A 54,903-nucleotide genomic window follows, 5' to 3' on the forward strand; every position below is an offset into this window, starting at 1 on the left:
CGGCACGCATGGCCTGGTAGCCGCCAGCTACCACCAGTATCAAGTCGACCTGCGGCCATTGCTGCATCAATTCGCCGCAGGCGGCCCGTACCTGCGCATGCTGGGTGATATCGAGCGGCAAGGCCAGCGCCAGCGGCTGCCCTTCGCACAATCGCTCCAGGCTGGCGCGATGGCGGGCGGACAAGGCCACGTACGCCCCCTGCTCCAACAGCAAGGTGGCGCAGGCGGCGCCGATGCCGCTGGAAGCGCCGATGACCCACACGCGCTTGCCAGCCCAGCTGGCGATCTTGCGATTCATGGGGCCGCCTGCAGGCGCGGACGTCGGCGACAGCATGTCACGGGGCGCATGGGCGATTCTCCATCGGTGCACTATATATATGTTGCAAGGGCGCGCGCCACAGCAGCAGCGCCGCCAGCAGTTTCAGGGCGCAGGGCAGCAAGGCGTAGGTGGCCGACAGGGCTGGCAAGCCTTTGCTACTGCCCGGCAGGTAGCCAAGCCAGGCCAGCACGGGCAAGGCAATGCCCGCCGCCAATGCCAGGCTCATCTGCACGCCCCAGTTCCACCAGCCAAAATATGCCGCTTCCTGGCGGTCGGCATGCCCCGCGGCGCCGATCAATCCCGCCAGCAACGCGGGCGGCAAGGCCAGGTCCGCGCCCAAGGCCAGTCCTGACAATAAACAAATCGCCGCAAAGCCTACGGCCGCGCCCGTATCGAGGCCATACGCCCAGACAAACACGGATGCGGCCAGCAGCATGGCGCCGCCCCATGCCCGCGCCTCGCCAAAACGGCGCGCCAGGGCCACCCACGCGGGCATCGAAGCGGCCGCGGCGCAGAAATAGACGATCAGGAATGGCCCCGCATAGTGTCCCAGGCGCAAATAGTCGGTGGCGAAGAACAGGAACAGGGTGGCGGGAATGGCCGCCGCCACGCCATTGACGAGCAGGACGGCAAACAGCCAGCGAAACGGGCGCTGGCGAAATGGCAGGCGCCAGGCGCCGGGCGGCAACGCGGCCGTGACATCTTGCACGGCGGGACGCGGGGCACGCGCCAGCAGCAGCGCGCCAGCCGCCAGCAGGCAGGCGGCAAACGCCAGCGACAAGCCGTCATAGCCGAAGACGGACGTCAATCCCGCCGCCACGATCACGCCCAGCAAACCGCACGCCTCGCGCACGGCCGTCACGCGCACGCGCTGCGCCGGCGCCTGGGTCAGCGCGGCGCCCCAGCTCTGGTGCGCGATGCTGGCCAGGCCATATGCCGCGTAGACGAGCAGCAAGGCGGCCAGGAACCAGGCCAGGGTGGCCGCTTCCGGCAGGGCCGGTGGATGAAACAGGGCGCCAAAACCCAGCAACAGCAAGGGGAGCGACACGGCGATGAGCACCGCATAGGCGCGTCCGCTACGCGCCATCCATGCGCCCAGGGCCGGGTCGATGAACGCCGCAGCGATCCTGGCCGCCAGCAGCACGGCACCGATTTGCGCCAGGTCCAGGCGGCTGCGCTGCGCGTAAAATGGCGCGACATATATATAGATGGGCAGCGCCAGCATGGCCAGGGGCAGGCCGAACAGGCCATAGCTGAACAAGGCGGGCAAGTTCAGCGCGCTGGCCTGCGCCTTCATGGCAGCGGCGCCGCATCCTGCAACAGCGCGCTGCGCAGCTTCGGCGCCGTCGACGCGGGCGACAGCCAGATGGCGAAGAAGGCGCGCGCGAAGTCGCCGTCCGGCACATCGGCCAGTACATGGCCATCGAGGTAAAAACGCACGCCGGGCGCGATGCCGGCGCGGTAGGCGCCCGCGATGCGCTGCCCTTCCTTTACGTCCGGAAAGATGCGCTGCATGCTGCCCAGCCAGGCCAGGCGCTGCTGCTCCGTGCCGACGGCCAGTTTTTGCATCTGCTCATAGCTGGCTTCGGCGATTTTCTTGCCGTCCAGCGAACGCGCATAGCGCAGTTCCAGCACGAACGGCGCTGTCTCGGAACTGGCGCCCTGGTAGCCGTGCGGCCCCACCCACAGTTGCGCCTGATAAATGCGCATGCCGAACCAGGTATAGTCGCCTTCGCCCGCCAGGCGCGCCTCTGGCACGTCGACAGCGATAAAGGCAGGCGCGGCCGCCCGGGCGGTGCCCAGCATGGCAAGGCAAAGCAAACACAGGGTCAGCAAACGGCGCATGGTCACTCCTTGATCAAGGTAAATTGCATCACATCCGTATTATGTGCCTGGAAGGCGGCTTCGCAATACGCCAGGTAAAACTCCCAGGTCAGCAGGAAGTGCCCGTCGAAGCCCTGTTTTTCCAGCGCCACGCGCTGCGCCAGGAAACTGGCGCGCCACTGGCGCAAGGTTTCCGCGTAATCGAGGCCAAAACTGAAGGCGTCCGCCACGCGCAAACCCTGGGCTTCGGCGGCGCGGCGAAATTCGGCCGGCGACGGCAGCATGCCACCCGGAAAAATGTACTGCTGAATAAAGTCCGTGCTCTTGCTGTAGCGCTCGAACAATTCGTCGGCGATGACGATGGTCTGGATGCACGCGCGGCCACCCCGCTTCAGGTTGCGCGCCACGCAGGCGAAATAGCCGGGCCAGTAGCTTTGCCCCACGGCTTCGAACATTTCGATCGAGGCGATGGCGTCGTACTGGCCGGCGCTGTCGCGGTAGTCGCACAGCTGCAGGTCGGCCTGTGCCGCCAGCCCCGCCGCCTGCAGGCGCTGGCGCGCATATGCCAGTTGTTCGGTGGACAGGGTCAAACCCGTCACGTGGGCGCCATGCTCGCGCGCCGCCGTTTCCGCAAAGCCGCCCCAGCCGCAGCCGATCTCCAGCACGCGGGCGCCTGGCGGCAGCTGCAACTGGCTGGCGATGCGCCGGTACTTGGCCGCTTGCGCCTGCTCCAGGGTCGCCCCCTCGCTGAACAGGGCGCTGGAATACGTCATCGACGGATCCAGCCACAGCTGGTAGAAGGCGTTGCCGATGTCGTAATGGGCGTGGATGTTTTTCTTGCTGCCCGCGCGCGAATTGCGGTGCAGCAGATGGCGCGCCTTGTAGATCAGGTTACCCCACCAGTTGCCGTAGATCAGTGATTCGATCTGCGCGCGGTTGCGTATCATCAATTCGATCAGGCCGGGCAAGTTGTCCGTGCGCCAGTCGCCGGCGATGAACGTTTCGGCAAAGCCGATGTCGCCCGAACGCAGCACGGCAGAACACAGGCGCCAGTTGTGCAAGTCCAGGGTGACGGGCTTGCCGCCATCGCCGTACAGCAAGACGCTGCCGTCGGGCGTGCGCAGGCGCAAGGCGCCCCATTGCAGCTTGTCGAGCAGGCGCAGGATCATGCGCGCGGAAGCGGGCACGTCCAGGTGCGTATGGTCGTGCGCGGGACGCGCGCCGGCGCGTGCATGCAGGCCGGTCGGCAGGGAATCGGAGCTCATCGGGACACCTTTTCTTGTGGGGGAAGGGGTTTGCTGAAAAACGGCACGCGGCGCAGCCACAGGCGCAAGGCTTGCCAGTGGATGCGGGCCATCACGCCAAAGGTCATCAGGGGATAGCGCAGCAAGGCGTGCGCGATGGCGCCATCGCGCACGGGCTGCGCCGTACCGGACAAGCTCGTTTGCAGCAGGGGACCGTCAAGGTCGTCGTAATCGACCCTGGCCAGGTGCCGCTCGCCACCCTGCTCGCAATTGCGCAGGAAACGGAAACGGTACTGCCCTTCCACCTTGCAAAATGGCGAGACATGAAACATCTTCTTGGCGCGCAGTTCACTGCCGTACGCGATGGCGTCGCCGTGGTCAAGCAGGTACAAATGGCGCTCGCCAAAGGTATTGCGCACATCGCACAGCACGGCGCGCAGCGCGCCATCGGGACGGTGGCAAAACCAGAAACTGACGGGATTGAAGACATAACCGAACAGGCGCGGCATGGTTTGCAGCCAGATTTCGCCGCCGGCATCGGCCACGCCATGCTGGCCCAGCAGCCCATCGATCCATTCCAGCAGCGGCGTTGTGCCATCGCCATGGTCGCTGTCGCGGAAAGACAGCACATTGGCGCGGTTGCGCGAGATCAAACGGGCGGGAAAATCCTGCGCGCCCAGGCTGCGCAGGGGCAGGCGCAGATAAAACATGCCGTAGCTGAAAGCATGTGCGCGCGGACGCAGCCGTGCATGGCGCACCAGTCCCAGGCACAGCTGGGGCTGCGCTTGGGGCAGCTGCGATGGGTCACGCGGCATGGCCCAGCTCCGCGGCCGCCATGCCGTTCAGCGCTTCGGCCACCGCCAGGCCCGACTTTAACCCGTCTTCATGAAAACCGTAGCCCGTCCAGGCGCCCGCGAACCACGTGTGCTGCGCGCCCTGGAAACCGGCCAGGCGTGCCTGGGCGGCAATCGCCGCGCCATCGAACACGGGGTGGGCATACGAAAATTCGTCGATGATGGCCGCTGGCGCGGGTTCATCGAGGGGGTTGAGCGAGACGATGACGGGCGTGCTGAACGGCAAGGGTTGCAACTGGTTCAGCAGATAATGCACGCACACTTGCGGCGCATCGCCTTGCATCCCCGCCCGCGCCTGGTAATTCCAGGCGGACCACGCCTTGCGCCGCTGCGGCAGGCACGATGCGTCCGTGTGCAGCACGGCGCGGTTCGGCTGGTAGCGCACGGCGGCGAGCACCTTGCGCTCCTCGTCGCGCAAGTCGCCCAGCAGGGCCAGCGACTGGTCGCTATGGCAGGCCAGCACGACATGGTCCACATGCTCGATGCCAGCCGCCGTATGCAGCTCGACCATGCGCGCACCGCCGTGGGGCTGGCGCCGCACGGCCAGCACGGGGCAGCCCAGGCGCTGCTGCGGAATGCCGGCGAGCAGTTTTTCCACATATACGCGCGAACCGCCGCGCACCGTGCGCCACTGTGGACGGTCATTGACTTGCAGCAAGCCGTGGTTGTGGCAAAAACGGATGAACGTCGCCAGAGGAAAGGCCAGCATCTGGCGCGCCGGGCAAGACCAGATACAGGCGGCCATCGGCAGCAGATACCAGTGGCGGAACTCATCGCCATAGGCATGCAGGTCGAGGAACTCGCCCAGCGACAGGGCCGGTGCCGGCATGGCGGCCGTGGCGATGGCGCTGGCTTGCCGGTTGAAACGCACGATGTCGCGCAGCATGCGCAAGAAGGCGGGGCGCAGCAGGTTGCTGCGCTGCGCGAACACGGTATCGAGGTTGGCGCCCGCCCATTCCAGCACGCGCGCGCCCGGCGCCGTGCCCAATGGCATCTTCACGGAAAACGACATGTCGCTGTCGGCCGCTGCGACACCCAGCTCATCGAACAGTTGCACGAGGTTCGGATAGGTAGCGTGGTTAAACACGAGAAACCCCGTGTCGACGCCATGCGTGACGCCATCGAGCGTGACATCCACCGTGTGGCTGTGACCGCCGAAATAGTCGCCCGCCTCATACAGGGTGACATCCTGGCCGGCCTGTGCCAGGCGATAAGCACACGACAACCCTGCAATTCCCGCACCAACGACGGCGATTTTCATGAGCGCACCTGTGTTATGTTTGTCCTGGACAGCCTCATCGATAGTCAGTTAAATATTGAGCTATGTCAATGAGGCCACGAATCCGTTCCAAAACTTATACGCAGGCAATTTCTAATCGGATTCAGCTATTTGGTCCGGGGCAAGGGAAGGCGTAAAATGCCAGACACGATCTTTCGGCACGCGAGCACGCCCCCTGGTATGGATACTGACCTGCAACTCTCTCCTGCCTTCAGCATCAGCGACGTCGAGCGCGACACCGGACTGGCCAAGGAAACCTTGCGTGTCTGGGAACGCCGCTACGCCTTCCCCCAGCCCCAGCGCGATGCCTTCGGCGAGCGCAGCTATCCCGCCGAGCAAGTGCAAAAATTGCGCATGGTCAAGCGCTTGCTGGACCTGGGCTTTCGCCCGGGAAAAATCATGCAGCACAGCACCATCCAGCTGCAGCAACTGGCCAGCGCCGGCAGCACTTCCCCGTTCACGCCAGCGCCACAGCTGGAACACTATTTGGCCCTGTGCCGCGGTCACCGGATGGCCGAGCTGGGCGACGCCCTGCGCCAGGCCCTGGCCGTGCTGGGTTTAAAGGCCTTCACCATCGACGTCATCGCGCCCTTGACGGGCATGGTGGGGGAAGCGTGGGCCTGCGGCGAACTGGCCGTGTACGAAGAGCATCTATTTAGCGAAACACTGCAGACGGTGATGCGCCACGCGATTTTTTCCTTGCCGCAAACAAGCAGCCCCAGCCTGCGCACGCCGCGCATCGTCCTGAGCACCCTGCCGCAGGAACGCCATGGCCTGGGCTTGCTGATGGCCGAGGCGCTGTGCGTGGCGGCCGGCGCGCACTGCATGTCGCTGGGCGTGGAAACACCGCTGACGGATATCGTCGCGGCCGCCCGCGCGCAGCGGGCCGATATCGTGGCCCTGTCGTTTTCCAGTGCCAGCAAGGAACGCCAGACGCGCGACAGCCTGCGGCAGTTGCAAGCGAGCCTGCCCGCCACGGTGGAACTGTGGGCCGGCGGGCGCAGCCCGGCCCTGTCGCGCCGCCCGCCGCCTTTTTTGCACGTGCTGGACTTGCGCCAGGTCGCGGAAAGCATCGCGGACTGGCGCCGCCGGCATCAGGTGGACGCCCTGCAAACCCATTAAACGCGATGGAACTGCGGCGATCTCCGTGGATACCCGCGCAATGTTGCCAATCGAACAGTAAAGCATGAAGCGCCGGGCGCGCTCTGGTAGAATAGCCGGATCAACAGTGTCCGGCGCCGCCGGGCCTAAGGTCAGCACCCGCCACCACACATCCATGTTTAGTTTCTTCAAGAAAAAACCCGTCGCCCCCGAGGCTGCGCCAGCCGAGCCCCTCGCCCCTCCCGCCGCCACGCCGCCTGCCGCGCCTGCATCCGCGCCGCCGGCCGCCCCATTGAGCGGGGCGCCAGCCGAACTGGTGCCCGTGATCGTGGCCGCCGAGCCCGAGAAAAAATCGTGGATGACGCGCCTGAAGGCCGGCCTGTCGAAAACCTCGAACACCTTGTCCGTGCTGTTCGTCGGCGCGAAGATCGACGACGCCCTGTACGAAGAGCTGGAAGCGGCGCTGCTGATGTCCGACGCGGGCATCGACGCCACCGAATTCCTGCTGACGGAACTGAAGAAAAAGGTCAAGGAAGACAAGCTGCTCGATGCCGCCGCCGTCAAGGCAGCCCTGAAAGTGCTGCTGATCGACCTCTTGCTGCCGCTGGAAAAGCGCTTCGAACTGGGCCGCCACAAGCCGCTGGTAATGATGATTTCCGGCGTGAATGGCGCCGGCAAGACCACCACCATCGGCAAGCTGGCCAAGCACATGCAGTCGAACAACCAGTCCGTGCTGCTGGCTGCGGGCGACACCTTCCGCGCCGCCGCGCGCGAGCAGCTGATGGTGTGGGGCGAGCGCAACAACGTTACCGTGATCTCGCAGGAATCGGGCGACCCGGCCGCCGTGGCCTACGACTCGGTGCAGTCGGCGAAGGCGCGCGGCATCGACGTGGTGATGGTCGACACGGCGGGCCGCCTGCCGACGCAGTTGCACCTGATGGAAGAATTGAAGAAAATCAAGCGCGTGATCGGCAAGGGCATGGATGGCGCGCCGCATGAAACCCTGCTCGTCATCGACGGCAACACGGGCCAGAATGCCCTGACGCAAGTCAAGGCCTTCGACGATGCCCTGCAGCTGAGCGGCCTGGTGATCACCAAGCTGGACGGCACCGCCAAGGGCGGCGTGCTGGCGGCCATTGCCCGCGTGCGCCCCGTGCCCGTGTATTTCATCGGCATCGGTGAAAAAATTGAAGACTTGCAGCCTTTCGTGGCTGCCGAATTTGTCGAAGCGCTGCTCGGATAAGCCTATACATGATTGAATTTCAGCACGTCTCCAAGCAATACTCCCCCGACGCAGTGGCGCTCAGCGACATTTCGCTGAATATTGCCAAAGGCGAACTGGTGTTTTTAGCGGGCCCATCGGGCGCCGGCAAATCCACCCTGCTGAAAATGATCGCCGCCATGGAACGCCCCACTTCCGGCAAGCTGATCGTCAACGGCCAGGACATGGCGAAGATCAAGCCGGCCGGCGTGCCCTTCCTGCGCCGCAACATGGGCCTGATCTTCCAGCAGCAAAAACTGCTCAACGACCGCTCCATCCTGGCCAACGTCATGCTGCCGCTGCTCGTCGTCGGCGCCCACAAGGCGGCCGCCGAGCAGCGCGCGCGCGCCGCACTGGACAAGGTCGGCCTGCTGGACCGCGCCATGGCGCGTCCGCTGTCGCTGTCGGGCGGCGAGCAGCAGCGCGTGTCGATCGCGCGCGCCATCGTCAACCGCCCGCAGATCATCCTGGCCGACGAACCGACGGCCAACCTGGACCGCGCCAGCGCCAACAAGGTGCTCGACGCCCTGAAAGCCTTCCACTCCGTGGGCGTGACTTGCCTCATTTCCAGCCATGACGAACAAATGCTCGACGCCGCCGCCCGCGTGATCCACCTGAAGAACGGCCAGCTGGTGGCCATCGACAAGGCCACGCAGGCGCCCGTCTTCGCCCCGCCCGATCCCGATTTCTCACCGGCGCCCACGCCTGGCCAGGATGATGCACAGGGAGAACGCGCATGAGAGGCTGGTTCCGTCAACACCGCTTCGCGCTGGGCTCGGCGCTGATCCATCTGCGCAAGTCGCCGGGCGGCTTCCTGTTGAACGTGGTGGTGGTCGCCATCGCCCTGTCGCTGCCGTTCGCCGGCTTGACCATGCTCGACAATGTGCGTCCCATGTCGGAACAGATGTCGGTCGAACCGGAAATCAGCATCTTCCTGAAGATCGACACGCCGCGCGAGCAAGCTGTGGCCCTGGCCGGCGAAATGCGCAAGATCGTGCACGACCAGAAAGCCAAGATCGTCTTCGTGCCGCGCGAACAGGCGCTGGACTCGCTGAAAAACAAGAGCGGCCTGGCCGACGTGCTGAGCACCCTGGGCGACAATCCCCTGCCCGACAGTTATGTGCTGAAGCTCGATGCCTTCAACAGCGCCAGCGAAGCGCAGGATGTCGATGCGGTGGCGGAACAGCTGCGCCACCTGCCCGGCGTGGAATCGGCGCAAGTCGATTCGGCCTGGGTCAAGCGCCTGGCGGCCCTGCTGGGCGTGCTGCGCCTGGTGCTGCTGCTGCTGGCCATTACCCTGGGCGTGGCCGTCATCGCCGTGGTCTTCAACACCATCCGCCTGCAAGTGATGCAGCAGCGCGATGAAATCAGCATTTCAAAACTGATCGGCGCGACGGATACCTTCATCCACCGCCCCTTCTATTACACGGGCGCCTTGCTGGGCCTGTGCGCCGGCGCACTGGCCTTGGGCGCCGTGGCGCTGGCCCTGCAGCCGCTGAATACGGCGATCGCCGAGTTTGCCCGCCTGTACGCATCCGAATTCCAGCTGGTGCCGCTGGCGCCGCTGCCGATGGCGGGCTTGCTGGCCGTCAGCGCCGGCCTGGGCCTGATCGGCGCCTTCCTTTGCGTGCAGCGCCACCTGGCGCGCCTGAACTGACCTTTCCTCCCCATGGCGGCGCCCCGCGCCGCCATGCGTCCCGCCACCCCTTGTTTTTTTGACATTCGCCCCATACTGCGATTATCTTGACATTTAGCAAGTATTCTTAAGGCTCGCTTCAGCTTGCGGCCGTAGACTATGCATGTTGTCGTGAAGACGGGCGTGGCCCTTTCGGGCCAGTCCGGAGCGCTGCACGCGGCAGTCACCATGCGCCCTGGCGGCGCATTTCAGATTAAGTATCAACTAGTAAATCGCCATAGTATTTAGGCTATCAGGACGATTAAATGTGCCGATTGGCACTCTCAAGCAGAGAGTGCTAATATAGGGACATACCAAGGCAGAACCGCCATGGACGCCAGATGAAGATGGTGCCGCGATCTGCGAAGCGCAAGACCGAATACGCAAAAACGAACGAAAAAACGGACCATGTCGCGTGACATGGCCAACTGGAACAAAGCAAGACTACGAGGGAGAAAACATGACTATGATGTCCGCAACGTCCGCATTGGTTCCGACCAAAAATAATGCGCTGGGCCTCGGGTTCACCGGCAATCTGGGCAATATCGACGCCTATATCTCGGCCGTGAACCGTCTGCCCATGTTGACCCATGATGAAGAAATTTCGCTGGCAAAACGCCTGCGTGAAAAAAATGACCTGGCCGCCGCGCAAGAGCTGGTGCTGTCGCACTTGCGCCTGGTGGTCTCGATTGCCCGCGGCTACCTGGGCTATGGCTTGCCGCACGCCGACCTGATTCAGGAAGGCAATATCGGCTTGATGAAAGCCGTGAAACGTTTCGATCCGGACCAGGGCGTGCGCCTGGTATCGTACGCCATGCACTGGGTGAAAGCCGAGATGCACGAGTACATCCTGAAAAACTGGCGCCTGGTCAAGGTGGCGACGACGAAGGCACAGCGCAAGCTGTTCTTCAACCTGCGCAGCCACAAGACGGGCCTGGACGCGATGACGCCGAAGCAAATCGATGCGCTGGCCAAGCTGCTTGACGTGAAGCGCGAAGAAGTGATCGAGATGGAAACGCGCTTGAGCGGCCGCGACATCGCCCTGGAATCGCCGACCGACGATGAAGACGACAAGTTTTCGCCGATCGCCTACCTGTCGTCGGAGCAAAGCGAGCCGACCAAGGTGCTGGAAGCGGAACAAGTGACGCGTTTGCAATCGGAAGGCCTGGAAACGGCCCTGGGTAAACTGGACGCCCGTTCGCGCCGCATCATCGAAGCGCGCTGGCTGGCCAACGACGACGGTTCCGGCGCCACCCTGCACGCCCTGGCGGAAGAGTTCGGCGTATCGGCCGAACGCATCCGCCAGATCGAAGTGGCGGCCTTGAAAAAAATGAAGGGCGCCCTGGCGGCCTACGTGTAAGACCCGCAAGAGCCGCAGTAAAAAAGGCGCCGCAAGGCGCCTTTTAGTTTTGAACTTTGATGTTTATCAACAGATAAACATTGTCGGCCGTTAAGCTGCAGCCAAGCCCTTGGTGATCAGTTCGGCGACGACTTCATTCAGATCCGCGCCGCGCTCCTTGGCGATGTTCTGCAATTGCAAGACCAGATCGCTGTTGAGCTTGACGGCGAATGGCACCAGGCCCAGGGCCTGGTCGCGCTTGCGCTGTTCGCGGCGGTCGATGACCACCGCTTCCTTACCGAATGCACCGGCGCCGGGAACGTTCATCTTTCCCATCAGTTTCTTGGCATCGCTTTTGGCCAGGTCGGTTTTTTTCATGGTTGTTTCCTGATTTTCAAAACAGCCATTCTACGCAGTAATCGGTGTGCCGCGTGGCCGGCGCATCAATTCATCCGCAGCGCGCCAGGAGTGCGCCGGAAAAATATCATTTTGTTATTATCATTTTTATCTCTTGCGTGCACGCACGCCGAGGACGCTCCATCTGAAAGGAAAAGCATGCATTATCTGAACCGCTCTTATCGTACCTTGTTGCTCCCCCTGCTCATCGCCTGCCTGGCCATGCTGACTGGCTGTGGCGCGGCCGGCAGCGCCGGCGACGCGGAAAACACGCCGCGCAGCCTCACCCACGTGCTCTCGCCCGGCCAGCAAGTGGCCATCACGGCCACGGACACCTTGAAACTCGACCGCGTCAACGACAGCCGCTGCCGCAAGGGCGCCGTGTGCGTGTGGAAAGGCTACGTCAGCTACAGCTTCAGCCTGATCAACAAGGCGGGCGCCACCGACATCGTCCTGTCCGATTCCATGCCCGGCGGTGCCAGTTCCGTCACCGTCAACCACCTGACGTTTACCCTGCTCGATGTCGACCCGGCCACGCCGCCCGCGCTGAACGCGGAACAGCCCGCCTATCGCGTGAAAGTCAAAATCACGCAGAACGCCCTGCCCCGCTAGCCGCCGACGACCCGGGTGCGTGATGCAGCCGGCTGTCGGCTGGCGCCTCATGCCGCTCCAGCATGCCGTAATCGCGCACCACGCCGGCAATGCGCAAGCGGTAATCGTCAAACACGCCTCGCCGGCCCGCCGCCTGCGCCGCGCGGTGCGCCTCCAGCTGCCGCCACTGCGCCAGCGCCGCCTCGTCGCGGAAGAACGACAGCGACAGCAATTTGCCCGGCTCGCTCAGGCTGCTGAAGCGCTCGATGGAAATGAAACCATCGATGTTGTCGAGCAAGGGGCGCAGGGACGCGGCCAGGTCCAGGTACTCCTGGCGCCCATCGGCGCTGGGCCACACTTCAAACATCACGGCAATCATGGCAGTGCTCCCCGGTTAAAGATGGGGATGCGGGCATTCGGCGACGCCTGGTACTTCCATGCCAGCGGCATGCCGTCCAGCGCGCCGGCCCACGCCTGCGCGCAGGCGCCGGCAATGGCCTGCGCCATGGCCGTACCCGGACAGGCATGGCGCCCGTGGCCAAAGCCATCGGGCGCCAGCGCGGGCCGCTGCAGCAGAAAACGCTCCGGCTCGGCATGCACCGTGGCATCGTGGCAGGCGCTGGCCAGCACGACGAGCATCATCTGGTCCTGCGGCACCGTCACGCCGTTGATTTCCACCGCGCAAGCCGTGTAGCGGCGCGTGTTGTGGATGGACGGATCGTGCCGGCTCACTTCGCGCAGCATGGCTGGCCACAGCTGCGGTGCCGCGTACAGTTGCGCGCGCAGTCCAGGCTGCGCGCGCAAGGCAATCACGGCATTGCCCAGCAAGCCCGCCGTGGCGTCGCAGGTCTGCGACAGCAAACCCACCAGATTGGCCAGTATGCCGCCCGCCGCCTGCCAGTTCGCTGCGCGTGCCTGCGCCACCACGGCGGCCAGCAAACTGCCGGGCCGCGCCGGCCCCTCATTGAGCAAGGCGGTAAAACGTTGCAACAGCGCTTCGGCCGCTTCCTGCGCGCCAGCCAGCTGGGCGCTATTACTCAACGGCGACAGACAGGCGACGAAATCGCGCGTCCACGCGGCCAGGGCCGGCCATTGCACTGACGCAAAGCCCAGCACATCGGCCATGGCAAACAGCGGCAACTCGAAGAGCGCGGCGTTCAGCGCCACGGCGCTGGCGGGCGGCCGCTCCCGGGCCATGCGCAGCGTGCGCGCATGCAGGCGCGGCAGGTCCACCTGGCCCAGCGCGGCAGCCAGCGCCCGCTTCGGCGCGGCATGGCGCTGGCCCTCGTTCATGCGCACCAGTTCGGCAAAAATCGCCCCGCATGGCGTGCCAGCCAGATTCGGCGGCACGGCCACGCCAGGCGGACGCACGCGGCAATCCGGATGCGCCAGCACGGCATGCACACCCGCCGTGCCCGCCGCCAGCCAGCAGTTCAGCTGCGCATCGAAGTACAGGGGCGGACCGGCCGCCAGGCGGCGATAGTAGACATAGGGCGCGGCGTGGGTGACGGCGGCGAGCGCGTCGACGGGATCGTTGGGGAACATGGCGCTTCCATTGCGGTGATCAAGGGAGGCGAGTATGCTGGCTCCTCCACCACAACACTTCGCCAGCGGACGAATCATGGATGACAGCCTTCCCCACCCCACCGCCGACATGAGCCTGGCGCAGCTGGCCGGCGCCATCGCCGAACCGGCCCGCGCGCGCATGCTGTGCAGCCTGCTCGACGGCCATGCGCGCACGGCCACGGAATTGGCGGCCCTGGCCGAAGTGGGGGCCTCGACGGCCAGCGCGCACCTGGCCCGCCTGCGCGAAGATGGATTGCTGAGCATGCTGGCGCAAGGCAAGCACCGCTATTACCGCCTGGCCAGCGCCGAGGTCGGGCAAGCGCTGGAAGCGCTGCTGGTGGTGGCCGGCGTGCCCAGGCAGCCATTCTCGCCCTCCACGCCGGACCGTTTGCGCCACGCGCGCACCTGCTACGACCACATGGCCGGCACGGTGGCCGTCACCCTGCACGACCACTTGCATGCGCTCGGCTGGCTGCAGGACGCGGGCGGCGACTACCGCGTGACCGAAGCGGGAGCGGCAGGCATGGCGGCGCTGGGCATCGACGTGCAGCAACTGCAGCGCCAGCGCCGCCGCTTCGCCTGCCCCTGCCTGGACTGGAGCGAGCGGCGCGCGCACCTGGGCGGCGCGCTGGGGGCCGCCATCCTGCAGCTGGCCCTGCGCCAGGGCTGGGCCGAGCGCGAACTCGACAGCCGCGCCCTGCGCGTCACAGAAGCGGGCGAACGGCGCCTGCTGGCCGCATTTGGCAGTCGCTGAAAGGCAAGCTATCATCTTGCAACTTACTCTATGCATATTGACATGACACGAGGACACACGATGATCGCATTCCAGGGCCTGGCCAAGCGCTACGGCAGCTTCGAGGCCGTCAAGCCGCTCACCTTGCAGGTGGGAAAAGGCGAAGTCTTCGGCTTCCTGGGACCGAATGGGGCCGGCAAGACCACCACCATCCGCATGCTGATGGGCATTCTCGTGCCCAGCGACGGCACGGTACTCATCGATGGCCTCGACTGCCACCGCGACGGCGCCGCCGTCAAGCGCAAGGTGGGCTATTTGCCGGACAATCCCATCTTTTACGATTATTTGCGGGGCCGCGAAATCCTCCAGTTCGTCGCCGAAATGCACGGCTATCCGCGCGCCGAGGCGGCCGCGCGCACGGCGCGCCTGCTGACGGAGTTCGGCCTGGACGAGGCGAGCGAGGATTTTGCCGTGAATTACTCGCTGGGCATGAAGAAAAAACTGGGCCTGGCCTGCGCGCTGATCCATGATCCTGCCGTGCTGATCCTCGATGAACCGATCAACGGCCTCGACCCGCGCGCCTCGCGCGACGTGCAGGAACGCCTGTTGCGCATCGCCGCGGCCGGCACCACGATTTTTGTCTCCACGCATTTGCTCGACATGGCGCAAAAGCTGTGCAGCAGGGTCGCCATCATCCACCGGGGCGCGCTCGTGGCCACGGGCAGCCTGGACGACATCCGCCAGCAATTGTCCAGCGACGGCAGCCTGGAAGACATTTTCCTGCAACTCACCGATGAAACGGCCGCCGCGTGACACCTGCCCCACCGAGCAACTGGCGCGCCGTCTGGCTGCTGACCCGCTTGCGCCTGCAGCGCCTCGTCAACGTCAGCGGCAGGGGCTTCTCGTTCAGAAAAGGCGGCAAGAGCCGCGCCGCCGCGCCGGGCAAGAAGCGGGGACGCTGGATGCTGGGCGTGCTGCTGGTGCTGCCCATGCTGTTTTCCTTCGGCAATATCGCGCGCCATAGCCTGCTGAACATGCATTGCCTGCTGGACCAGGTGGCCGCCTGCCAGGCGCGCGGCAGCATGCAGACCGGCAGCCACGTGCTCGATCCTGTCATCGCCCAGCTCATCGACACGCCCTTCAGCGCGGCGTTGATGGGCGGCCTGGCCTTGCAATTGACCTTGCTGTGGCTGGTCAGCGTACTGGTGCCGCTGGGCATGGGTGAACTGTCGAAGCCGGACTGGGACCTGGAATGGCTGGTCACCTTGCCCGTCGGCAAAAGCACCTTGCTGTGGGCCCGCGTGCTCGAACGCACGGTCGTCAATCCGGCCGGCTTGCTGGCCTTGTGGCCCAGCACCACCATGATCGCCTGGTACTCGGGCCATGGCTGGCTGTCGCCAGTCTCTGCGCTGCTGGCCAGCCTGCTCCTGCTGGCCGTTGCCGCCATGCTGCGCACTCTCGTCGACACGGGCTTGCGCCTGTCGCTCTCGCCCGCCCAGCTGGGCAACCTGCAGGCGCTGCTGTCGCTGGCCAGCATGTTGCCCATGTATATGAGCATGTCCTTTGGCATGGCCACGGGCGGCTTCGCGTATGCGTGGGCGGCAGCCGTGCCCGCCTGGAGCGCCTGGACCCCGCCTGGCCTGCTGGTGCGCCTGATGAATGCCGATGGCCTTGCCGCCAGCGTGCTGCCGGCCGCCCTGCTGCTGGCGCAAAGCGCGCTGCTCATGCTGCTGGGCATGGCCATCCTGCGCCGCCAGCTGCGCCACGGCGTGGTGGGCGCGGGCCAGCGCGAAGCGAGCCGCAAGCGTGCTCCCGCAGCGCCGCCGGCCCGCAGGCGCTTCGCCCGCCTCGGCACGGTGATCCAGCGCCGCGAACTGACCCTGCTGGTGCGCGACCGTAACTTCATGGTGCAGACCTTGCTGATGCCGCTGCTGATCCTCGGCGGACAGCTGTTATTCTCGGGCCAGGCGCGCGACGTGCATGCGCTGCTGGCCAGCCCCGCCCTGCTGGCGGCGACGGGATTTTTCCTCGGTACCTATACGCTGATGCTGTCGGCCTTCCAGACGCTCAACAAGGAAGGCGGCGCGCTGTGGCTGCTGTACACGTTTCCCGTCTCCGTCGAACAGGCGCTGCGGCAGAAGGCGCAACTGTGGGCCGTGCTGGCCCTGCTCTATCCCGTCATCCTGTTTGGCGTGGCGCTGGCCTGGCTGCCCGCCTGGCAATGGGACACGGCAGGCCTGATGCTGCTGGCCCTGGCCGGCATTCCCCTGTATTCGATGATCGCCGTGGCGCTGGGCGTGTTCGCCAGCGATCCGCTGGCGACCGAGGCGACGGCGAAAATGCGCCCCACCTATATGTACCTGTACCTGCTGCTCACCGGCCTCTACCTCGCCGCCCTGGCGGCAGGCAGCCTGGCGCAGCAACTGGCCTTCGTCGTGCTGACGGCGGCGCTGGCCGCTGCCCTGTGGCAAAAGGCGCGCGATGAAGTGCCCTACCTGCTCGACCCGGCCGCCTCGCCGCCGGCCAAGGTGTCCGCGTCGGACGGCCTGATCGCCGCCATGCTGTTTTTCACCCTGCAGACCCTGGCCTTGCTGCTGCTCAAGGACGAAGTGGCCGAGCCACTGGCGCGAGTGGCCATCGCCTTCGGCAGCGCCGGCGCGCTCACGTATGCGCTGGTGCGCCTGGTCTACTGGCGCAGCAAGACGGCCGGCGTGCCGCGCATCGGACAAGGCCGCCAACCCTGGCGCTGGGGTGTGGCGGGCGCGGCCGTATCAGCCGTCTGCGGCATCGCCTGGACGCTCGTCCAGCAGTCCCCTGCGGCCGCAGCGGGCGGCAATGCAGGGAACGCCCTTTGGCTGCTGGGCATGACGGTGCTGGCCGCGCCCCTGTGCGAGGAATTCATTTTCCGCGGCCTGATCCAGGGCGGCCTGCGCCGCTCGCTGCCGGCATGGCAGGCGATCGGCATTGCCGCCGCCCTGTTTGCGATCGTCCATCCTCCCGCGTCGATGCTGCCCGTGTTCGTGCTGGGCCTGTGCACGGGATTGGCGTACGAACGCAGCGGCTCGCTGCTGGCGCCCATGCTCGTCCACGCGGGCTATAACGCGGTCATCGTGGCGTTCCATCTGGGTCGGTGATGCTGCTAGAATCGCACACGTTTTGCGTCTGCTCCCAACCCCTGACTACGCACCGATCACGCATGAAGCCATCCTTGCTCGCCCCCCCCTGCCTCGCTGTGCTGCTGAGCGGCTGTACCGTGCTGGCCCTGCAACCCAACAGCGGCGTGGAAAACAGCACGTTTACCGTCCAGGAATCGCCGCGCCTGCGCATCGACGCACCGAAGGCGCGCATCCAGAACCCCCTGCCCAGCGAACACTTCATCGGCATCGCCCTGTCCGGTGGCGGCAGCCGCGCGGCGAACTTTTCGGCCGCCTCGCTGGAGCAGCTGGAGCAATTCGGCCTCGTCAGCGGCGCGTCGGCCATTTCCGGCGTCTCGGGCGGCGCCATCGCGGGCGGCTACTATGCCTTGCATGGACAGCAGACGGACTGGCCCTTGCTACGCAGCAAACTGCGCACGGATTTCTTCAGCCAGACCATCCTCAAGCCCGCCAACCTGACGACCATGCTGCTGACGGACAAGACCCGCACGTCCTTCCTGTCCGACGTGTTTGACGATGTGCTGTACAACAAGAAGACCTACCAGGACTTGCCCCATGACGGTCCCATCTTCCTGGCCAACGCCACCGACGCCACGGATGGCGGCAAGCGCGTGGTGTTTTCTTACGAGTACTTTTATAACACCCTGCATTCGCCCATCAAGGATATCCGCCTGGCCACGGCCGTGGCCACTTCGGCCGCCTTTCCAGGCGTGTTCGACTCCGTCACGTTCGAGCGCTTCCGGCCGAAAAACAGTTTCGTGCCGGAACTCGGTTCCGAGTCGCGCGAATCGCCCTCGTACGTGCACCTGTTCGACGGCGGCGCGGCCGACAACCTCGGCGTGGAAACCCTGTGGGACGTGGCCCTGACTCAGCTGTACGGCAACGACATGGCCTTCGTGCCGCCGCGCCTGAACAGCAAGCCCTTCATCCTGATTTCCATCGATGCCAACGCGCCCAATTCCAGCGCCGTGTTTGAAAAGATGTCGGATGAACGCAAGCCGCTGGACCGCATCTTCAACAAGAACATCTACGATGCCGTCGATGCCCTGTTCTCGCGCCAGCGCAGGGAAAACCTTGTGAAAATGGGTTTCGGGCAGGCCCGCTTCGATACCATCACGCAGGAAAATTTTGGCGACCTGAGCCAGAAATTCGTGAAAGGCAAGCGCACCTCGTCCTTTGCCATTCCCGTGCTGTGCCGTCCGCATGTGGGCCAGTTCCGCTGCGAAGTCGATGCGGCCGATCCCCTGCCGGGCCAGGTGCGCACCAGCCTGGAAGGCTTCGCCTGGCATATTTCCATCGATGAAATCGCTTCGCTGGCGCTGCGCCTGGCCAGCGACGATGCCGAAGTCGACTTTGCCCGCAAACAGGAACGCGCCGCCCTCGTCAAGCTGCAGCGCCTGGCCACGCAAACGAAGACCCATTTGAAGCTGACGGGGCCGGAAAACTGCAGCCCGGAAGTGCTGCAATCGGCCCTGTACAGTGCGGCGCGCGTGCTGATCCTTGACGACGAGGACTCGCGCTTCGCCCTGTGCGACTACATGCTGAAAGGCGGACTGATCAATGACGGCACCGTCTGCAAGCAGCGCTACGTGCACGCCGTGCCCAGCTTTGCCATCGAAAGCGAAGACCTGCAATACCGCAACCTGAGTTCCGACGGCAATTCCGTGAACGTGCCGATCCGCTGCAAGAAGTGAGCGGGCTGCCGCGATAACGTTGCAATCTTGATTGCAATCAAGACAGCCCTGACATCGGCGAAGAAGAAGAAGAAGAAGAAAAAGAAGAAGAAGAAGAAGAAGAAGAAGAATGCACTGTACGGCCGCGACGGGGACGCCGCTCCTGCAGCGCAGCCGCCGCCCAGCCACCATTCATCATGAAGGATAGCCCAAGTTTTGCACGGCATGCGGGACGCAACAAGCGCAAGGCAAGGCGCACGCAGCAACACGGCCGAGGCACTGCCTGCCGGCGTGGCGGCTGGCGCTGGGGCGCCTTCCTGCTGAAGTGGGCAGTGCCGCGCACGGACACAAAAAAGCCCGCACGATCACTCGTGCGGGCCTTAGCGCAAGGATGCCCGGCGCCCGGCTGAGTTAGATCAGCCGACTACGCCTGCGCATGTAGCTGCGGCTTAACGCACCCTCCAGTTCCTGCTCCGTTTTATGCTGGTTCACCGAGTACAGGGCCCACAGGGCCGCCGGCGCCCAGCCGATCACAGTGCACTGCAAGATCAAGGCGGCGACACCGGCCAGCGGGCGCCCCAGCATGAAAAACGTAAGACACGGAAGTAGCAAGGCTATCAGCAATCGCATCACGACATACTCTCCTTCAATATAGAGCAGCGGACAAGGGCCGGTATCCGGTCCGTCCCCCGCCCGCTGCGTACTGCTCCTTAATAACGTCTGGCAAAATCGTCGCGAGCGAATGCGAGTCGTGGCCGAGAAGCACAGCTGTGCGACGGCACGCGGCCGCCGAGGCAGTGAGCATCACCGGCCGCAAATCGCGGCGCGCAACAGATTTGGCCTGGACGTTTATAGATGCACGGCAATCTGCGGCATCAGGTCGTCAAACGTGCGACCGTTGCCGTTTTCTCCGATGGCGTGCATCTTCCATTCGCCGTTATGGCGGTACAGCTTGGCCATGATCTGTGCCGTGTGGGAACCTTGCACAGACAGGTTGAAACGCGCGATTTCCTGGTTATTGCTCGCATTCAAGATGCGGCAATAGGCGTTTTCCACCTGCGAGAAGTTCTGGCCAGTAAAGCTGTTGACGGTGAAGACCAGGCTTTTCACGTGCGCCGGCACTTTCGACAGATCGACGTTGATCTGTTCGTCGTCGCCATCGCCCGCGCCCGTGCGGTTGTCGCCCGTGTGGACGATGCTGCCGTCCTTGCTTTTCAGCTGGCGGAACCAGACAATGTCGGACGTGCTCTTGTTCTCATCGAACATGACGCACGAGGCGTCCAGGTCGACGGCTTCCGTCTTCGAACCGAAACCCAGGAAACCCTTGGTCTTGACGGCATCCCAGCCCAGGCCCATGGTGATACGGGTCAGGGTGGCGCCAGCTTCTTTGTCCAGAGAAATCTTCTGGCCCTTGCTCAAATTGACAGACATACGCATTGCTCCTGTTTGGTTAGTTACAGCTTGATTACGCCGGCTTGCTTTGCGTCCAGGCGAGGAAGGCCGCGCGGTTGCGCGAGCACACGAGGATTTTGCCCGTGCCTGAAAACTTCAGTACCATGCCCTCGCCGCTGGTCTGGCTATTGATCAAATTGCCCAGAAAGCCGCCGCTGCTGCCGGTCGTGATGGAAATTTCATATTGCAGGCGGTTGTCCCAGCACACGACGTGCGAGTTATCGATTACCACGTCTTTGCCGGGCGTCACTTCCAGTTCCGACATCGCGCCGAAACCGGAGACCGCCAACTGGCCGCTGCCTGCCGTCTCGGTGATGAAAAAACCACCGCTCTGGGCAAACAGCGCATTGCCAAGGCTTTGCGTGCGCACCTTCAATTCCACGCCAGCGCTGGCCGCCACGAAGGCGCCGTCGCTGATCATGTATTGCTGGGTGCCAACGTCGAGCACCCGCATGGCACCGGGCAAGGTGGGCGACAGCAGACAGTCGCCGTCGCCGCGCAGTGCCTCGATATGCTGCTGGAAGAACGATTCGCCGTTGGCAAAGGTGCGCATCAGCGCGGCGCCGATGCCACCGGTCATCTTGCCTTTCAGCTCAAGATTGGTTTCCATCATCACCATCGCATCGGATTCGCAATAAATCTTCTCGCCCTTGGCAAGCGACACATGCAGGAAGGGATCGACGTCCCCGGTAATACTAAAAACTGGCATCTGACTGTTCCTTCCTCAACGATGATGATGGTGTCGGGCTAAACCGCCCTTACTACAGAATAACGGTGCCGCACAAAACCGTAGCGAGCGGATGTGATTTGTGGCCGAGAAGCGCAACCGTACTTTAGTACGGGGGCGCCGAGCCGGTGAGCATCGCCGGCCGCAAAGCGCACCGCGCAGCAGGTTTGGTGTGGCTACCTTACACGCCGACACCAAAAGAAGCGGCTAATGGGCCTAAACCGCCTTTATAGCCCTGGCCGATGGCCTTGAATTTCCAATCGCCGCCGTTGCGGTAGATTTCGCCGAAGACCATGGCCGTTTCCGCCGAACCGTCTTCCGACAGGTCGAAGCGGGCGATTTCCGTGTTGCCATTGGCATTCACGCAACGCACGTAAGCCTTCGACACCATACCAAAGTTTTGCTTGCGCGCTTCGGCATCGTGGATCGTCACGCAGACGGCGATCTTGTCGATGTCGGCCGGCACCGCGGCCAGGTCGACGACGACGGTTTCATCATCGCCGTCGCCAGCGCCCGTGGTGTTGTCGCCCGAGTGGGTGACGGAACCGTCGCTCGACTTCAGGTTGTTGTAGAAAATCATGTCGACGTCGGCGCGTACCTTGCCGTCGGCCTTCAGCAGGAAGACGGAACCGTCGATGTCGAACGCGGCGCCGTCGGTGGCGCGGGCATCCCAGCCCAGGCCGATGATCATTTTCGAGATGCCAGGCGCTTCCTTGCTCAGGTTGACGTTGCCGCCTTTTTGCAGACTGATTGCCATGATGTATTTCTCCTATGTGAAATAAAAGTCCAGCGTGTATGAAACCAAATAACTACTTGTGTACACCTGGCGCCGCCACCGGCCCGACTCCCCGGGTCAAAGGCGGCGCTTGCTGCATCACGCTGGCAAACGGGTGTAGGCGTTTGCCGCGTATTCCTTATGCCTTCGCTGCCGCTTCCAGCGCCGGCTGTTTGTCTCCCTCGGCTTCCAGCAAGGCCATCCTGCGCTTGTAGCGGATCGACGACCACAGCGAGGCGAGAATGAAGGCCACGCCGATCAGGCCCGTGAAGATCTCCGGTACATGGAACTTCATGCTGACCAACATGATCACGGCCAGGATACCGATCGCATAGTGCGCGCCGTGCTCCAGATAAACGAACTCATCCAAAGTACCCTTGCGCACCAGGAACACCGTCATCGAGCGCACGAACATCGCGCCGATCGCCAGGCCCAGCATGATGATCACGACATCCTTGGTAATGGCGAACGCGCCGATCACGCCGTCAAAGCTGAACGAAGCATCGAGCACTTCCAGGTACAGGAAGCCGCCAATACCGCCGCGCTTGACGATGTCGCCCATGTTGCCGTCGCCGTTATCGCCTTCCAGCAAGCCGCTGACCACATCCACGCCCACGTAGGTCAAAATACCCCACAGGCCGGCCGTCAGCACCACCAGTTTCTGGCCTTCTTCGATCATCGACAGGCTGGCCATCAGGGTGCCCAGGGCGATCATCACGGAAATCGACGAAATCTTGCCCAGCGCGCCCAGTTTTTCCTCGATACGGCCCAGCCAGTGCGTTTCCTTCTCCGAATCGAGCAGGAAGTTCAGGAAGACCAGCAGCAGGAAGATGCCGCCGAAGGCCGCCACTTCCGCGTGGTGATTCGTCAGGTGCATCGAATACTGTTCCGGATTGCTCAACGCCAGATTCCACACTTCCATCAGCCCCAGGTCCGCCGCTTGCGCCACGATGACCAGCGGAAAGACCAGACGCATGCCAAAGACGGCGATGATGATGCCCACGCCCAGGAACAGGCCCTGCCAGAACTTGTCCCAGTTCTTCAGCACCGAGGCATTGACCACCGCGTTGTCAAACGACAGCGAGACTTCCATCACGCCCAGGATCACGGCAATGCCGAGCGCTGCCAGCATCGTCTGCACGCCACCGTGCGTGTAACCCCACCAGGCGGAAATGCCCAGGCAGATAAATGTCACTAAAAATGACACTCTGAAATGTTTCATCGATAGTTCCCCTTTATCCAAATTCAATGGAACGTAGTATAGGCACGTGTGACACATTTAAAAATAGAAGATAATGGAAGCATTACTTCGTAAAAACAGAAGATAGGTCCACACGATGAAAACCACCGGTTTCAATTACCGCCATTTGTACTTTTTTTGGGTGGTCGCCAAGGAAGGCGGCGTGACACGCGCGGCAGAACGCCTGGGACTGGCCGTGCAAACCATCAGCACCCAGCTGGCCCTGCTGGAAAAGGAACTGGGCAAATCGCTGCTGCAGCCGCAGGGACGCCGCCTGGTGCCGACGGAAGCGGGCCGGCTGGCGCTCGGCTACGCAGACCAGATCTTTCTGCTGGGCGAGCAGATGCAGGATGCGCTGGCCGACGCCGACGCGGAAAAGATGCGCCTGACGGTGGGCATTTCCGATTCCCTGCCGAAACTGATGGCCTACCGCATGCTCGACGCCACGCGCAGCCTGGACCAGCCCGTCAAGCTGGTCTGCCTGGAAAATGAATTCGAATCCCTGCTGGCCGATCTGGCCCTGCACAAACTGGACCTGGTGTTGACGGACCGCGCCGTGCCGGCCGGCGCCAGCCTGCGCGTGTCCAGCCATTTATGGGGAGAGAGCGCCATGAAGCTGTTCGCCATCCCCGCGCTGGCCGAGCGCTACCGCGAGGATTTCCCGCACCGCCTGAGCGGCGCGCCGTTCTTGCTGCCGGCGCGCAATAACGCCTTGCGCGGGCGCATCGACGAATGGATGGTGCAGCAGGGCGTGCGGCCCGACGTGGTAGGCGAGTTCGAGGACAACGCCATGCTCAACGCCTTCGGCCGCAAGGGCCTGGGCCTGTTCTTCGCATCCGCCAGCCTGGCGGCCGACATCGAGGAGCAGTTCGGCGCCGTGCTGGTGGGCGATGCATCGTCCCTGCGCGAGCAGTTTTATGTGATCTCGAACGAACGCAAGATCATGCACCCGGCGCTGGACGTGATCCTGGCCGCCGTGCCCGGCCGGCACTGATCAGGCGTCGAGGTCGGCGGCGATGGCCGCCAGCCAGGCCGCCTGGTCCGGCTCGCAGCTATCCACGTTGGCCAGCTGGATGACGGACAGGCCAAGCTCGGGCACACGCAGCAGCAGCGTCCGAAATCCCCACAGCCCGCCGCCATGAAACACCACCGCCCGCCCGCCGTGCTCGATTTGCTCCAGGCCATGGCGGTAAGGCCAGCTGTGGCCGTCCGGGCCCGGCGTTGGCGCCAGCTGCGCGCGCACCAGGCTGGACGGGTCGCGGTACTGGCGCTGCCAGTCGCGCTCCCACAGGGCCAGGTCGTGCAAGGACGCATACACGCCGCCGTCGCCCACCGTGTTTGCATTGCCCAGATGCTGGCGGTAGCCGGACGCCAGCGCGGGGTCCACGGTATAGCTGCGCACGCGCTGCGGCATGACGGCTTGCCGGTCCACATCGTAGGCCGTGGCGTGCATGCCCAGCGGCGCGAACAGGCGCTGCCGGGCCTGCGCGGCGAGGGGCAGGCCAGACACTACCTCCACCAGTTTCGCCAGCAGGATGTAGTTGCAATTGCTGTAATCGTGCGCGCTGCCGGGCGGCGCCGTCAGGTCCTGCATGCGCGCGATCAGGCGCAGCAGCAGCGCATTGTCAAAATAGTCGCTGTCGTGGCGGCCCAGCTGGCATGCCAGGTAATCGAAATAATCGGGAATGCCGCTCGTGTGGTTGAGCAGCTGGCGCACCGTGATGGCGGCGCCGAATTGCCGCACCTCGGGCAGATGGGGCGCCACGTCATCGTCGAGGCCGATCATGCCCTGGCGCACCAGGTCCAGCACGCAGGCGGCCGTGAAAGGCTTCGATTCCGACGCCAGATAGTAGCGCGATTGGGCGGTCAGCGGCACGCCCAGTTCCAGGCATGCCAGGCCATGATGCAGTTCCATTAACGTCTCGCCGTCGCGCAGGATGAGCGCGCTGAAGCCGGGCCCTTGCGCCGGCAGGCTGGCTTGCAGGGAAAGAAAGTGCTGGACTAGATTTTGCATGACGTAATCTTATCACGCAGGCAAGATTACTTTCATGTCATATTCATTAGCCAATCCGATAAATCCATTCGAAAATAACGTTTGAATAATCAATCAAAAGCGATTGTAATAAAGCCTGAGACAAACACGCGTTCGCCGCCCGGCGGCAGGATGCGATCACCATAACAACAAGGAGCAGCAGCATGTCCACGGCAGGCAAGACGATCGATATTCCCGATCTCATCAATAACAACAGGATCGGCTCCTTCCAGATCGGCATGCTGATCCTGTGCGGGCTGTGCGTCATCATGGATGGCTTCGACGTGCAAGCCATGGGTTACGTGGCGCCCGCCATCATTGCGGACTGGCATGTCAGCAAGGCCAACCTGGGTCCCGTGTTTGGCGCGGGCCTGCTGGGCATGCTGGTGGGTTCGCTCGTCTTCAGCATCACGGCCGACAAGTTCGGCCGCCGCCCCGTGCTGATCGGCTCGACCATCTTCTTTTCGCTGTGCATGCTGGTCACGCCGCTGGCCACCACCATCGAGCAATTGCAGCTGATCCGTTTTATTACCGGACTGGGCCTGGGCGCCGTGATGCCGAACGCCATGGCACTGGCCGGCGAGTACAGCCCGCTGCGCAAGAAAGTCACCCTGATGATGCTGGTGTCCTGCGGTTTTACTTTGGGCGCCGTGCTGGGCGGCTTGCTGTCGGCCGCGCTGATTCCCGCATTCGGCTGGCAATCCGTGTTTTACGTGGGCGGCGTGGTGCCGCTGGTCATCGGTGTGCTGATGTTCTTCCTGCTCCCGGAATCGATGCAGTTCCTGGTGCTGAAGAAACGCAAGCTGGATAAAGTCGCCAAATGGCTCAAGCGCATCGACCCGACGGTGAACATCACGGCCGAGACGCAGTACGTCGTGCATGAAAAGGAACACAAGGGCGCGCCCGTGCTGCAACTGTTTACGGGCGGCCGCGCAAAGATGACGATCCTGTTGTGGGTCATCAACTTCATGAACTTGCTGAACCTGTATTTCCTGTCGAACTGGCTGCCGACCATCGCCAAGGAAGCGGGCCTGTCGACGGCCAACGCCGTGCTGGCGGGCACGGCCCTGCAAGTGGGCGGCACCATCGGCACCCTGGTCATGGGCCAGCTGATCGACCGCTCCAGCTTCCGCCGCATCCTGCTGCCCTGCTTTCTGGTGGCCGCCGTGGCCATCGCCCTGATCGGCCGTCCGGACGTTTCGCTGGCCTTCCTGTTCATCACGATCTTCATCGCCGGCTTCTGCGTGGTGGGCGGCCAGCCCGCCGTGAATGCCCTGGCGGCCAGCTACTACCCGACCACCCTGCGCTCGACGGGCATCGGCTGGAGCCTGGGCGTGGGCCGCATCGGCTCCATCATCGGCCCCGTGCTCGGTGGCGAGCTGATCCGCTTGAACTGGCCCAACAGCACGATTTTCCTCGTCGTCGCCATCCCCGCCATCGTCTCGGCCGTCATGGTCTTTGCCATGCGCGGCGGGTCGCAAACGGCCGCCAAAGGCTGATCCGGCTGAAAAAAATACCGCGCGCCACCGCCTTTCCAGGGGGGCGCGCGGCAAAATTAGGCTATGGCGCCCTTCGTCGTTTAAGATGACGTTTTTACAGCCCATCTTCAGCGCCCCCATGCACAATGTCTTGCTAGTCCTGCTCGCCCTCTTCCTGGTCGCGCTGAACGGTTTTTTTGTTGCCGCCGAGTTTGGCATCGTCACCTTGCGGCGCACGCGCATCCGCGCCATCGCCAAGACACAGGGACTGCGGGGCCGCATCCTGGCCAAGGTGCACGGCCAGCTGGACGCCTACCTGTCCGCCTGCCAGCTGGGCATCACGCTGGCGTCGCTGGGCCTGGGCTGGGTCGGCGAACCGGCGTTCGCCGGCTTGCTGGAACCGCTGTTCGGCGCCGTCGGCGTCACCTCGCAGGAACTGATCCACGGCGTGTCCTTCGTCGTCGCCTTCAGCGTCATTTCCTTCCTGCACATCGTCGTGGGCGAACTGGCGCCCAAATCGATGGCCATCCGCAACCCGGAAGCCGTCGGCCTGTGGAGCGCGATTCCCCTGTACGGCTTTTACTGGACCATGTATCCGGCCATCTACCTGCTCAACGCCAGCGCCAACTGGGTACTGCGCCTGGCGGGCCTGTCCGGCAAGGGCGGCCACGATGCCCATTACTCGTCCGAGGAACTGAAACTGATCCTGCGCACCAGCCAGCCGGGCGAAAAGTTTACGCGCGACGAGCGCAACATTCTGGCGCAGTCGCTCGATTTCGAGCAGATGACGGTGTCGGACCTGATGCGCCCGATCAATGAAGTGATCGCCCTGCACGCCTCGAACACCCTGGAAGAAAACCTCGACACGGTGCTGCGCAACCGTTTCAGCCGCTACCCGTATTTCGACACGAACGGCGACGACGTGCTGGGCGTGGTGCACTTGAAGGACCTGTTCTTTGCCCAGCAGGCGGGCAAGCCCATCACCTCGCTCACGCCCTTCCTGCGTCCCGTGGACATCATTTCCGCGCGCACGCCGGCGCTGGAACTGTTCCGCCGCTTCCGCGACGGCGCGCCGCACTTCGCGCTGATCGGCGAAAAGGGCAAGCGCCCGCTGGGCTTCATTACCCTGGATAACTTGCTCGGCGCCATGGTGGGCGAAATCCGCGATGAATTCCGCCGCAATGAAAACGATTGGCTCAAACAAAGCGATGGCACCCTGATCGGCAAGGCCAGCCTGCCCATCTTTTCGCTCGAACGCATCCTCGGCATCGATATCGAAAACGAGGAACTGGGCCTGGACGACGTGGAATCCGTGGGCGGCTTGATCATGGTCAAGCTGGGCGACATTCCCAAGCAGGGCCAGCGCATCACCTTCGTCGACTTCGACATCGTCGTCAAGAAGATGAACGGCCCCCGCATCGTGCTCATCAAGGTGATCCCGAAGCAGGAGCGGGACCTGGACGCCGATTTAAGGGATTGAAAACACCTGACCGAATCTGCTGCGCGTCGGCATCGGCGGCCTGCGATGCTCGCCGTGCGCAAGCACGGTTGCGCGTCTCAGCCGCCTCTTCCGTTTGCCCGCCACGGTTTTAGCAGGTGGCGAAGTTATTTTTTTAACGTTATGGTATCTTTGCCCTGCGGCACGGTGGTCTCGCCTACCGTCCACGTTTGCAGCAGGCTGTACAGCACCGCCAGCAGGGTCGGGCCGATAAAGATGCCGACGAAGCCGAAGGCCAGCACGCCGCCTAGCACGCCCAGCAGGACGAGTAAAAACGGCAGGCTGCTGCCACGGCTGATCAACATGGGTTTCACCACGTTATCCACGCCGCTGATCAGCAGCGCCCCCCACACCAGCATGAAGACGCCCCAGCCCGTCTGGCCGTCATTGAACAGCCAGATGGCGGCGCCGCCCCAGATCAAGGGCGGGCCCACGGGAATCAGCGAAAAGATGAAGGTGGCCACGCCCAGCAGCGCCACGGCCGGCACGCCGGCGATCAGGAAGCCCACCACGGCCACCAGCGCCTGCGCCAGCGCCGTGCCCAGCAAGCCGTACATGACGCCGCGCACGGTGCGGCTGACGGTCAGGGCCACGCCCGGCGCGCTGTCGCCGATGATGCGGCCAGCGCCCGTCATCAGCACGCGGCTCAGTTGCTGGCCATCGCGGTAGAGGAAGAAGCTGACGAACACGGCCAGGCTGGTCTGCGCCAGGCCCGTGCCCAGCAGGATGCCGCCCGAGGCGAGGAAATGGCGCGCCGGTTCCAGCAGGGTTTTACCCAGATTCAACAGTTCCTCGCGATCGTCCAGCAACCGCCGCACATAGCCGTCGATGGTGTCGCCCACCAGGGGGATGCTGGCCAGCCAGGCGGGCGGCTGGATGCCGCCCGCTTCCAGCGCGGCGCGCAGCTGCTCATAGATGCGCGACACATTGTCGGCCAGGTTGTAGGTGACGAGGGCCAGCGGCAGCACGATGACCAGCACCAGCGACAAGGTCATGATGGTGGCGGCCCAGTTGCGGCGGCCTTTCAGACGGTCGAGCAGGAGGATGTACAGGGGCCAGCTGGAAATGCCCACGCAGGCGGCGAACAGCATGGCAGCGAGGAAGGGCCGCAAGACGAAAAAGCAGCCGATCAACAGGAAGATGATGGCTGCCAGGCGGGCGTACGGCTCGAAACGTTTGTCCATGTACTGCGTATCCTGAAGATGGCGCCCCCGGGGCGCGACCGGATCAGGATAGCAGAAGTTTAAGATCGTGCGCGATGGCGGCAGGCTTTTCGCCGTGGCGCACGAACAGGCGGATCTTGCCCTCTCGGTCGAACACGTAGGTGCCGGCCGTGTGGTCCACCGTGTAGCTGCTGTCCGTCTCGCCCTCGACCTTGGCGTAATACACCTTGAATTCCTTGGCCACCTTGGCCGTCGCGGCCGCGTCGCCATACAGGCCGACAAAGCGCTTGTCGAAGGCGGGCACGTATTGCGCCAGCAATTGCTGCGTATCGCGCTCGGGATCGACGGTGACGAACAGCACTTGCACCTGGTCCGCCTGCGGGCCCATTTCCTGCATCACCTGGGCCATGTCGGCCATGGTGGTAGGACAGACGTCCGGGCATTGCGTGTAGCCGAAGAACATCAGCACCAGCTTGCCCTTGTAGTCGGCCAGGGTGCGCGGATGGCCGGTGTGGTCGGTCAGGGCGAACTCGCGCGCATAGCCCAGGCCCGTCACGTCCGTGTTCTTGAATTCCAGCTTGGGCACCGCGGGCTTGCCGCAGCCGGCCAGGACGGCGACCAGCGCGGCCGCCAACAACAGGGTCAGGGATTTTTTCATGAGCCGAGGGGAATGTAATGGTCCACCAGCAAGGCCGCGAACAGCAGTGCCAGGTAGATGATGGAAAAAGTAAATGCCTTGCGCGCGATCAAGTCCGTGTAGTGGCGGTACATTTTCCACGCGTAATACAGGAAACCGGCATTGAGCACGACGGCCGATACCAGGTAGATCAGGCCGCTCATGCGCACGGCGTACGGCAGCAAGGTGGTGGCGGCCAGCGCGATCGAGTACAGCCAGACGTGGAACTGCGTGAACTTCAAGCCGTGCGTGACGGGCAGCATGGGCAGGCCCGAGCGCGCGTAGTCGTCGCGGCGGTACATGGCCAGCGCCCAGAAGTGCGGCGGCGTCCACACAAAAATGATCAGGACCAGCAGCCAGGCCTGCATCGGCACGTCGTTGGCGACGGCGGCCCAGCCCAGCGCGGGCGGCATGGCGCCGGACAGGCCGCCGATGACGATGTTTTGCGGCGTGGCCGGTTTCAGCACCATGGTGTAGATCAGGGCGTAGCCGACAAAGGTGACAAAGGTCAGCCACATGGTCAGGGGATTGACCAGGTGATACAGGATCGCCATGCCCAGGCCGCCGATCACCAGTGCGAACACCACCGTCTGCTTGACGGTGATGTCGCCCATGGCCATCGGACGGCGCGCCGTGCGGGCCATGCGCGCATCGATTTCGCGCTCGGCCAGGCAATTGACGGCAAACGCGGCGCCGGCCAGCAGCCAGATGCCGATGGTGCCGAACACCACCGCATGCCAGTCAGGCAACTCTTCGCTGGCCAGGAACATGCCGATGACGGCGCAAAACACGGCCAGCTGCGTCACGCGCGGCTTGGTCAGCGCCCAATACTGGGCGATGCGGGGGGATGGTTTACGGCTGATGGTCTGAGTAGTCATTTATGCGGTACGGGAAGAGCTGGCTGGTGCCGGGGGCACTGTCGCGGAGGCGGAAGCGGAAGTCCGCGCAACATCGAGCTGGAATTTAGCCTTGTAGTTTAACATGGTCAGCAACAACACGAGCAGCGCCGCCCCGCCGTTATGCATGACGGCGATCGACAATGGCCAGCTCAGGTAGATGGTCGCCAGGCCCGTGGCCGCCTGCAGGGCCAGCACCACGGCAATCCACCGTGCCGTGCCGCGCAAGGACGGCAGCTTCCACGCGCGGAACACCGTGTAGCCGATGCCGGCCAGCACGATAAACGCAAAGTTGCGGTGCACCCAGTGGATGGCTGTCAGCGCGGAAAATGGCAGGTAATGGCCGGCGGCCGTCTTGCCCAGTTCGCGCCACAGGTGGAAACCATGCTCGAAATCCATCTCCGGAATCACCTTGCCGCCGCACAGGGGGAAATCCGTGCAGGCCAGGGTGGCGTAGTTGGTGCTTACCCAGCCGCCCAGCGCGATCTGCACCGTGAGCAGCACCAGCGAGAAAACGGCCAGCGCCCGAACGGGCCGCAACACGGCCGCGTCCGCATCGGCCCGCCGCAGGGGCGCCACGGCATTGTCCTGGCGTCCGCCCAGCCACGTCAGCATGGCCAGCAGGCCCATGCCCAGCAGCAAGTGGATGGTGACGATTACCGGCTGCAGTTTCAGGGTGACGGTCCAGGCGCCGAACGCGCCCTGCAGGCAGACAAACAGGAATAGCGCCGTGGGCAGGGCGGGGGCGAACTCCTCGCGGCGATGCTTGCGCCACTGGCGCCACGCCTGCACCATCATCGCCACGATCAGGACGCCGATGGCCATGGCCAGGTAGCGGTGCGTCATCTCGATCCACGCTTTCACGACCGTCACGGGGCCCGTCGGCATCAGGGTCTCGGCCGCCACGATGTGCTCGTGCGCGAGGAAGGGATTGGCCGAGCCATAGCAGCCAGGCCAGTCCGGACAGCCCAGGCCGGAATCGGACAGGCGCGTGAAGCCGCCAAACATGATCAGGTCCACCGTCAGGAAGACGGCGATCCACACCAGCTTGCGGTATTTATTGGCGTCCGCGGACACCCAGACCATGGTCAGCGGCAGCAGCGCCACCAGCAGACCTGTCAAGCCCAGCTGGGCCAGCGCGGAAAGATGCATCGTCGGCATGCGTTCCCCTCAACCGATCGCCGAAGCTTTGAGCAGCTTGGCGATGTCTTTCTTGACCTTGCCGGGGTCCGCGTCTTTCGGGAAGCGCATCATCAGGTTGCCCAGCGGATCGATCAAATACAAATGCTCTTCCGCCTTGCCGCCCTGCTCCACGGGCAGCCACGCCTTCAAGGCGTCGCCGTTCACGCGCAGCATGCTGGTGCCGTCGAATTCGCGGATCACCAGGGTATCGAGCGGCTGCGCATCCGTCACCAGCCAGACGCGCTCGATGCGTTCGCGTTCCTTGCCCTGCATCAGGCGCAGCTGCTGCATTTCAAACAGCAGTTTCTTGCACGCTTCCTGGCAATCGGACGGTCCCGTTTGCAGCATCACCCACTTGCCCTTGAATTGCGCCAGCGGCGCCGCCTTGCCATCGAGTTCCGTCACGTGCAATTGTGCTTCGGGGATCGGATGCAAACGGGGGTCGATGAGGGCGCCGTAATTGTTGCGCCCCGTGGGCTTGATGATGTAATACGTGAAATACGAGGCGATGATGGGAAACGCGCACACGGCCACGACGGCCAGCAGTTTCCAGCGTCCCGTGTTCTGCGCCTGTTTATCGGTGCTGTCTTGCGTTGCTTCAGGGTTGTTTGTTTGCACGTCGAAATCCTGTAAAGACAAAAAATAAAAAAGCCATCAGTGCCAGTGCGTACCACTGGAATGCATAGCCGCGGTGCTTGTCGGCGCCCAGGTCGGGCGCCGGCCAGTCGCGCACGGGAAGCTGGCTGGACGCTGGCGCCGCTGTCGGATCGACCGGGTCGACTGTTTGTTCGAGAACGATGGGCTGCAAGGCCAGGCCGCTGGCCTGCGCCAGCTGGGCGATATCGGCATTTTGCACGATGGCGTGCGGCGCCAGCGGCGGCGCCGTGCCCAGTTCCATGACATGGCCCGCGTTCAGGCGGGCGATGCCGGCAATGGTGACGGTGCCGGCAGGCGTGGCGTAGTCGGGGATGCGGGTGCGCTCGGCATTGTTGCGCGGCAGCCAGCCCTGCGCCACCAGCACGTGCATGGGCGAGCCGTCGATCTGGAATGGCGTGAGCACGTGGAAGCCCGCCTGGCCCTGGTAAGGGCGATTGTCCAGGTACACCGTCCAGGCAGGAATAAAATGCCCGGTGACGGTAACGCGGCGATATTCGATGGCTTGCGCATCGGCCGGCAGCAGGGGGGCGGCTGTCAAGGCCAGCGGCGCGGCCTGGTTGCCCGCTGCCAGCCGGGCGGCGCGGACATTTTTCTCGTCGGCACGGCGCTGCTGCCATTGCGCCAAGGATATCCCCAGCGCCGCCAGTAGCAGCATTACAACAAATGGAATCCATCTAAAATGGAAGCGGATACGCATTACAATGAAACCTCCTCAAGCCTGGCGCTACCATCCATGAAAATCCTCGTTGCCATTGCCTTTATCCTGATCCTGGGCAGCCTGGGCTCGGCCCTGTTTTTCCTGATGCGCGACAAGGGCAAGAGCAACCGCACCGTGCAGGCGCTGGCCCTGCGCGTGGGCCTGTCGATCACCCTGTTCCTGCTGATCCTGCTGGCGCATCATCTGGGCTACATCCAGCCGACGGGCATACATTAACGGCTGGGGTCTGCCCCCCGTGCCAACGACGTTGCTTGCTTGGCAAAATTCTTCAGACTAAGAAAAAAGCCGTACCCAGGATCTCCCGGTACGGCTTTTTTTTATGGTGCCGGCGCACGCGTCAAGCACGCGCGCCCTGCCCCGCCATTATAACCAATACACGACCACGTACAGGCCCAGCCAGACGACGTCGACAAAGTGCCAGTACCAGGCGGCGCCTTCAAAGCCGAAGTGGTGCTCGGGCGTGAAGTGGCCTTTCAGCACGCGGTACAGGATGACGGAAAGCATGATGGCGCCCAGGGTCACGTGGAAGCCGTGGAAACCCGTCAGCATGAAGAAGGTGGCGCCGTAGATGCCGGACGTCAGTTTCAAGTTCAGCTCGCTGTAGGCGTGCACGTATTCATACACCTGGAAGCCCATGAAGATGGCGCCCAGCAAGATCGTGGCGAACAGGAACAGCGCCGTCATGCTGCGGTGGCCGGCGCGCAGCGCGTGGTGCGAGATGGTCAGGGTCACGCCGGACAGCAGCAGCAGGGCCGTATTGATGGTCGGAATCCAGAACGGCGTCATGGTAGTGAATTCCTGCACCGTGCCGGCCGGGCCCGTGTTGCCCCAGTGGGCGGCGAAATCGGGCCAGATGACCTTGTGGTCGAGGTCGGCCAGCCACGGCATGGAAATGCTGCGCGCGTAGAACAGGGCGCCGAAGAAGGCGGCAAAGAACATGACTTCCGAGAAGATGAACCAGCTCATGCTCCAGCGGAACGAGTGGTCGATGCGTTCGCTGTACAGGCCCTGCTCCGATTCGCTGATGGCGTCGCCGAACCAGAAATACAGCACCAGCAGGATGCCGGCGATGCCCAGGTAGTTCACGTACGGGCCCCAGGACACATCGTTGACCCAGGCCGAGGCGCCGATCATGGTCAGCAGCAGGCTGGCGCCGCCCAGCATCGGCCAGCGCGACGGCCCCGGCACGAAATAATAAGGTGCGGCGGCGTGGTTGGAACTCATCATCATCTCCTCAAAAACTTGTAGGGTGGTTTTTATACGTTATAGATAGATGCAGCAAAAACTCATGAGACAGCGAATTTGACCAGCGACAACAGGACGCCGATCAGGCAAGCGACCACCAGCAAGCCGGCGATGACGATGTGCACGGGATTGAGTTTGGCCGAATCCGTATCGAAATCGCTCTTGCGGCGCAAGCCCGTAAACGACCACACGACGGCCCGCAGCGAATACAGGAACGACGCTTTCTGCGGCTGCTCTGGCTTGGCCATGGCACTCTCCTATTGGACGGCCGGCGCCTGAGCCTGGCTCAGACCGGCAATCTCGAAAAACGTGTACGACAGGGTGATGGTTTTCACCTCTTTCGGCAGGGCCGGATCGAGGAAGAACACCACCGGCATCTGCCGCGCTTCGTGCGCTTTCAAGGTCTGCTGCTTGAAGCAGAAACACTCGACCTTCTTGAAATGCGGCGTCGCACTCTGCGGTGCGTAGCTGGGAATGGCTTGCGCGTTCACCACGCGGTTTTGCGTGTTGACCACTTCATACATGACGGTGACCAGTTCGCCCGGATGCACCTGCATGCTGGAAACAACTGGACGGAAACGCCACGGCCCCTGCGCATTGCCGTCGAACTCGACGGTAATGCTGCGCGTCGTGTCGACCTGCGTATTGTTGTCATAGGCCACCGTGCCATCCTTCTGCGTCAGCACGTTGATGCCCATCACTTCGCAAATCTGCTTGTAGACGGGAATCAGGGCATAGCCGAAGCCAAACATCAGCACGGCAATGACGAGCAGCTTGCCCAGCATCTTGCGGTTCAGGCCGCGTGTTTCCTGTTGCGCGGGCGTCGTCACGTCAGCCACAGCCGTTTGGCAAACACGGACAGGAAGAAGAAGGCCGCCAGGGCGGCCAGTATCAGCCCGGTGCGCAGGTTGTTCGGTTTCTTACGTTCGGTCATGACAGGCACTTTATTCAAGACGGGCCGGCGCATACGCCGGCCCGGGATACCTCATTTCACGGTCGGCGGCGTTTCAAACGTGTGGAACGGGGCCGGGCTCGGCACGGTCCATTCCAGGCCTTCCGCGCCTTCCCATGGTTTCGCCGGGGCAGCCTTGCCGCCGCGGATGGTCGGCAAGACCACGAACAGCAGGAAGTACACTTGCATCAGGCCGAAACCGAAGGCGCCGATCGAGGCGATCATATTAAAATCCGTGAACTGCGCCGGATAGTCGGCGTAGCGGCGCGGCATGCCGGCCAGGCCCAGGAAGTGCATCGGGAAGAAGGTCACGTTGAAGGTGATCAGGGACAGCCAGAAGTGGATCTTGCCGCGCGTCTCGTTGTACATGTGGCCCGTCCATTTCGGCGACCAGTAGTAGAAGCCGGCGAACAGGGCGAACAGGGAACCGGCCACCAGCACGTAGTGGAAGTGCGCCACCACATAATAGGTATCCTGCAGCTGGATGTCGATCGGCGTGACGGCCAGGATCAGGCCCGTGAAGCCGCCCATGGTGAAGACGAAAATGAAGCCCACCGAGAACAGCATCGGCGTCTCGAACGTCATGGAACCCTTCCACATGGTGGCGATCCAGTTGAACACTTTCACGCCCGTCGGCACGGCGATCAGCATGGTGGCGTACATGAAGAACAGCTGGCTCGTCACCGGCATGCCGGTGGTAAACATGTGATGCGCCCAGACGATGAAGGACAGGATGGCGATCGAAGCCGTGGCGTACACCATCGACGCATAGCCGAACAGGGGCTTGCGGGCAAAGGCCGGCAGGATCTGCGAGACGATGCCGAAGGCCGGCAGAATCATGATGTAGACCTCGGGATGGCCGAAGAACCAGAAGATGTGCTGGTACATGACGGGGTCGCCGCCGCCGGCCGCGTTAAAGAAGGAGGTGCCGAAATGGCGGTCCGTCAGGGTCATGGTGATGGCGCCGGCCAGCACCGGCATGACGGCGATCAGCAGGTAGGCCGTGATCAGCCAGGTCCAGCAGAACATCGGCATTTTCATCAGGGTCATGCCGGGCGCGCGCATGTTCAGGATGGTGACGATGATGTTGATCGAGCCCATGATGGACGAGGCGCCCATCAGGTGCATGGCAAAAATGGCCATGTCCATGCCGGGACCCATCTGCGTCGACAGCGGCGCATACAGGGTCCAGCCGGCGGCCGTGGCGCCACCGGGCACGAGGAAGGACGTGGCCAGCAGGATGGCGGCCGGCGGCAGCAGCCAGAACGAGAAGTTGTTCATGCGCGCAAACGCCATGTCGGAAGCACCCACTTGCAGCGGGATCATCCAGTTGGCGTAGCCGACGAAGGCCGGCATGATGGCGCCGAACACCATCACCAGGCCGTGCATGGTGGTCAGCTGATTGAAGAATTCAGGGTGGAAGAATTGCAGGCCTGGATGAAACAATTCCGTACGGATCATCAGGGCCAGCACGCCGCCGGACAGCAGCATGATGAACGAGAACCACAAGTACAAGGTACCGATATCCTTGTGGTTGGTCGCAAACAGCCAGCGGCGCAGGCCTGTCGGGTGGTCGTGGGCATGGTCATGATCGTGACCGGCGTGGTCCAAGGTGCTCGTGCTAGTACTCATATGCGGCTCCTAATTACTTGCGTGCAGCCACGATTTCGGCTGGTTGAACGATGTTCTCTTCGGCCTTGTTCGACCAGGAATTGCGCGTGTAAGTGATCACTGCGGCAATTTCCGTGTCGGACAGCTGTTTCCAGGCAGGCATTTCCGCCGGGAACTTGCCGCTCTTTTGCCCGTTCAGCAAGACATGGATCTGTTCCGCCTTCGGACCGTTCACCACGGCCGAGCCGTCGAGCGCGGCAAACGCACCCGGCACGCCCTTGCCCGTCGCCTGGTGGCAGACCACGCAGTTGGCCGCATACACTTTCTCGCCCTTGACCTTCAGCTCGTCGATGGTCCACACCTTGCTTGGATCATCAGCCAGTGCGGCCATTTCCTTTTGTTTTACATCAACCCATGCCTTGTAATCATCGGCGGAGACGACCTTGACGACGATGGGCATGAAGGCGTGTTCCTTGCCGCACAGTTCGGCGCAATTGCCGCGGAAGGTGCCGATATGGTCGGCCTTGAACCAGGTGTCGCGCACGAAGCCGGGGATCGCATCCTGCTTCACGCCAAAGGCGGGCACGGACCAGGCGTGGATGACGTCGTTGGCCGTCAGCACCATGCGGATCTTCTTGTTGACCGGCACCACGACTTCATTGTCGACTTCGATCAGGTAGTTTTCGCCGCGCTTTTCCGTCGGCGGCGCACCGGGCGCGCCCACTTGCGAGCGCGGCGTGGCCAGGTTGGAGAGGAAGGAAATGCCTTCGCCCTCGCCTTTCAGGTAGTCATAGCCCCATTTCCACTGCATGCCGGTGGCCTTGATGGTGATGTCGGCGTTCGAGGTATCCTTCATGCCGACCACGGTGCGCGTGGCAGGCAGGGCCATGCCGATGACGATCAGGAAAGGCACGACGGTCCAGGCAATCTCGACGGTGGTGCTTTCGTGGAAGGTGGCCGGTTTGTGGCCCAGGGACTTGCGGTGCTTGAAGATGGAATAAAACATGACGCCGAACACGGCCACGAAGATCACCAGGCAGATGATCATCATCCAGGTGTGCAAATCGTAGATTTCATGGGCGATCTGTGTCGCCGGCGGTTGCAGATTCATTTCGAGCGGCACGGGACCGCCGGTGCCGGGATAGGTGCTGGCAGCAGGTGCCGCCGTGGCCCATCGCCCGATGCCAAACGCTGTCAAAGACAGCCCGAGCAGCAACGATTGAAGTCGCTTTGCATGTTTCATGTTTTCCCCAACCACCCAAAAATAATGATATTTTAAACGGCTGCGGACTTCTCCGTACTGGACCGCTGCCGCTCCTCCATGAAAGCACCACGGCCAAAACACGGCCACGGGCGTCAAGCACCAGCGAATTCCATGCTGGCTGCCGCGCCAAAAACGCTGGCGGACGACCATGCTGGAACCCTGTTTTTCTTCCCCACGATTAAAAGGCCCTGTGTGGAAGATGGTTACTATACTAATGCAGTAACTTCCAATAAGTCTTGCTTTGTTTTTTTTATTTTGTATGCAGCCCTTGTTTTTATGGCTTAACAAGCTGACAAACAATCAACGATTATAATCAAGTAAACTTGAATCCATCAAGCAATAATCGGCATTGTGCGCGCCCTTCTCCTGGCCGCCGCCCGCTTTGCAACGCTTGCTGCAACATCAACATGCGGATGGCGACCAAGTGTCGGTTTCTTTCGGCTTTCTTGCCGCTTTTGCACGGCGTTTATTTGGGCTTGCGCGGCAGGTCGAAACGGATGATGGCTTCCCCGTTGCGCGTCACGCGCGGCGCCGGACGGAAGGCGTGGCCGTAAATGATCTCGAAACTCAGGCCCAGCTTGCCGTCGGGACGGCGCATCTTTTCCAGCGCATCGAGCATGCGCTGCCATGCCGCCTTGCCCATCAGGCCGCGCCGGCGCGTCGTCAGCGGGTTGCCGCCAAAGGCGCGCACGTCGGCCAGCAGTTTTTGCGGCGTATCGTAGGTCACGGTGATGATCTCCATGTCCAGCACGGGCGTGGAAAAGCCCGTCTCGACCAGCATGTCGCCAAAGTCATGCATGTCGACAAACGGGAAGGCGTGCGGATACAGGTCCGCTTCGGCAAAGGCGTCGCGCACTTCGCGGAACGTGTCCGGACCGAAACACGAAAACATCAGCAAACCGTCGAGGCGGAGCACGCGGCGCCATTCGGCGAACACGCGGTCGGGCTGGGCATGCCAGTGCAGGGCCAGGTTGGACCAGACCAGGTCGATGCTGCCGGGGGCCAGCGGCAAGTCGCCCAGGTCGCCGCACAGCAGATCCACCCCCGCCTTGGCCGGCAAGAGCTTGCTGAGGAACTGGTTCAGGCTGGCCAGTTTCGACGCCGGCGCGCGCGCCGCCAGCATCATCGCTTGCGCTGCATCGAGACCGATGATCTGCGCGGCGGGATAATCCTTGTGCAGCTGCGCCAGGTCCGCGCCGGGGCCGCAGCCCGCGTCGAGCACCCGCAGGGGAGCGATCTTCACCAGCTCCAGGCGTTCGTGCATGCGCTGCGACACTTCGCGGCGCAGGAAGTCCGACGGCGCGATGCGCGCCGGACGGGAAAAGAAATCGCGTACTTGCACCGCATCGATGGGCGCACTCATTTTGGGCGGAGTGGTGGGAACTGGCATGTTGAATCGGGTGAGGTGAGATAATGTCGGCAGTGTACATGGAACGACGCCATCGCGATGCGCCACGCCGCCAAGCCCCGCATTGACGCCGCCTGGCGGGCGTTCAGGCTGTGGCTGGGTGCCACCGTGCTGCCGGCGCAGTGCGCGCTGTGCGGCATCGGCTGCCCGGAAGTGCTGTGCCCGCCATGCCGCGCCCGGTATCTGGATCACGGGCGCCCGCGCTGCCGCCTGTGCGCCAATCCGCTCGATGACAGCGAGGTAGCTCTGCTCTGCGGCCGCTGCCTGCGCCAGCGTCCCGCATATGACGCCACCATCACGGCGTTTGATTATGCGGCGCCTGCCGACCAGTTGCTGCTGCAGCTGAAATTCGGCGCGCGCCTGGCGCTGGCGCCATTGTTTGCGCAGCTGTTATATGAAAGCGTGCAGCGACAGCCGGGCTGGGAGCGGCCGCAGCTACTGTGTCCCGTGCCGCTGGGACCGGCCCGCCTGGCCGAACGGGGCTTCAACCAGGCGCTGGAAATCGCCCGCCCGCTGGCGCGCCTGCTGCAACTGCCGTTGCAGCCCCGGCTGGCGCAACGGGTGCGCGACACCCGGGCGCAAAGCGGCGTGGCGCCGCAGGAACGGCAAGCCAACCTGGCGCACGCGTTTGCCATCGCGCCCGGCCATGAAGCGCTGCTGCCAGCTTGCCATGTCGGCATCGTCGACGACGTGATGAGCAGCGGCCACACGGTCAACGCACTGGCGGCGGCCTGCAAGAGCGCGGGCGCGGCCAGGGTGAGCATATTGGTGGTGGCGCGCACGCCGCCGCACTAGATTACTGATATATATAAGGAGAGCATTTTGTTTCACGTCGTTTTGGTAGAACCTGAAATCCCGCCCAACACGGGCAACGTCATCCGCCTGTGCGCGAACACGGGCGCGCAGCTGCACCTGGTCGAACCGCTGGGCTTTCCGCTCGACGACAGCAAGATGAAGCGCGCCGGCCTTGATTACCACGACTACGCCAGCATGAAGGTGCACAAGAACTGGGAAGCGTTCCTGGCCGACACCCAGCCCGACCCGGCGCGCATGTTCGCCATGACGACGCGCGGCTCGCGCCCGTTTGGCGACGTCGCCTTTTTGCCCGGCGACGTGTTCGTATTCGGTTCGGAAACAAAAGGCCTGGACCCCGCCCTGCGCGACGGCTTTCCCGCCGAGCAACGCATCCGCCTGCCCATGCGCCCGGACAACCGCAGCCTGAACCTGTCCAATACGGTGGCCGTCGTCGTGTATGAAGCGTGGCGCCAGCATGGCTACGCCGGTGGCGTGTAGCGGACACCTCACCCAGTCTACTGCGCGGCGCGCTTTGCGGCCGGCGATGCTCGCGCTACTAAAGTAGCGCTGCGCTTCTCGGCCACAAATCATCGCCGCTCGCTACGACTGGATGAGATGTTGATACTCCTGCAATCTCCCTTTACCGCTGCGCCAATTGCTGCGCTGCATCGCTATTGTCGTCCAGCATAACCAGCTGCGTGCGCAGGTCGCGCGTGGCGGACAGCTTGCCGTTCACGTACAGATTCGTCTTGACGCCGTACACGCCTTGCGACACGCCGGCCGGCAAGGTCAGCTCGAACGAGTTTTCAAAGCGGCCGCCCGATTTATTGTTGCTGGCCAGGGTTTTCGAACCGGACTTGAATGGCTGGCCTTGCGGATCGAGCACCACCAGTTCTTCGCGCACGTCGTTGACGGTCTGCGCGCTGCCATTGACCAGTTCCACGACGGAGTTGACCTTGAACGGCTGGCCGCGCTTGACGGTGGAAGCGCTCAGCTGCGGCGTGTACGACACCACCTGCGGCTCGCGCGGCAGGGCGCCGCGGGCGCGGATGTAGTCGCGGTCCGCCTGCGCCGCCGTCTTGGTCTGGCGCGAATTGACATTGATGGCCAGGCAGCCGGCCGCCGCCAGGCCGCCGCCGATGGCCGCGCCTTTCAGCGCGCCATTCTTGCCGCTGACCAGGGCACCCAGCAAGGCGCCCACGGCCGCGCCGGCCGCTGCCGTCGTGCCCACGCTGCACGGATCATCGTCCGTCGTGTTCGCTTGCGGATTCTGTCCCCCTTGCGGGTAATCCTGGCGCACGCCGTTCGGGTTCATCGGCGCCGTGGCGCAGCCGGCCAGCATGGCCGTGATGGTCAGCGCCGCAGCGGCGCGCAGGGTGGTTTTATTCAACATGGTGACTCCAGCTTTCTATTTAATCGTGGTTTCCGTCTGCAGCACTTGCCGTTCGCGTTCGCGGATGCGGCGCGACAGGCTGTCGATGCGCGCATTGCCGGGATCGGCGCGGCGCGCGCTGTCCAGATAGGTCTTGGCCGCATCGAACTTGCCGTCATTCAAGGACCGCTCGGCATCGCGCAGGAACGACTGCGCCATCTCGTTGCGCATGGCCGCGCCATTGTCCACGGGAGCGGCCTCCACCGGACGGCGTTCCACCGCGGCAGGACGTTCCACCGTGCGCGCGGGCGCCGCTTCCGTCGGCACGGCGCGGACCGGCGCCGTTTCCAGCGGCGCCGCGGCGGGCGCGGTTGCCGGTATCGGGGCCGGGACCGACAGCGCCTGCACTTCCGCCTTCAGCTGCGGCAATTCAGGCGCTTCGCGGTCGATCGCTTCCAGCCTGACGATGCCATTGTGCGCCGCCGTCGCATCCTTGGCGTCGAGCGCCTGGCGCACGCCCACCTGCACGGACGCGGCGGCCGCCTGCTGGCGCGCCAGCTGCTTGCGCAAGGAGTCAACCGTCGAGGCGCCGGCACAATCGGCGTCGAGCGCGGCGATGCCCCTGGCGGCGCTTTGCAAGCTGTGGCCATCGATATCGCGCTCGATGCCGCGCACGCTGCGCTGGCAGCCACTTGAAGACGCGCCAGCCCTGCCGATCGCCGCCTGCAAGTCGTCGGCCTTGGCGCTGGACTTGCCTGTGCACACGTTTTTCGCCGTCGCCAGCTTTTGCCGTGCGCCGTCCAGGCTGCCATTGGCCACCAGCTTCAAGCCGCTGTCGATGGCGTCGTTGCAGGCCGACTCGCTCTTGCCGCCCGGCTTGCCATTCATGTAGACGATCGCCACGGCCAGCAAGCCGATACCGGCCACCCACTTCAGCCAGCGGCGCGACGGCGACGGCGGTACAGCGGGCGGCACCGGCGTTGCCGGCTGCGGCGCCGGCTTGGGCGGCGATGCAGGTGTCGGCGCCGCCGCAGGCGCCTTCGGCCGCTCCGGTTTCGGAAGCGGCACGGGCACCGGCGGCGGCTTTGGTGCCGCCGGTGGCGCGACCGGCACAGGCGGCGGCTTGATGTCGGGCACGACCGGCAATGGCGGCGGCACGGCAGCGGCCTGCGGCGCAGATGCTGGCGCAGGCGGCTGCACACCGGCCGCCTGCGCATGGCCGCAGTATGGGCAATGGCGGACGGCGGTGAGCAGGACAGACTTACATGTGGTGCAATTTTCCAAAACTAATCTTTCTTCATTCAGCCCAGCGGCGGCGGCATCAGCGGTGGCGGCGCACTGTGGAACAGCGGCGCCAGTTCGGCAAACTGGGCCAGGTCGACCCAGGCCGGCAAGCCGGCGCGCCAGACCTTGGCGGTGGCCGGCAGGACTTGGCCCGCCTGCACGTATTGCACGATCTGCTGAGCCGTGAATGGCCCTTGCTGCTGGCCATTAATGCCCAGGAAATACTGATGTTCCACCAGCGGCGGCGGCATGCCGCCCAACGGTGGCGGCGCCATGCCGAAGGCCGGTGCCGCCGCGCCAAATGGCGCCGCCGGGGCCGTGGCCGGGCGCAGCAATTGTTCCAGGCGTCCCGCTTCCAGCATTTCCGGCTTGATCGCGTATTTCAGGCGCGGCTGGCCGTCCGCTTCCGGTTCGCGCACTTCCCAGTCGTAGGCGTCGCTGTCGGAGTCGCCGATGACGTTCGCCCATTCCTTCAGGCGCCCCAGCAAGGCTTGCACCGTGCGGTCGAGCTCATCGCTGGCCATGCCCTTGCGGCGCGCCGACTCGCGCAGGCGCGCACCCAATTCGGCGGAAATGGCACTGCCGAACCCGACATACGGCAGCTGCGAACCATCGGCCTGCGCCACCAGCTTGGGCGCATATACGCCCCGCTCGTAATATTTTGCCAGCGCCGCCATGGCAGCCGTCTGCACGGCGTCAAGCGCAGCGAGTTTTTCCTCGATGCGCAGGGCGATATTTTTTTCGTACGAGGCGGGCATGCCGTTCTGGCGGATGGCCCGTTCGTTGCCGATGCGGCGCAAATCGCCCGGTTCGACGGCAAACTGGTACTGGCCTGGCGGCACGACCCGGCCCGTGTGGCGCGTCAGCACGCCCAGCATGATGGCTTGCAGGAATTCGCCGAAATCTTCCGCCAGGCGCTTCATCTCGTCCGTATTCGGCGCGATCGGGTGCGTGAACTGCGTCGGGTCGATATGCGTGTGGGTGGGCGCCTTGTCGTTGTCGCCTTCCTTGCGGTAACTCGTGCGCCAGCCTTCCAGGCCGCGCAGCACCGTCATCGGCACGCCGGCCAGTTCGCAATAACAGACGGCGCGGCCACGCGTGCCCGTCTCGACGATTTCCAGCTGGCTCACCGTGATGCCTACCTGGGTCGGCACGCACGATTCCAGTTCGGCGCCGAATTTCGCCTTGAAGCCGGCCGCGTTGGCCACGCCGATCACGCACTTGAACTGGTCCGACACGACCGTAAAATCACCCGCCATGTTGGCGTCGATCCACGGCATCGAGCAAGCCAGCAGCTTGCGGAAGCGGTCCAGGCGCTCGGACACGTCCATCTGTTCCAGCGCCTCGAACAGCGGATCGGGCGCGCTGGTGGCGCCGTCGGCCAGGCCAGTCGTGGCGATCATGTTTTCCGCCATGCGCGTGACCTTCGACAGGATCTGCCCCCGCTGCGCCGGATCGCCCAGCATGGGGAACAGGGCCTTCGAGCCGCCCATGTCCTTGAACGCTTCATCGGCCCACTGGCGCAAGGTGGACGCCGATGGCAGCGCGATGTCTTTTTCCGTGACGGGGACGACGATCAGGGTCGCGTGTTCCTTGTCCAGGTCCTTTTGCAGGATGGTATTGGCCGTTTTCAACTCCGCCAGCATGGCCAGCACGCCTTCGCGGCCCGCCTGCAATTCGCCCACCAGGCCATTCCACTGGGCGCGGCCCTGCGCATCGACGCCGACCCGGTTGCCCAGCCAGCGCGACAGTTCGCCCAGCAGAATGACGGACTCGTCCGCCGCCTTGGCGCGCAAGTGGAATTTCAGCGCATTCGCCATTTCCGTGCGCAGATGGTCCATCACCACGCCCGCCTGCTTTTCTCCATTGCTGAGGAAACCGAAGGTGCTGCGCGTCTGCTCCAGGTTGTTCAGCAGGCGCTCGTATTCGCGCGAACGCACGGCTTCCTTGATTTCGCGGTAGCGCTCGGCATTGTTGCCGATCTGCGCCGTCAAGCCGCTGCCGGGTGCCTCGATGCGGTCCTTGATCTGTTCCACCAGCGACAGCACGTATTCCAGGCCGCCGAATTCCTTGTTGTCCAGGTAGCCATACAGCTGGTCGCGCACGACTTTCTTGACGCCGTCGAGCACTTCGCGGCGGCGCTTGCTGATGCGGTCTTCCGTCGTGTCGGCCGTGGAATCCTGGTCGCGCACGGCGTCGCGCTCCAGGTGTTTCATGGCATCGCGCACCTGCGCCGGCCATTCGCTGCGGTCAAATCCCGTGCGAATATCGTTGACGCGCGTGTTGACGCGGTTTTCCACGCCGGCCAGCAAGTGGCCGTGGCGGTCTTCCAGCAATTCGTCGACCATGCGGAAATCGATGAAATCGCCGCTGGAACGCTTCAGTTCGATGCTCTTGTCGGAAAACTCGGGGAAGTCGCTGAACGGCGTGCCCTTCAGGAACATGTTGGCAGCGAGGAAATTATCGCGCTGCGCATCCGTGGCGCGGTTGGCGCCCGCATCGGTGCCGCCCACGCCAAAGAAGGCTTGCAGCATGGCGCCGGCCCAGCGGTGGGCCCGCTCGTCGCGCGACGCTTCCTGGCGCGTGTCGAGCACGGCCATGCCGAACGAGGAAAAGCGCTTCGAGAAATACAGGCGCATGTCGCCGAAGCGGTCTTGCGGCACGGGCGCGTTGTACAGCGAGTTCTTGTGCTGCGCCTGGTTGACGGCGATCGAGCGCTTGGCGCGGGCGAAGTCGGCCGAGGCGAAATCCTCGAACAGCGAGTCGGCCACCATGTGGTAGACGTCGCTGACATCCTTGGTATGCTGCTGCGCCAGGTTGCCCGAGTCGATCAGGTAGACCTCGCTGTACGGCTCGCGCGTCAGCTCCGGGCGGTCGTAGGCATCCCAGCGTCCCACGTAGCCCTTGTTGCCCATCATTGCCGATTCCAGTTCCATCAGCGCCGCGTAGCCATTCGCCTCGACCCTGTCCTTGTTGGCCTTGGTGTAGCCGGTGGGCAGGAACAGCATCAGCTCGACGTCGGCCGCGCCCACTTCGCTGCGCGCCAGCCAGCGCGACAGCAAGCCCATGTCCAGGAAGGAACCGGAACCCGTGCCGCCCGCCACGGAACCGACGATGACGATGCGGAAACGGTTCGTTTCCATGCGCAAACCCAGCTCGGCCAGCTGGCGCTCGTGCGACAGGCCCGCCTTCAGGGCTTTGAGTTTCAGGCGGATCTTGTCGCGCACCTTCGCATATTTATCGAAGAAATACAGGCGCGAGACGGCACGGATCTGGCCCGCGCCGCTGCTCATGTCGAAACGCAATTCGCGGATGCGCTGCGGCGTCAACGGCAGCCATTCCTTGATGTGCGGATACTTCTCCAACGAATCTTCGTCACGGCTGTACTTGTCCATGTCGAACGATTCGACCACCTTGTCATCGTCCGTGAACTTCACCTGGTCGAACTGCAAGTCCTTCGCCTGCGACTCGCCGCTTTCGATCACGGCGCCATTGTCGAGGTCGAAATGGATGAATTGCGCGATGGGAAAATCGGCCAGCCCCTCGATGCGCGTGCGGTTGCCCGCGCCGCCCCACAGGGTATTGAGGATGCGCCGGCGCACGCGCATCAGCACTTGCATGCCCGTGCCGCCGATGCCGATGAACAGGGTCGGGCGCAGTTCGATGATCTTGTCCTGCTTGCGCTCGCTGGCGCCGCCGGTGATGGTTTGATTCAGGTTCTCTGCCATGGTGATTCCTTCGATGATGCGTGCAACGGCGTGTTCTTAGCGGCGGCTCGAGGTAAATGTCAGCAACAGGGCGACAAGGCCCACCAGCACCAGCGGCGCCATGAACAGGGGCGCGAGGAATTTATGCGCGTTCACGGCCGCCAGCACCACGCCCGTGGCCAGGCTGGCCAGGAAGATGAACAGCCACCAGCCCGAGGCATTGGCCTTGTTGGGCGGCACGCGCTTGGCCACCAGGCCATTCGCATAGGCATTCTTGGCAAAGAAAAAGGCGATGAACAGCAGCAACAGCACGACGCCGCCGATCAGGGTGTCGCGCGAGGACGTGTCCGTCGTGGCGGCCGCGTCAAAGGCCGGGGCAGGCTCGGTCGTCGCGCTGGCTGCGGCCGATGCCGCAGGCGCGTCGCCGGCCGGCGGCGCCGATACCGGGGCCGATACGGGGGCCGGCAAAGTAAAACCTGCGTTGTCTTTTGGAGTGTCTTGCGCCATGGTATGCCTCTGATGGGTTTGAATAGTTTAAAAAAAGTTGTTCAGGCCAGGCTCAGCGTATGGCCCTCGGCCACGCGCGCGACCTGCGGCTGGCCCAGGCCACGCTTGAGTTCGCCGATGTCGCGGCCGTTGTCATCGCGGATCTGCACGCTCTTGAACGGTTTCAGCAGTACTTGCCGCTGCACGCCATCGACCAGCACCTTGTAGCGCGTGGCGCGCGTGCCGGCAAAGCCCAGGGCCAGCAAGCCCAGCACGAAGGCCAGGATGCCGCCCAGCATCACCAGCACGGGCAGCAGCGGATACTGGATGCGCACCAGCAGCGGTATCGTCGCCTGCGAGGCGCGCACGCTGTCGGGCGGGGTAAACATGTCCGAGATCGGGTCGCCGGGGAACAATTCCTGCAAATCCTTGCCAAAGCTGGACGCCAGCGCCAGCCGTTGCCCGGACAAGCCCACCTGCGCCTGCATGGGCAGCAGCACCTGCTTGCCCATGGCGGCGATGGCCTGCGCCGACCAGGGCGAGGGAATCTGCGCCATCGGCAGCGAAAATTGCACCTGCACCGACTGGCTGGCACCGGGCTGCAGCTGGCGGATCTGGTCCGGCGTCACTTGCAGCGGCGCGTTTTGCCCGGCCAGGGTGGCGTGCACCCGGGCGCTGTCAATGACATACGGGAAAAACATGTTTTGCAGGGAGGCCTGCAGCTGCACTTGCGGCACCAGCCTGGCCGCATCGACGTCGAGCACGATGGTGCGCCCGTCGCGGCCCAGGCTGGCGTGCACGTTGTCGCTGTTCTTGACGGACTGCGGCACGATGCGCACGGCATCCTGGTCCACCGGTTTCAGCCGCGCGGGCGGACGCGTCAGCACTTGCGACAGCCGTCCTTCGGCAAGGATGCGGTTGAGCGCGTCGGACGCCGGCTGGCCGTATGCGAGCGCATACACCATCAAGCCCTTGGCGCTGTACAGCTTGCCCTGCACGGGCATGCGCAACGGAAACACCAGGGTCTTGGTGATCGACGGCTCCAGGTGCAGCAGGCGGTAGAAATCGCGGTTGCGTTCGGCCGTCTGGCTGTCGTTGTTCGGACTGTTCTTGTTGTTGGTAAAGATCCACACGATGCCGGAGGCGGACTGGAACGGTCCCGTGATGGTTTTCGTGACGGCTTCCTGGAAGTCCGTGTCGGCCAGCGCGACGCCGGCGCCCTTGCGCGCCAGGCCCAGAGGTGCCAGCTGGCCCGCCACGCCGGCGCCGCCCTGGCCTTGCCCCAGCAGCGATGGCGACACGTTGGCGCCGCTGCTCTGGCTGAAGGCCAGGGTGTACACCTTGTCGGACGGGCTCGTGGCCGCCTGCGCCACGGCGCCCACCAGGGCTTTCAGCTGCGACTGCTCATCCGTGTAAAACGGTTCCATCCAGCCCGAGTTTTGCACCAGGAAGGCTTGCTGGATGCCGGCCGCCTGCGCGGCGCCGGCGCCAAACAGCGCGGCGCCAGCCACGATCAACAAGCGCGCCTTCATGCCTGCAAGGCCCAGCCATCGATGCGCGACAGCAGCGGGTGATATGCCCACAGCATGCCTTCGCTGACGAACAAGCGCACGCGCCACGGCTCGCTGACGGCAAAGGTATGGAAGACCGTTTCGCGCAAGGTATCGTCCTGCACCAGCTGCGCGGCCAGGCGCTCGTTCGAGCGCAGCACGCTCGACAGGCCGGCGCTGGTGGCGAATTTGACGCCGAACACGCTGCTGCCGGCACCGGACGCGCCGCCCGATTCGAGCAGCGGCATGACAGCCTGGTTCTTGCCGCCATCGTCGCCGTGTTCCGGTTCTTCCCACGGCGCCGTCTTCAGCTTGGTGGCGAAGCGGTAATTGACGCTGCCCGAACACAGGCGTGGCGCCAGCGCGTCGGCCTGCTCGGACTGCGCGCCCAGCTTCACGTAGACATACGTGCCACGGCCGCGCTCGAAGCATAGCTGCCACAGGCCGCCATCGCGCGACACGTACGGGCTGCCGAACTCGAAATGCGGCACCAGGCCAGCGGGCCAGGGCGTAAACGAGGCGGCCACGTTGCCATCCGGCTGCAATTGCAGGCGCAGCTGGCCATTGGCGCATGGCCAGACGGCCATGCGGTTGTAGGCGACAGGCGCGCTGATGGCGCCCGGTTCAACCACGCCGTCGAGCAGCACGTCGCTGCCGGGCTGCTGCGCCGCATCGAGATTGACGAAGCGGATGCGGCCATCGTCATCGCGCAGCGGCGCCCATACGCGATTCTGGAACCAGATGGGGGCAGCAACGCAGGGCGCGCCGCCTACATGCTCGACCACATAGCTAAGTGACGGCACGTCGGGACGGATGCAGGCCAGGCCATGGCTGGTCGGCAAAACCAGCACGCTGTTAAATTCCGGTACCAGTTCCGCGCGCCAGGCGCCGTGCGGGATGTCCGATTCGGCCAGCAGGCCGCCATACTCGGGTTCCAGCGCCAGCCAGCGTTTCGAGGCGGGCAGCCAGGCGTGCAGGGCCGCCTTGCGCGGGTCCAGCGCCAGCAGCGCGGCGCCGCTGGTGCCGAACTGGGCGTTGAAGAATTCGTACTCGCCCGGCGGCGGCATGGGCAGCGAAGCGTCCGCCTGCGCATGTTCTTCGCGGGTCCGCTGGTCCGCCAGGATCAAGGGCACGCTGGCCTGGCGCAGGCCGGCCGGACCCGACACGGGGCTGTCGCTGACGGGACAGGCGCCGTAAGGCGGCACCCAGGGCGCTGCGGCGGCCGCATCGGGCGGCACTTGCAAGGCGACGCCCGTGGCGGGATCGAACGCGAATTCGGGTGGAAATTGGCGCACGGGCGCACCGGCCGCCGCGGGCAGGCGCCTGGCGTGCATCAGCTTGCCGATATCGGCCTGGCTCAGCAAGGGCGAGACGTTTTGTCCGTCCGCGCTGCGCTGCAGGGTCCAGACGCCGGCATCATCCACCTGCCAGACGCCCGACGGCAGCGGCCAATCCCCAGAAGTTTTAAGGTCCATGTATTTTCTATGACGAGCAATAAGCACCGCCGCCCGGTGCGACAAGAGAGCAAGACGGTGACGGCGGCAGAACGTGCTGGGGCGGTCGAAACGAAGTCGCAGCCCTGGCAGTTCTCATAGTAACGTCTTTTTATCTGTATGGAAACATTGACGCGGCTTCCCCTACTGCGCCCGCACCTTGGTCAGCAGCTTGGTGGTCGAACGGTCGTGCTCGAAATCGATGGCCACGGCCTGGCCGCCATACGCCAGCACGGCGCGGCCTTCCGGAATGGCCGCCATGTCGTAGTCGCCGCCCTTGGCATAGATTTCCGGTTCAATTTCCTGCACCACTTCCAGGGCGCTGTCTTCCGAGAACGGCACAACCAGGCTCACCGATTCCAGCGCGGCCAGCACGGCCATGCGGTCTTCGCAGCTGTTCAGCGGACGGTCGTCGCCCTTGCCCAGGCGTTTCACCGAAGCATCCGTATTCACGGCCACCACCAGCGAGGCGCCCAGCGCGCGCGCCTGCGCCAGGTAAGTGACGTGGCCGCGGTGCAAAATATCGAACACGCCGTTCGTCACCACCACCGGTTTTGGCAGCGCCTGGGCGCGGGCGCGCAGGTCGTCGCGGCTGCATAGTTTGTTTTCAAAATCAGGCATGGCACTCTCTAATCTGGGTTAATTACGGTATTCATTGCACGTGGCTATCGCCTTGGATGCCGCCGGCATCGCTCCGCCAGGCATCGATCAAGGCCAGGATGGCCGGTTCCAGGCTGCCGGCGGCGATGCGATCTTGCCGGTAAAAAATCATCCGCGCGTATACGCCCGCCAGCTGGCTGACGGGCGGCGACAGCGCATATTCGTTGCCGCGCGCCGGTTGCCTGGCGCGCCAGTGTGATCGCCGCTTCCAGCGCCTGTATGCGCAGCTCCATCGCCTTCTCCCTCCATGGCCCTGCCCCGCATTATAGGGGGCGATCCGCTACAATATGCCATCGGCGCCACAGTTAGACCGTTTGCGCCACCTTTCATTCATTGCAAGTAAGCACTTCCTGTGTTTCAATCACCTTATGACACTGACTGAACTGAAATATATCGTTGCAGTCGCGCGAGCGAAACACTTCGGCCATGCCGCCGAAGCCTGCTTCGTTGCCCAGCCCACCCTGTCAGTGGCCATCAAGAAACTCGAAGACGAGCTGGGCGTGGTCCTGTTCGAACGGGGCGGCGCGGAAATTTCCGTCACGCCACTGGGCGCGCAGATCATTGCCCAGGCCGAGCGCGTGCTGGAACAGACGGCCGCCATCAAGGAACTCGCCAAGCAAAACAAGGACCCGCTGGCCGGCCCCCTGCGCCTGGGCGTGATCTACACGATCGGCCCCTACCTGCTGCCGCCGCTGGTCAAGGCCATGATAGACCAGGTCCCGCAGATGCCCTTGATCCTGCAGGAGAATTTCACGGTTCGCCTGCTCGAACTGCTGCGCCAGGGCGAACTGGACGTGGCCATCATGGCCCTGCCCCTGCCGGAGCACGGCATGGCCATGCAGGATCTGTATGACGAACCGTTTGTCGTGGCCATGCCGCGCCACCACCCGTGGACGGAGCGCGACACCATCGCCGCGCAGGATTTGAAGTCGGAAACCATGCTATTGCTGGGCAACGGCCACTGTTTCCGCGACCAGGTGCTGGAAGTGTGTCCGGAAATGGCGCGCTTTTCCTCGCCCGGCAACGGCATGCAGCGCACCTTCGAAGGTTCCTCACTGGAAACCATCCGCCACATGGTGGCCAGCGGCATCGGCCTGACGGTCTTGCCGCGCGCGTCCGTGGCCAACATGCACGCCACCGACGGCATGCTGGAATACCGCCCGTTCGCCGATCCCGTGCCATCGCGCAGGGTGGTCATGCTGTGGCGCAAGAGTTTTACCCGCAAGGCCGCCATCGACGCCCTGTGCGCGGCCATCGCCAGCTGCGACTTGCCCGGCATTACGCCCTTGTGCGAGGAAGAGGCCTGGCAGCCAGCCGCAAAATAGTACATTTGCGTACGATTTGCGATAATCGACCTTTCTGTTTAACAAGATCGAGTCTTCCATGAACAAGCTGGCGCTGTATTTCCGCCTGATACGGCTGGACAAGCCTATCGGTACCGTATTGCTGCTGTGGCCTACCCTGTGCGCGCTGTGGCTGGCGCAGCAGGGCGTGCCGGACTGGCGGCTGCTGCTCATCTTCACCCTTGGCACTTTCCTGATGCGTTCGGCTGGCTGCGCCATCAATGACTACGCCGACCAGGATATCGACAAATTCGTCAAGCGCACGGCCGAACGCCCCATCACCAGCGGGCGCATCAGCGGCAAGGAAGCGCTGGCCGTGGCCGGCGTGCTGACCGTGCTGGCCTTTTGCCTGATCCTGCCCCTCAACACACTCACCAAGCAATTGTCCGTGGCCGCCGTCATCATCGCCGCCACCTATCCCTATTTCAAGCGTTTCTTTGCGATTCCGCAAGCCTACCTGGGCATCGCCTTCGGCTTCGGCATTCCCATGGGCTTTGCCGCCATCACGGGGGCCGTGCCCGTCGTCGCGTGGCTGCTGTTGCTGGGCAATGTCTTCTGGGCCGTGGCCTACGACACGGAATACGCGATGGTCGACCGCGACGACGACTTGAAGATCGGCATCAAGACTTCCGCCATCACCTTTGGCCGCTACGACGTGGCCATCATCATGCTGTGCTATGCCGTTTTTCTGCTGTTGTGGCTGGTCTGCGGCTGGCACCTGGGCCTGCGCAGCTGGTTCGTCGCCGGCCTGGTGGTGGCGGCCGCTTGTGCCGTTTACCACTACACCTTGATCCGCACACGCGAGCGTATGCCGTGTTTTGCGGCATTCCGGCATAATAACTGGCTAGGAGCAGCGGTGTTTGCGGGGGTAGTGCTGGACTTTGCTTTCCGCTAATCAACGCTCCTTGCGCCGCGGCAGCCCTTGAGGCGGCGCAAGGCAGCCAGGCCGCTGCTGCCTACACTGGTATTTCACTGTGCAGTTTCACTTCCAAGAGGTAATACATGAGCTCGACACATACCGGCAAATCCAGCAGTGACAACGTCCTCGCCGACGCCGACAAGGCCCGCGACAAACTGGTTGGCGACCTGAAAAACGTCATCAATGAAGCCGAAGGCTGGCTCGATGGCGCCAAGGACCAGACGGGCGAGAATATCAAGGCCGTCAAGGAAAGGTTCATCGCCACCGTGGAAACGGCCAAGAAAGATTTGATCAAGCTGGAAGAAGACTTGCTCGAGCGCACCAAGAAGGCCGCCAAGGCCACCGACGAATACGTGCAGGACAATCCATGGAAAGCCGTGGGCGCCGGCGCCGTCGTCGGCGTGCTGTTCGGCCTGCTGCTGTCCTCGTCACGCCGCTAGACCAGCGCCAGCACGGCGGCACAGTCCGCCGGGCTGGACCGACGGCCTGGCCGTCCCCTGACGCGAAAGGCAGCATATGGCTATCGTGCATCATGTCGCCCAGGTCGCAGCGACCCTCGCCGCCATCGTCCAGACCCGTCTGGCCCTGGCGGCCGTGGAAATGGAAGAAGAGTCGCTGCGCTTCCTGTCTTATCTGGCACTGGCCATGCTGGCCCTGCTATGCCTGTTCGTCGGCCTGGTGCTGATCGTGTTTCTCGTCATCGTGCTGTTCTGGGACACGCACCGCATCGCCGCCATCGCCATCACGGCCGCCGTCTTCATCCTCGCCGCCCTGGGCACCCTGCTGGGCGTGCGCGCCAGTTTCCGCAGCAAGCCGAAACTGCTGTCTTTTACCATGAGCGAACTGAACAAGGACCTGGACGAGCTGCAGCACCTGGCGCGCCGGGGATCGGAGCAGCCATGACCACGCATCCCACCAAACTGTCCCATGTCCACACGGCCGCCAGCCTGGCCCAGCGGCGCGATGCGCTGCTGGCCGAATGCGCGCTGCAGCGCCTGGCACTGGGCGTGCAGACGCGCCAGCTGCTGGAGCCGCTGACGGGCGGCAACCTGCGCCACACCTTGGCGACGCGCTTTAAAATGCCCTTGATGATAGGCGGCGCCGTGCTGGGCCTGCTGCTGGTGCGCCCGCGCCGCTTCCTGCCCCTGCTGCGGGCCAGCGGCATGCTGCTCAAGCACGCCACCACCGCCATGCCGGTCGTGCTGGCGCTGGCGCAGCGATTCAGCAAGAAAGACGCACCGCCGTAAATATTTTTTCTGGCCTGCATCCAAATGGCCGGCTCGCGTGTAGTACCGGTATCAGCCAGCCGG

The 54,903-nt window shown here is 63.8% G+C and carries 59 protein-coding genes (1 of these 59 cut by a window edge); 23 read left to right on the forward strand and 36 right to left on the reverse strand.

What is annotated here, in order from left to right; genetic code table 11:
- The 6 genes in view from ACZ92H_RS25795 to ACZ92H_RS25820 are tightly spaced (at most 37 nt apart) and all read right to left on the reverse strand, a layout consistent with a single transcriptional unit that may run on beyond the window.
- On the reverse strand, positions 1–298 hold the 5' end (the start) of the coding sequence (locus ACZ92H_RS25795) for an SDR family NAD(P)-dependent oxidoreductase (RefSeq protein WP_465051497.1). The gene continues 470 nt to the left of window position 1, outside the view; only the first 298 of its 768 coding nucleotides appear in the window; the start codon lies at positions 296–298; its stop codon lies off the left edge, out of view.
- A 37-nt stretch (positions 299–335) separates the two neighbouring features.
- Positions 336–1,616: an MFS transporter gene (locus tag ACZ92H_RS25800; protein WP_465051498.1), complete on the reverse strand. Its 1,281-nt coding sequence runs from the start codon at positions 1,614–1,616 to the stop codon at positions 336–338.
- Positions 1,613–2,164 (reverse strand): chalcone isomerase family protein, encoded by a 552-nt coding sequence (locus tag ACZ92H_RS25805; RefSeq protein ID WP_465051499.1) that lies wholly within the window; start codon positions 2,162–2,164, stop codon positions 1,613–1,615. The genes ACZ92H_RS25800 and ACZ92H_RS25805 overlap by 4 nt, the downstream gene beginning before the upstream one ends.
- A gap of 2 nt (positions 2,165–2,166) precedes the next feature.
- The gene (locus ACZ92H_RS25810) at positions 2,167–3,408 is read right to left on the reverse strand and encodes a class I SAM-dependent methyltransferase (RefSeq protein WP_465051500.1); all 1,242 of its coding nucleotides are present in this window, start codon (positions 3,406–3,408) and stop codon (positions 2,167–2,169) included.
- A complete protein-coding gene (locus ACZ92H_RS25815) occupies positions 3,405–4,202 on the reverse strand; it encodes a DUF1365 domain-containing protein (RefSeq protein WP_131376237.1) in 798 nt (265 codons plus the stop codon). Before ACZ92H_RS25815 ends, ACZ92H_RS25810 begins: the two co-directional genes overlap by 4 nt.
- Positions 4,192–5,502 (reverse strand): NAD(P)/FAD-dependent oxidoreductase, encoded by a 1,311-nt coding sequence (locus tag ACZ92H_RS25820; RefSeq protein ID WP_465051501.1) that lies wholly within the window; start codon positions 5,500–5,502, stop codon positions 4,192–4,194. Before ACZ92H_RS25820 ends, ACZ92H_RS25815 begins: the two co-directional genes overlap by 11 nt.
- Positions 5,503–5,700: 198 nt before the next feature.
- Between ACZ92H_RS25820 and ACZ92H_RS25825 the strand changes: the two genes are divergently transcribed.
- The 5 genes from ACZ92H_RS25825 (at position 5,701) to rpoH (ending at position 10,917) form a co-directional block, all read left to right on the forward strand.
- A complete protein-coding gene (locus tag ACZ92H_RS25825; protein WP_465051502.1) occupies positions 5,701–6,642 on the forward strand; it encodes a MerR family transcriptional regulator in 942 nt (313 codons plus the stop codon).
- A 154-nt stretch (positions 6,643–6,796) separates the two neighbouring features.
- Entirely contained in the window at positions 6,797–7,864 is a 1,068-nt protein-coding gene (ftsY, locus tag ACZ92H_RS25830) for a signal recognition particle-docking protein FtsY (RefSeq protein WP_131376247.1), read from the forward strand.
- An 8-nt stretch (positions 7,865–7,872) separates the two neighbouring features.
- Positions 7,873–8,622 carry a cell division ATP-binding protein FtsE gene (locus ACZ92H_RS25835; RefSeq protein ID WP_131376250.1) on the forward strand — a complete coding sequence of 250 codons (750 nt, stop codon included), beginning with the start codon at positions 7,873–7,875 and terminating at the stop codon, positions 8,620–8,622.
- The gene (gene ftsX / locus ACZ92H_RS25840; RefSeq protein WP_465051503.1) at positions 8,619–9,539 is read left to right on the forward strand and encodes a permease-like cell division protein FtsX; all 921 of its coding nucleotides are present in this window, start codon (positions 8,619–8,621) and stop codon (positions 9,537–9,539) included. The genes ACZ92H_RS25835 and ftsX overlap by 4 nt, the downstream gene beginning before the upstream one ends.
- A gap of 484 nt (positions 9,540–10,023) precedes the next feature.
- Positions 10,024–10,917 carry an RNA polymerase sigma factor RpoH gene (gene rpoH / locus ACZ92H_RS25845; protein WP_071325304.1) on the forward strand — a complete coding sequence of 298 codons (894 nt, stop codon included), beginning with the start codon at positions 10,024–10,026 and terminating at the stop codon, positions 10,915–10,917.
- A 90-nt stretch (positions 10,918–11,007) separates the two neighbouring features.
- Here rpoH and ACZ92H_RS25850 read toward each other — a convergent pair whose 3' ends face one another.
- Entirely contained in the window at positions 11,008–11,274 is a 267-nt protein-coding gene (locus ACZ92H_RS25850; RefSeq protein WP_131376256.1) for a hypothetical protein, read from the reverse strand.
- Positions 11,275–11,451: 177 nt separating this feature from the next.
- Between ACZ92H_RS25850 and ACZ92H_RS25855 the strand changes: the two genes are divergently transcribed.
- Entirely contained in the window at positions 11,452–11,904 is a 453-nt protein-coding gene (locus ACZ92H_RS25855; protein ID WP_465051504.1) for a hypothetical protein, read from the forward strand.
- Here the strand turns inward: ACZ92H_RS25855 and ACZ92H_RS25860 are convergent.
- Both ACZ92H_RS25860 and ACZ92H_RS25865 read right to left on the reverse strand, forming a co-directional pair.
- Positions 11,879–12,262, reverse strand: coding sequence for an antibiotic biosynthesis monooxygenase family protein (locus ACZ92H_RS25860; RefSeq protein WP_131376262.1), 384 nt, complete (start codon positions 12,260–12,262; stop codon positions 11,879–11,881). The genes ACZ92H_RS25855 and ACZ92H_RS25860 overlap by 26 nt on opposite strands.
- Positions 12,259–13,428 (reverse strand): cytochrome P450, encoded by a 1,170-nt coding sequence (locus ACZ92H_RS25865; RefSeq protein ID WP_465051505.1) that lies wholly within the window; start codon positions 13,426–13,428, stop codon positions 12,259–12,261. Before ACZ92H_RS25865 ends, ACZ92H_RS25860 begins: the two co-directional genes overlap by 4 nt.
- 76 nt (positions 13,429–13,504) lie before the next feature.
- Here ACZ92H_RS25865 and ACZ92H_RS25870 point away from each other — a divergent pair, with 76 nt between their 5' ends.
- The 5 genes from ACZ92H_RS25870 (at position 13,505) to ACZ92H_RS25890 (ending at position 19,211) form a co-directional block, all read left to right on the forward strand.
- Positions 13,505–14,203: an ArsR/SmtB family transcription factor gene (locus ACZ92H_RS25870; protein ID WP_465051506.1), complete on the forward strand. Its 699-nt coding sequence runs from the start codon at positions 13,505–13,507 to the stop codon at positions 14,201–14,203.
- A 60-nt stretch (positions 14,204–14,263) separates the two neighbouring features.
- Complete coding sequence (locus ACZ92H_RS25875) at positions 14,264–14,995, forward strand: ABC transporter ATP-binding protein (protein ID WP_465051507.1); 732 nt, start codon at positions 14,264–14,266, stop codon at positions 14,993–14,995.
- A complete protein-coding gene (locus tag ACZ92H_RS25880; protein ID WP_465051508.1) occupies positions 14,992–17,316 on the forward strand; it encodes a CPBP family intramembrane glutamic endopeptidase in 2,325 nt (774 codons plus the stop codon). Before ACZ92H_RS25875 ends, ACZ92H_RS25880 begins: the two co-directional genes overlap by 4 nt.
- A gap of 62 nt (positions 17,317–17,378) precedes the next feature.
- The gene (locus tag ACZ92H_RS25885; RefSeq protein ID WP_465052381.1) at positions 17,379–19,031 is read left to right on the forward strand and encodes a patatin-like phospholipase family protein; all 1,653 of its coding nucleotides are present in this window, start codon (positions 17,379–17,381) and stop codon (positions 19,029–19,031) included.
- Between the two features lie 27 nt (positions 19,032–19,058).
- Entirely contained in the window at positions 19,059–19,211 is a 153-nt protein-coding gene (locus ACZ92H_RS25890) for a hypothetical protein (RefSeq protein ID WP_465051510.1), read from the forward strand.
- A gap of 210 nt (positions 19,212–19,421) precedes the next feature.
- Here ACZ92H_RS25890 and ACZ92H_RS25895 read toward each other — a convergent pair whose 3' ends face one another.
- The 5 genes from ACZ92H_RS25895 to ACZ92H_RS25915 all read right to left on the reverse strand — a co-directional run bounded on the left by ACZ92H_RS25895 (position 19,422) and on the right by ACZ92H_RS25915 (position 23,186).
- Positions 19,422–19,640, reverse strand: coding sequence for a YqaE/Pmp3 family membrane protein (locus tag ACZ92H_RS25895; RefSeq protein WP_131376776.1), 219 nt, complete (start codon positions 19,638–19,640; stop codon positions 19,422–19,424).
- A 219-nt stretch (positions 19,641–19,859) separates the two neighbouring features.
- Positions 19,860–20,441 carry a TerD family protein gene (locus ACZ92H_RS25900; RefSeq protein WP_465051511.1) on the reverse strand — a complete coding sequence of 194 codons (582 nt, stop codon included), beginning with the start codon at positions 20,439–20,441 and terminating at the stop codon, positions 19,860–19,862.
- 34 nt (positions 20,442–20,475) lie between these two features.
- Positions 20,476–21,171, reverse strand: coding sequence for a TIGR00266 family protein (locus ACZ92H_RS25905; RefSeq protein WP_131376283.1), 696 nt, complete (start codon positions 21,169–21,171; stop codon positions 20,476–20,478).
- A gap of 199 nt (positions 21,172–21,370) precedes the next feature.
- On the reverse strand, positions 21,371–21,946 hold the full coding sequence (locus ACZ92H_RS25910; RefSeq protein WP_092803296.1) for a TerD family protein: 576 nt from the start codon (positions 21,944–21,946) through the stop codon (positions 21,371–21,373).
- A gap of 157 nt (positions 21,947–22,103) precedes the next feature.
- Positions 22,104–23,186 carry a DUF475 domain-containing protein gene (locus ACZ92H_RS25915; RefSeq protein ID WP_465051512.1) on the reverse strand — a complete coding sequence of 361 codons (1,083 nt, stop codon included), beginning with the start codon at positions 23,184–23,186 and terminating at the stop codon, positions 22,104–22,106.
- A 115-nt stretch (positions 23,187–23,301) separates the two neighbouring features.
- On the opposite strand from ACZ92H_RS25915, the gene nhaR reads away from it, so the two are divergent.
- Positions 23,302–24,198 (forward strand): transcriptional activator NhaR, encoded by an 897-nt coding sequence (gene nhaR, locus ACZ92H_RS25920; RefSeq protein ID WP_465051513.1) that lies wholly within the window; start codon positions 23,302–23,304, stop codon positions 24,196–24,198.
- On the opposite strand, the gene ACZ92H_RS25925 is transcribed toward nhaR, so the two are convergent.
- Positions 24,199–25,218 (reverse strand): serine hydrolase domain-containing protein, encoded by a 1,020-nt coding sequence (locus ACZ92H_RS25925; RefSeq protein ID WP_465051514.1) that lies wholly within the window; start codon positions 25,216–25,218, stop codon positions 24,199–24,201. It abuts the gene before it with no gap.
- A 182-nt stretch (positions 25,219–25,400) separates the two neighbouring features.
- On the opposite strand from ACZ92H_RS25925, the gene ACZ92H_RS25930 reads away from it, so the two are divergent.
- Both ACZ92H_RS25930 and ACZ92H_RS25935 read left to right on the forward strand, forming a co-directional pair.
- Entirely contained in the window at positions 25,401–26,735 is a 1,335-nt protein-coding gene (locus tag ACZ92H_RS25930; RefSeq protein ID WP_465051515.1) for an MFS transporter, read from the forward strand.
- Positions 26,736–26,853: 118 nt separating this feature from the next.
- Positions 26,854–28,194 carry a hemolysin family protein gene (locus tag ACZ92H_RS25935; protein WP_131376300.1) on the forward strand — a complete coding sequence of 447 codons (1,341 nt, stop codon included), beginning with the start codon at positions 26,854–26,856 and terminating at the stop codon, positions 28,192–28,194.
- Positions 28,195–28,319: 125 nt separating this feature from the next.
- Here ACZ92H_RS25935 and ACZ92H_RS25940 read toward each other — a convergent pair whose 3' ends face one another.
- From ACZ92H_RS25940 to ACZ92H_RS25965, 6 genes are read right to left on the reverse strand one after another with little or no spacing between them, the layout of a single operon-like run.
- Entirely contained in the window at positions 28,320–29,396 is a 1,077-nt protein-coding gene (locus ACZ92H_RS25940; RefSeq protein ID WP_465051516.1) for an AI-2E family transporter, read from the reverse strand.
- 43 nt (positions 29,397–29,439) lie between these two features.
- Complete coding sequence (locus ACZ92H_RS25945; protein WP_131376306.1) at positions 29,440–30,033, reverse strand: SCO family protein; 594 nt, start codon at positions 30,031–30,033, stop codon at positions 29,440–29,442.
- Positions 30,030–30,929, reverse strand: coding sequence for a heme o synthase (cyoE, locus tag ACZ92H_RS25950; RefSeq protein WP_131376309.1), 900 nt, complete (start codon positions 30,927–30,929; stop codon positions 30,030–30,032). Before cyoE ends, ACZ92H_RS25945 begins: the two co-directional genes overlap by 4 nt.
- Positions 30,930–32,099 carry a COX15/CtaA family protein gene (locus tag ACZ92H_RS25955; RefSeq protein ID WP_465051559.1) on the reverse strand — a complete coding sequence of 390 codons (1,170 nt, stop codon included), beginning with the start codon at positions 32,097–32,099 and terminating at the stop codon, positions 30,930–30,932.
- Positions 32,100–32,117: 18 nt separating this feature from the next.
- Positions 32,118–32,747, reverse strand: a complete 630-nt coding sequence (locus ACZ92H_RS25960; RefSeq protein ID WP_131376312.1) for an SCO family protein — start codon at positions 32,745–32,747, stop codon at positions 32,118–32,120.
- Positions 32,728–33,483 carry an SURF1 family protein gene (locus ACZ92H_RS25965; protein WP_465051517.1) on the reverse strand — a complete coding sequence of 252 codons (756 nt, stop codon included), beginning with the start codon at positions 33,481–33,483 and terminating at the stop codon, positions 32,728–32,730. Before ACZ92H_RS25965 ends, ACZ92H_RS25960 begins: the two co-directional genes overlap by 20 nt.
- A 36-nt stretch (positions 33,484–33,519) precedes the next feature.
- On the opposite strand from ACZ92H_RS25965, the gene ACZ92H_RS25970 reads away from it, so the two are divergent.
- Complete coding sequence (locus ACZ92H_RS25970) at positions 33,520–33,720, forward strand: twin transmembrane helix small protein (protein WP_046683386.1); 201 nt, start codon at positions 33,520–33,522, stop codon at positions 33,718–33,720.
- Positions 33,721–33,867: 147 nt separating this feature from the next.
- Here ACZ92H_RS25970 and ACZ92H_RS25975 read toward each other — a convergent pair whose 3' ends face one another.
- From ACZ92H_RS25975 to coxB, 6 genes are all read right to left on the reverse strand, one after another.
- Complete coding sequence (locus tag ACZ92H_RS25975; protein ID WP_092803561.1) at positions 33,868–34,728, reverse strand: cytochrome c oxidase subunit 3; 861 nt, start codon at positions 34,726–34,728, stop codon at positions 33,868–33,870.
- Between the two features lie 62 nt (positions 34,729–34,790).
- On the reverse strand, positions 34,791–34,997 hold the full coding sequence (locus ACZ92H_RS25980) for a DUF2970 domain-containing protein (protein ID WP_465051518.1): 207 nt from the start codon (positions 34,995–34,997) through the stop codon (positions 34,791–34,793).
- A 9-nt stretch (positions 34,998–35,006) separates the two neighbouring features.
- Positions 35,007–35,579, reverse strand: coding sequence for a cytochrome c oxidase assembly protein (locus ACZ92H_RS25985; protein WP_131376782.1), 573 nt, complete (start codon positions 35,577–35,579; stop codon positions 35,007–35,009).
- Complete coding sequence (locus ACZ92H_RS25990) at positions 35,576–35,683, reverse strand: cytochrome oxidase small assembly protein (RefSeq protein WP_216354567.1); 108 nt, start codon at positions 35,681–35,683, stop codon at positions 35,576–35,578. Before ACZ92H_RS25990 ends, ACZ92H_RS25985 begins: the two co-directional genes overlap by 4 nt.
- Before the next feature lie 51 nt (positions 35,684–35,734).
- Complete coding sequence (gene ctaD, locus ACZ92H_RS25995) at positions 35,735–37,333, reverse strand: cytochrome c oxidase subunit I (protein ID WP_092803261.1); 1,599 nt, start codon at positions 37,331–37,333, stop codon at positions 35,735–35,737.
- A 13-nt stretch (positions 37,334–37,346) separates the two neighbouring features.
- Positions 37,347–38,555, reverse strand: coding sequence for a cytochrome c oxidase subunit II (coxB, locus tag ACZ92H_RS26000; protein WP_131376321.1), 1,209 nt, complete (start codon positions 38,553–38,555; stop codon positions 37,347–37,349).
- Between the two features lie 78 nt (positions 38,556–38,633).
- Here coxB and ACZ92H_RS26005 point away from each other — a divergent pair, with 78 nt between their 5' ends.
- Positions 38,634–38,861, forward strand: coding sequence for a hypothetical protein (locus tag ACZ92H_RS26005; RefSeq protein WP_131376323.1), 228 nt, complete (start codon positions 38,634–38,636; stop codon positions 38,859–38,861).
- A gap of 181 nt (positions 38,862–39,042) precedes the next feature.
- Here ACZ92H_RS26005 and ACZ92H_RS26010 read toward each other — a convergent pair whose 3' ends face one another.
- Entirely contained in the window at positions 39,043–39,939 is an 897-nt protein-coding gene (locus ACZ92H_RS26010) for a methyltransferase domain-containing protein (RefSeq protein ID WP_131376326.1), read from the reverse strand.
- Positions 39,940–40,023: 84 nt separating this feature from the next.
- On the opposite strand from ACZ92H_RS26010, the gene ACZ92H_RS26015 reads away from it, so the two are divergent.
- A complete protein-coding gene (locus ACZ92H_RS26015; protein ID WP_131376329.1) occupies positions 40,024–40,779 on the forward strand; it encodes a ComFC family protein in 756 nt (251 codons plus the stop codon).
- A gap of 27 nt (positions 40,780–40,806) precedes the next feature.
- On the forward strand, positions 40,807–41,277 hold the full coding sequence (gene trmL, locus ACZ92H_RS26020) for a tRNA (uridine(34)/cytosine(34)/5-carboxymethylaminomethyluridine(34)-2'-O)-methyltransferase TrmL (RefSeq protein ID WP_131376332.1): 471 nt from the start codon (positions 40,807–40,809) through the stop codon (positions 41,275–41,277).
- A 142-nt stretch (positions 41,278–41,419) separates the two neighbouring features.
- On the opposite strand, the gene ACZ92H_RS26025 is transcribed toward trmL, so the two are convergent.
- The 8 genes from ACZ92H_RS26025 to ACZ92H_RS26060 form a co-directional block, all read right to left on the reverse strand.
- Complete coding sequence (locus ACZ92H_RS26025; RefSeq protein WP_131376335.1) at positions 41,420–42,172, reverse strand: hypothetical protein; 753 nt, start codon at positions 42,170–42,172, stop codon at positions 41,420–41,422.
- Positions 42,173–42,187: 15 nt separating this feature from the next.
- A complete protein-coding gene (locus tag ACZ92H_RS26030) occupies positions 42,188–43,309 on the reverse strand; it encodes a hypothetical protein (protein ID WP_465051519.1) in 1,122 nt (373 codons plus the stop codon).
- A 143-nt stretch (positions 43,310–43,452) separates the two neighbouring features.
- Entirely contained in the window at positions 43,453–47,163 is a 3,711-nt protein-coding gene (locus ACZ92H_RS26035; RefSeq protein ID WP_465051520.1) for a tubulin-like doman-containing protein, read from the reverse strand.
- Between the two features lie 36 nt (positions 47,164–47,199).
- Positions 47,200–47,649 carry a hypothetical protein gene (locus tag ACZ92H_RS26040; protein WP_465051521.1) on the reverse strand — a complete coding sequence of 150 codons (450 nt, stop codon included), beginning with the start codon at positions 47,647–47,649 and terminating at the stop codon, positions 47,200–47,202.
- 41 nt (positions 47,650–47,690) lie between these two features.
- Positions 47,691–49,139 carry a hypothetical protein gene (locus ACZ92H_RS26045; protein WP_465051561.1) on the reverse strand — a complete coding sequence of 483 codons (1,449 nt, stop codon included), beginning with the start codon at positions 49,137–49,139 and terminating at the stop codon, positions 47,691–47,693.
- A 17-nt stretch (positions 49,140–49,156) separates the two neighbouring features.
- Positions 49,157–50,653 (reverse strand): hypothetical protein, encoded by a 1,497-nt coding sequence (locus tag ACZ92H_RS26050; protein ID WP_465051522.1) that lies wholly within the window; start codon positions 50,651–50,653, stop codon positions 49,157–49,159.
- A gap of 162 nt (positions 50,654–50,815) precedes the next feature.
- On the reverse strand, positions 50,816–51,292 hold the full coding sequence (rfaE2, locus tag ACZ92H_RS26055) for a D-glycero-beta-D-manno-heptose 1-phosphate adenylyltransferase (RefSeq protein ID WP_131376352.1): 477 nt from the start codon (positions 51,290–51,292) through the stop codon (positions 50,816–50,818).
- A 31-nt stretch (positions 51,293–51,323) separates the two neighbouring features.
- Complete coding sequence (locus ACZ92H_RS26060; RefSeq protein WP_465051562.1) at positions 51,324–51,608, reverse strand: DUF3717 domain-containing protein; 285 nt, start codon at positions 51,606–51,608, stop codon at positions 51,324–51,326.
- 91 nt (positions 51,609–51,699) lie between these two features.
- Between ACZ92H_RS26060 and ACZ92H_RS26065 the strand changes: the two genes are divergently transcribed.
- From ACZ92H_RS26065 to ACZ92H_RS26085, 5 genes are all read left to right on the forward strand, one after another.
- Positions 51,700–52,656, forward strand: coding sequence for a hydrogen peroxide-inducible genes activator (locus tag ACZ92H_RS26065; protein ID WP_465051523.1), 957 nt, complete (start codon positions 51,700–51,702; stop codon positions 52,654–52,656).
- Positions 52,657–52,714: 58 nt separating this feature from the next.
- A complete protein-coding gene (ubiA, locus tag ACZ92H_RS26070; RefSeq protein WP_131376361.1) occupies positions 52,715–53,569 on the forward strand; it encodes a 4-hydroxybenzoate octaprenyltransferase in 855 nt (284 codons plus the stop codon).
- 107 nt (positions 53,570–53,676) lie between these two features.
- The gene (locus ACZ92H_RS26075) at positions 53,677–54,033 is read left to right on the forward strand and encodes an ElaB/YgaM/YqjD family protein (protein WP_131376364.1); all 357 of its coding nucleotides are present in this window, start codon (positions 53,677–53,679) and stop codon (positions 54,031–54,033) included.
- 76 nt (positions 54,034–54,109) lie between these two features.
- Positions 54,110–54,496 carry a phage holin family protein gene (locus tag ACZ92H_RS26080; protein ID WP_092803214.1) on the forward strand — a complete coding sequence of 129 codons (387 nt, stop codon included), beginning with the start codon at positions 54,110–54,112 and terminating at the stop codon, positions 54,494–54,496.
- Positions 54,493–54,840 (forward strand): hypothetical protein, encoded by a 348-nt coding sequence (locus ACZ92H_RS26085; RefSeq protein WP_131376367.1) that lies wholly within the window; start codon positions 54,493–54,495, stop codon positions 54,838–54,840. The genes ACZ92H_RS26080 and ACZ92H_RS26085 overlap by 4 nt, the downstream gene beginning before the upstream one ends.
- The last annotated feature ends 63 nt before the right edge of the window (positions 54,841–54,903 follow it).

It is taken from the genome of Janthinobacterium foliorum, assembly GCF_978021625.1.

Bases quoted from the DNA above. Each gene is read 5' to 3' on its own strand.
- ACZ92H_RS26080 (WP_092803214.1), top strand. From the start codon at position 54,110: ATGGCTATCGTGCATCATGTCGCCCAGGTCGCAGCGACCCTCGCCGCC.
- cyoE (WP_131376309.1), bottom strand. From the start codon at position 30,929: ATGACTACTCAGACCATCAGCCGTAAACCATCCCCCCGCATCGCCCAG.
- ACZ92H_RS26015 (WP_131376329.1), top strand. From the start codon at position 40,024: ATGCGCCACGCCGCCAAGCCCCGCATTGACGCCGCCTGGCGGGCGTTC.
- ftsY (WP_131376247.1), top strand. From the start codon at position 6,797: ATGTTTAGTTTCTTCAAGAAAAAACCCGTCGCCCCCGAGGCTGCGCCA.
- ACZ92H_RS26010 (WP_131376326.1), bottom strand. From the start codon at position 39,939: ATGAGTGCGCCCATCGATGCGGTGCAAGTACGCGATTTCTTTTCCCGT.
- ACZ92H_RS25910 (WP_092803296.1), bottom strand. From the start codon at position 21,946: ATGGCAATCAGTCTGCAAAAAGGCGGCAACGTCAACCTGAGCAAGGAA.
- ACZ92H_RS25805 (WP_465051499.1), bottom strand. From the start codon at position 2,164: ATGCGCCGTTTGCTGACCCTGTGTTTGCTTTGCCTTGCCATGCTGGGC.
- ACZ92H_RS26040 (WP_465051521.1), bottom strand. From the start codon at position 47,649: ATGGCGCAAGACACTCCAAAAGACAACGCAGGTTTTACTTTGCCGGCC.
- ACZ92H_RS26035 (WP_465051520.1), bottom strand. From the start codon at position 47,163: ATGGCAGAGAACCTGAATCAAACCATCACCGGCGGCGCCAGCGAGCGC.
- ctaD (WP_092803261.1), bottom strand. From the start codon at position 37,333: ATGAGTACTAGCACGAGCACCTTGGACCACGCCGGTCACGATCATGAC.
- ACZ92H_RS26050 (WP_465051522.1), bottom strand. From the start codon at position 50,653: ATGGACCTTAAAACTTCTGGGGATTGGCCGCTGCCGTCGGGCGTCTGG.
- ACZ92H_RS25820 (WP_465051501.1), bottom strand. From the start codon at position 5,502: ATGAAAATCGCCGTCGTTGGTGCGGGAATTGCAGGGTTGTCGTGTGCT.
- ACZ92H_RS25980 (WP_465051518.1), bottom strand. From the start codon at position 34,997: ATGGCCAAGCCAGAGCAGCCGCAGAAAGCGTCGTTCCTGTATTCGCTG.
- ACZ92H_RS25855 (WP_465051504.1), top strand. From the start codon at position 11,452: ATGCATTATCTGAACCGCTCTTATCGTACCTTGTTGCTCCCCCTGCTC.
- ACZ92H_RS25800 (WP_465051498.1), bottom strand. From the start codon at position 1,616: ATGAAGGCGCAGGCCAGCGCGCTGAACTTGCCCGCCTTGTTCAGCTAT.
- ACZ92H_RS25815 (WP_131376237.1), bottom strand. From the start codon at position 4,202: ATGCCGCGTGACCCATCGCAGCTGCCCCAAGCGCAGCCCCAGCTGTGC.
- ACZ92H_RS25965 (WP_465051517.1), bottom strand. From the start codon at position 33,483: ATGCGTATCCGCTTCCATTTTAGATGGATTCCATTTGTTGTAATGCTG.
- ACZ92H_RS25810 (WP_465051500.1), bottom strand. From the start codon at position 3,408: ATGAGCTCCGATTCCCTGCCGACCGGCCTGCATGCACGCGCCGGCGCG.
- coxB (WP_131376321.1), bottom strand. From the start codon at position 38,555: ATGAAACATGCAAAGCGACTTCAATCGTTGCTGCTCGGGCTGTCTTTG.
- ftsX (WP_465051503.1), top strand. From the start codon at position 8,619: ATGAGAGGCTGGTTCCGTCAACACCGCTTCGCGCTGGGCTCGGCGCTG.
- ACZ92H_RS25930 (WP_465051515.1), top strand. From the start codon at position 25,401: ATGTCCACGGCAGGCAAGACGATCGATATTCCCGATCTCATCAATAAC.
- ACZ92H_RS25955 (WP_465051559.1), bottom strand. From the start codon at position 32,099: ATGCATCTTTCCGCGCTGGCCCAGCTGGGCTTGACAGGTCTGCTGGTG.
- ubiA (WP_131376361.1), top strand. From the start codon at position 52,715: ATGAACAAGCTGGCGCTGTATTTCCGCCTGATACGGCTGGACAAGCCT.
- ACZ92H_RS25970 (WP_046683386.1), top strand. From the start codon at position 33,520: ATGAAAATCCTCGTTGCCATTGCCTTTATCCTGATCCTGGGCAGCCTG.
- ACZ92H_RS26085 (WP_131376367.1), top strand. From the start codon at position 54,493: ATGACCACGCATCCCACCAAACTGTCCCATGTCCACACGGCCGCCAGC.
- ACZ92H_RS25935 (WP_131376300.1), top strand. From the start codon at position 26,854: ATGCACAATGTCTTGCTAGTCCTGCTCGCCCTCTTCCTGGTCGCGCTG.
- ACZ92H_RS25945 (WP_131376306.1), bottom strand. From the start codon at position 30,033: ATGAAAAAATCCCTGACCCTGTTGTTGGCGGCCGCGCTGGTCGCCGTC.
- ACZ92H_RS26065 (WP_465051523.1), top strand. From the start codon at position 51,700: ATGACACTGACTGAACTGAAATATATCGTTGCAGTCGCGCGAGCGAAA.
- ACZ92H_RS25875 (WP_465051507.1), top strand. From the start codon at position 14,264: ATGATCGCATTCCAGGGCCTGGCCAAGCGCTACGGCAGCTTCGAGGCC.
- ACZ92H_RS25895 (WP_131376776.1), bottom strand. From the start codon at position 19,640: ATGCGATTGCTGATAGCCTTGCTACTTCCGTGTCTTACGTTTTTCATG.
- ACZ92H_RS25835 (WP_131376250.1), top strand. From the start codon at position 7,873: ATGATTGAATTTCAGCACGTCTCCAAGCAATACTCCCCCGACGCAGTG.
- ACZ92H_RS25885 (WP_465052381.1), top strand. From the start codon at position 17,379: ATGAAGCCATCCTTGCTCGCCCCCCCCTGCCTCGCTGTGCTGCTGAGC.
- ACZ92H_RS26025 (WP_131376335.1), bottom strand. From the start codon at position 42,172: ATGTTGAATAAAACCACCCTGCGCGCCGCTGCGGCGCTGACCATCACG.
- ACZ92H_RS26005 (WP_131376323.1), top strand. From the start codon at position 38,634: ATGAAAGCACCACGGCCAAAACACGGCCACGGGCGTCAAGCACCAGCG.
- ACZ92H_RS25825 (WP_465051502.1), top strand. From the start codon at position 5,701: ATGGATACTGACCTGCAACTCTCTCCTGCCTTCAGCATCAGCGACGTC.
- ACZ92H_RS25940 (WP_465051516.1), bottom strand. From the start codon at position 29,396: ATGGACAAACGTTTCGAGCCGTACGCCCGCCTGGCAGCCATCATCTTC.
- ACZ92H_RS25900 (WP_465051511.1), bottom strand. From the start codon at position 20,441: ATGTCTGTCAATTTGAGCAAGGGCCAGAAGATTTCTCTGGACAAAGAA.
- ACZ92H_RS25850 (WP_131376256.1), bottom strand. From the start codon at position 11,274: ATGAAAAAAACCGACCTGGCCAAAAGCGATGCCAAGAAACTGATGGGA.
- rpoH (WP_071325304.1), top strand. From the start codon at position 10,024: ATGATGTCCGCAACGTCCGCATTGGTTCCGACCAAAAATAATGCGCTG.
- ACZ92H_RS25915 (WP_465051512.1), bottom strand. From the start codon at position 23,186: ATGAAACATTTCAGAGTGTCATTTTTAGTGACATTTATCTGCCTGGGC.
- ACZ92H_RS25905 (WP_131376283.1), bottom strand. From the start codon at position 21,171: ATGCCAGTTTTTAGTATTACCGGGGACGTCGATCCCTTCCTGCATGTG.
- ACZ92H_RS25865 (WP_465051505.1), bottom strand. From the start codon at position 13,428: ATGTTCCCCAACGATCCCGTCGACGCGCTCGCCGCCGTCACCCACGCC.
- nhaR (WP_465051513.1), top strand. From the start codon at position 23,302: ATGAAAACCACCGGTTTCAATTACCGCCATTTGTACTTTTTTTGGGTG.
- ACZ92H_RS25870 (WP_465051506.1), top strand. From the start codon at position 13,505: ATGGATGACAGCCTTCCCCACCCCACCGCCGACATGAGCCTGGCGCAG.
- ACZ92H_RS25975 (WP_092803561.1), bottom strand. From the start codon at position 34,728: ATGAGTTCCAACCACGCCGCCGCACCTTATTATTTCGTGCCGGGGCCG.
- ACZ92H_RS25860 (WP_131376262.1), bottom strand. From the start codon at position 12,262: ATGATTGCCGTGATGTTTGAAGTGTGGCCCAGCGCCGATGGGCGCCAG.
- ACZ92H_RS25990 (WP_216354567.1), bottom strand. From the start codon at position 35,683: ATGACCGAACGTAAGAAACCGAACAACCTGCGCACCGGGCTGATACTG.
- ACZ92H_RS25925 (WP_465051514.1), bottom strand. From the start codon at position 25,218: ATGCAAAATCTAGTCCAGCACTTTCTTTCCCTGCAAGCCAGCCTGCCG.
- ACZ92H_RS26075 (WP_131376364.1), top strand. From the start codon at position 53,677: ATGAGCTCGACACATACCGGCAAATCCAGCAGTGACAACGTCCTCGCC.
- rfaE2 (WP_131376352.1), bottom strand. From the start codon at position 51,292: ATGCCTGATTTTGAAAACAAACTATGCAGCCGCGACGACCTGCGCGCC.